Origin of the sequence: Microbacterium sp. ANT_H45B (assembly GCF_008369345.1) — a bacterium.
Taxonomy (GTDB): domain Bacteria; phylum Actinomycetota; class Actinomycetes; order Actinomycetales; family Microbacteriaceae; genus Microbacterium.
Genome location: NZ_VOBK01000002.1, coordinates 449538 through 505411, shown reverse-complemented (window position 1 = coordinate 505411; position 55874 = coordinate 449538). Strand labels below are relative to the sequence as shown.

Annotated in this window: 56 protein-coding genes and 4 tRNA genes (1 of these 60 only partly in view); 16 read left to right on the top strand and 44 right to left on the bottom strand. The window is 69.1% G+C overall.

Annotated features, from left to right (window positions below; all coding sequences use genetic code 11):
* From FQ142_RS08890 to FQ142_RS08825, 14 genes are all read right to left on the bottom strand, one after another.
* On the bottom strand, positions 1–494 hold the start of the coding sequence (locus FQ142_RS08890) for a DEAD/DEAH box helicase (RefSeq protein WP_262492108.1). It extends 2800 nt beyond the left edge of the window; the window shows 494 of its 3294 coding nt (coding positions 1–494); its start codon is at positions 492–494; its stop codon lies off the left edge, out of view.
* A 56-nt stretch (positions 495–550) separates the two neighbouring features.
* The gene (gene nusB / locus FQ142_RS08885; RefSeq protein ID WP_045255089.1) at positions 551–961 is read right to left on the bottom strand and encodes a transcription antitermination factor NusB; all 411 of its coding nucleotides are present in this window, start codon (positions 959–961) and stop codon (positions 551–553) included.
* 3 nt (positions 962–964) lie between these two features.
* Positions 965–1525, bottom strand: coding sequence for an elongation factor P (gene efp / locus FQ142_RS08880; protein WP_045255088.1), 561 nt, complete (start codon positions 1523–1525; stop codon positions 965–967).
* A gap of 72 nt (positions 1526–1597) precedes the next feature.
* Positions 1598–2035 carry a type II 3-dehydroquinate dehydratase gene (gene aroQ / locus FQ142_RS08875; RefSeq protein ID WP_056417611.1) on the bottom strand — a complete coding sequence of 146 codons (438 nt, stop codon included), beginning with the start codon at positions 2033–2035 and terminating at the stop codon, positions 1598–1600.
* Positions 2032–3120, bottom strand: a complete 1089-nt coding sequence (gene aroB / locus FQ142_RS08870) for a 3-dehydroquinate synthase (protein ID WP_149423020.1) — start codon at positions 3118–3120, stop codon at positions 2032–2034. Before aroB ends, aroQ begins: the two co-directional genes overlap by 4 nt.
* Positions 3117–3641 carry a shikimate kinase gene (locus FQ142_RS08865; RefSeq protein WP_149423019.1) on the bottom strand — a complete coding sequence of 175 codons (525 nt, stop codon included), beginning with the start codon at positions 3639–3641 and terminating at the stop codon, positions 3117–3119. The genes aroB and FQ142_RS08865 overlap by 4 nt, the downstream gene beginning before the upstream one ends.
* A complete protein-coding gene (gene aroC, locus FQ142_RS08860; RefSeq protein WP_149423018.1) occupies positions 3625–4854 on the bottom strand; it encodes a chorismate synthase in 1230 nt (409 codons plus the stop codon). The genes FQ142_RS08865 and aroC overlap by 17 nt, the downstream gene beginning before the upstream one ends.
* 48 nt (positions 4855–4902) lie before the next feature.
* Positions 4903–5757, bottom strand: a complete 855-nt coding sequence (locus FQ142_RS08855) for a shikimate dehydrogenase (protein WP_316502251.1) — start codon at positions 5755–5757, stop codon at positions 4903–4905.
* Positions 5718–7289 (bottom strand): endolytic transglycosylase MltG, encoded by a 1572-nt coding sequence (mltG, locus tag FQ142_RS08850; protein WP_149423017.1) that lies wholly within the window; start codon positions 7287–7289, stop codon positions 5718–5720. The genes FQ142_RS08855 and mltG overlap by 40 nt, the downstream gene beginning before the upstream one ends.
* 2 nt (positions 7290–7291) lie before the next feature.
* A complete protein-coding gene (gene ruvX, locus FQ142_RS08845; RefSeq protein ID WP_149423016.1) occupies positions 7292–7765 on the bottom strand; it encodes a Holliday junction resolvase RuvX in 474 nt (157 codons plus the stop codon).
* Positions 7762–10422, bottom strand: a complete 2661-nt coding sequence (gene alaS / locus FQ142_RS08840; protein ID WP_149423015.1) for an alanine--tRNA ligase — start codon at positions 10420–10422, stop codon at positions 7762–7764. Before alaS ends, ruvX begins: the two co-directional genes overlap by 4 nt.
* Positions 10423–10497: 75 nt before the next feature.
* Positions 10498–10686 (bottom strand): hypothetical protein, encoded by a 189-nt coding sequence (locus FQ142_RS08835; protein WP_056417638.1) that lies wholly within the window; start codon positions 10684–10686, stop codon positions 10498–10500.
* A gap of 106 nt (positions 10687–10792) precedes the next feature.
* Positions 10793–11422 carry a 30S ribosomal protein S4 gene (gene rpsD, locus FQ142_RS08830; protein ID WP_052677824.1) on the bottom strand — a complete coding sequence of 210 codons (630 nt, stop codon included), beginning with the start codon at positions 11420–11422 and terminating at the stop codon, positions 10793–10795.
* A gap of 161 nt (positions 11423–11583) precedes the next feature.
* Positions 11584–12912 carry a replication-associated recombination protein A gene (locus tag FQ142_RS08825; RefSeq protein ID WP_082069018.1) on the bottom strand — a complete coding sequence of 443 codons (1329 nt, stop codon included), beginning with the start codon at positions 12910–12912 and terminating at the stop codon, positions 11584–11586.
* 128 nt (positions 12913–13040) lie between these two features.
* Between FQ142_RS08825 and FQ142_RS08820 the strand changes: the two genes are divergently transcribed.
* On the top strand, positions 13041–13349 hold the full coding sequence (locus tag FQ142_RS08820; protein WP_149423014.1) for a hypothetical protein: 309 nt from the start codon (positions 13041–13043) through the stop codon (positions 13347–13349).
* 62 nt (positions 13350–13411) lie between these two features.
* On the opposite strand, the gene FQ142_RS08815 is transcribed toward FQ142_RS08820, so the two are convergent.
* Positions 13412–14536: a uroporphyrinogen-III synthase gene (locus FQ142_RS08815; RefSeq protein WP_188042356.1), complete on the bottom strand. Its 1125-nt coding sequence runs from the start codon at positions 14534–14536 to the stop codon at positions 13412–13414.
* On the bottom strand, positions 14533–15579 hold the full coding sequence (locus FQ142_RS08810; RefSeq protein WP_149423012.1) for an FAD-dependent oxidoreductase: 1047 nt from the start codon (positions 15577–15579) through the stop codon (positions 14533–14535). The genes FQ142_RS08815 and FQ142_RS08810 overlap by 4 nt, the downstream gene beginning before the upstream one ends.
* 254 nt (positions 15580–15833) lie before the next feature.
* Here FQ142_RS08810 and FQ142_RS08805 point away from each other — a divergent pair, with 254 nt between their 5' ends.
* The gene (locus tag FQ142_RS08805; RefSeq protein WP_149423011.1) at positions 15834–16757 is read left to right on the top strand and encodes a formate/nitrite transporter family protein; all 924 of its coding nucleotides are present in this window, start codon (positions 15834–15836) and stop codon (positions 16755–16757) included.
* Positions 16758–16833: 76 nt separating this feature from the next.
* Here FQ142_RS08805 and FQ142_RS08800 read toward each other — a convergent pair whose 3' ends face one another.
* The 5 genes from FQ142_RS08800 to nirB are packed head-to-tail and all read right to left on the bottom strand — an operon-like array spanning position 16834 to position 22757.
* Positions 16834–17511: a sirohydrochlorin chelatase gene (locus tag FQ142_RS08800; RefSeq protein WP_056417657.1), complete on the bottom strand. Its 678-nt coding sequence runs from the start codon at positions 17509–17511 to the stop codon at positions 16834–16836.
* Positions 17508–18638 (bottom strand): uroporphyrinogen-III synthase, encoded by a 1131-nt coding sequence (locus FQ142_RS08795; RefSeq protein WP_149423010.1) that lies wholly within the window; start codon positions 18636–18638, stop codon positions 17508–17510. Before FQ142_RS08795 ends, FQ142_RS08800 begins: the two co-directional genes overlap by 4 nt.
* Positions 18635–19870 (bottom strand): uroporphyrinogen-III C-methyltransferase, encoded by a 1236-nt coding sequence (cobA, locus tag FQ142_RS08790; RefSeq protein ID WP_149423009.1) that lies wholly within the window; start codon positions 19868–19870, stop codon positions 18635–18637. The genes FQ142_RS08795 and cobA overlap by 4 nt, the downstream gene beginning before the upstream one ends.
* On the bottom strand, positions 19867–20232 hold the full coding sequence (gene nirD / locus FQ142_RS08785) for a nitrite reductase small subunit NirD (protein WP_056417668.1): 366 nt from the start codon (positions 20230–20232) through the stop codon (positions 19867–19869). The genes cobA and nirD overlap by 4 nt, the downstream gene beginning before the upstream one ends.
* Positions 20229–22757 carry a nitrite reductase large subunit NirB gene (gene nirB / locus FQ142_RS08780; protein ID WP_410477437.1) on the bottom strand — a complete coding sequence of 843 codons (2529 nt, stop codon included), beginning with the start codon at positions 22755–22757 and terminating at the stop codon, positions 20229–20231. The genes nirD and nirB overlap by 4 nt, the downstream gene beginning before the upstream one ends.
* Before the next feature lie 260 nt (positions 22758–23017).
* On the opposite strand from nirB, the gene FQ142_RS08775 reads away from it, so the two are divergent.
* The gene (locus tag FQ142_RS08775) at positions 23018–24382 is read left to right on the top strand and encodes a DUF349 domain-containing protein (RefSeq protein ID WP_149423007.1); all 1365 of its coding nucleotides are present in this window, start codon (positions 23018–23020) and stop codon (positions 24380–24382) included.
* Between the two features lie 60 nt (positions 24383–24442).
* Complete coding sequence (locus FQ142_RS08770) at positions 24443–24994, top strand: type IV toxin-antitoxin system AbiEi family antitoxin (RefSeq protein ID WP_149423006.1); 552 nt, start codon at positions 24443–24445, stop codon at positions 24992–24994.
* Here FQ142_RS08770 and FQ142_RS08765 read toward each other — a convergent pair.
* From FQ142_RS08765 to FQ142_RS08730, 8 genes are all read right to left on the bottom strand, one after another.
* Positions 24981–27230 carry a RelA/SpoT family protein gene (locus tag FQ142_RS08765; protein WP_056417677.1) on the bottom strand — a complete coding sequence of 750 codons (2250 nt, stop codon included), beginning with the start codon at positions 27228–27230 and terminating at the stop codon, positions 24981–24983. The genes FQ142_RS08770 and FQ142_RS08765 overlap by 14 nt on opposite strands.
* Before the next feature lie 68 nt (positions 27231–27298).
* The gene (gene secF, locus FQ142_RS08760) at positions 27299–28288 is read right to left on the bottom strand and encodes a protein translocase subunit SecF (protein WP_056417679.1); all 990 of its coding nucleotides are present in this window, start codon (positions 28286–28288) and stop codon (positions 27299–27301) included.
* Positions 28288–30033, bottom strand: coding sequence for a protein translocase subunit SecD (gene secD, locus FQ142_RS08755; protein ID WP_149423005.1), 1746 nt, complete (start codon positions 30031–30033; stop codon positions 28288–28290). Before secD ends, secF begins: the two co-directional genes overlap by 1 nt.
* 68 nt (positions 30034–30101) lie before the next feature.
* Complete coding sequence (locus FQ142_RS08750) at positions 30102–30512, bottom strand: preprotein translocase subunit YajC (RefSeq protein ID WP_308208480.1); 411 nt, start codon at positions 30510–30512, stop codon at positions 30102–30104.
* A gap of 73 nt (positions 30513–30585) precedes the next feature.
* Positions 30586–31611 (bottom strand): Holliday junction branch migration DNA helicase RuvB, encoded by a 1026-nt coding sequence (gene ruvB / locus FQ142_RS08745; RefSeq protein WP_056417689.1) that lies wholly within the window; start codon positions 31609–31611, stop codon positions 30586–30588.
* The gene (gene ruvA, locus FQ142_RS08740; RefSeq protein WP_149423004.1) at positions 31604–32209 is read right to left on the bottom strand and encodes a Holliday junction branch migration protein RuvA; all 606 of its coding nucleotides are present in this window, start codon (positions 32207–32209) and stop codon (positions 31604–31606) included. The genes ruvB and ruvA overlap by 8 nt, the downstream gene beginning before the upstream one ends.
* 9 nt (positions 32210–32218) lie before the next feature.
* Positions 32219–32803 (bottom strand): crossover junction endodeoxyribonuclease RuvC, encoded by a 585-nt coding sequence (gene ruvC, locus FQ142_RS08735; RefSeq protein ID WP_149423003.1) that lies wholly within the window; start codon positions 32801–32803, stop codon positions 32219–32221.
* A 45-nt stretch (positions 32804–32848) separates the two neighbouring features.
* Complete coding sequence (locus tag FQ142_RS08730) at positions 32849–33610, bottom strand: YebC/PmpR family DNA-binding transcriptional regulator (RefSeq protein WP_045255064.1); 762 nt, start codon at positions 33608–33610, stop codon at positions 32849–32851.
* An 88-nt stretch (positions 33611–33698) separates the two neighbouring features.
* Between FQ142_RS08730 and FQ142_RS08725 the strand changes: the two genes are divergently transcribed.
* Positions 33699–34385, top strand: a complete 687-nt coding sequence (locus tag FQ142_RS08725) for a prolyl oligopeptidase family serine peptidase (protein WP_149423002.1) — start codon at positions 33699–33701, stop codon at positions 34383–34385.
* A gap of 16 nt (positions 34386–34401) precedes the next feature.
* Here the strand turns inward: FQ142_RS08725 and FQ142_RS08720 are convergent, their stop codons facing one another.
* Positions 34402–35280 carry a DUF402 domain-containing protein gene (locus tag FQ142_RS08720; RefSeq protein WP_188042355.1) on the bottom strand — a complete coding sequence of 293 codons (879 nt, stop codon included), beginning with the start codon at positions 35278–35280 and terminating at the stop codon, positions 34402–34404.
* A 168-nt stretch (positions 35281–35448) separates the two neighbouring features.
* On the opposite strand from FQ142_RS08720, the gene FQ142_RS08715 reads away from it, so the two are divergent.
* On the top strand, positions 35449–36834 hold the full coding sequence (locus FQ142_RS08715) for a pyridoxal phosphate-dependent decarboxylase family protein (RefSeq protein WP_149423000.1): 1386 nt from the start codon (positions 35449–35451) through the stop codon (positions 36832–36834).
* On the opposite strand, the gene pdxT is transcribed toward FQ142_RS08715, so the two are convergent.
* Positions 36831–37451: a pyridoxal 5'-phosphate synthase glutaminase subunit PdxT gene (gene pdxT, locus FQ142_RS08710; RefSeq protein ID WP_149422999.1), complete on the bottom strand. Its 621-nt coding sequence runs from the start codon at positions 37449–37451 to the stop codon at positions 36831–36833. The genes FQ142_RS08715 and pdxT overlap by 4 nt on opposite strands.
* Positions 37441–38334 (bottom strand): pyridoxal 5'-phosphate synthase lyase subunit PdxS, encoded by an 894-nt coding sequence (pdxS, locus tag FQ142_RS08705; protein WP_149422998.1) that lies wholly within the window; start codon positions 38332–38334, stop codon positions 37441–37443. The genes pdxT and pdxS overlap by 11 nt, the downstream gene beginning before the upstream one ends.
* Before the next feature lie 129 nt (positions 38335–38463).
* On the opposite strand from pdxS, the gene FQ142_RS08700 reads away from it, so the two are divergent.
* Both FQ142_RS08700 and pdxY read left to right on the top strand, forming a co-directional pair.
* On the top strand, positions 38464–39771 hold the full coding sequence (locus FQ142_RS08700; RefSeq protein ID WP_149422997.1) for an aminotransferase class I/II-fold pyridoxal phosphate-dependent enzyme: 1308 nt from the start codon (positions 38464–38466) through the stop codon (positions 39769–39771).
* A 47-nt stretch (positions 39772–39818) separates the two neighbouring features.
* Positions 39819–40670 (top strand): pyridoxal kinase PdxY, encoded by an 852-nt coding sequence (pdxY, locus tag FQ142_RS08695; protein WP_149422996.1) that lies wholly within the window; start codon positions 39819–39821, stop codon positions 40668–40670.
* A gap of 114 nt (positions 40671–40784) precedes the next feature.
* On the opposite strand, the gene FQ142_RS08690 is transcribed toward pdxY, so the two are convergent.
* The 5 genes from FQ142_RS08690 to FQ142_RS08670 are packed head-to-tail and all read right to left on the bottom strand — an operon-like array spanning position 40785 to position 45633.
* Positions 40785–41339 carry an HIT family protein gene (locus FQ142_RS08690; protein WP_149422995.1) on the bottom strand — a complete coding sequence of 185 codons (555 nt, stop codon included), beginning with the start codon at positions 41337–41339 and terminating at the stop codon, positions 40785–40787.
* On the bottom strand, positions 41336–43354 hold the full coding sequence (gene thrS, locus FQ142_RS08685; protein WP_149422994.1) for a threonine--tRNA ligase: 2019 nt from the start codon (positions 43352–43354) through the stop codon (positions 41336–41338). The genes FQ142_RS08690 and thrS overlap by 4 nt, the downstream gene beginning before the upstream one ends.
* A gap of 46 nt (positions 43355–43400) precedes the next feature.
* Positions 43401–43760: a YnfA family protein gene (locus FQ142_RS08680; RefSeq protein ID WP_056419572.1), complete on the bottom strand. Its 360-nt coding sequence runs from the start codon at positions 43758–43760 to the stop codon at positions 43401–43403.
* A 35-nt stretch (positions 43761–43795) separates the two neighbouring features.
* Positions 43796–44509, bottom strand: coding sequence for a response regulator (locus FQ142_RS08675; RefSeq protein ID WP_262492106.1), 714 nt, complete (start codon positions 44507–44509; stop codon positions 43796–43798).
* Positions 44476–45633 (bottom strand): sensor histidine kinase, encoded by a 1158-nt coding sequence (locus FQ142_RS08670; protein WP_149422993.1) that lies wholly within the window; start codon positions 45631–45633, stop codon positions 44476–44478. The genes FQ142_RS08675 and FQ142_RS08670 overlap by 34 nt, the downstream gene beginning before the upstream one ends.
* Positions 45634–45812: 179 nt before the next feature.
* Between FQ142_RS08670 and FQ142_RS08665 the strand changes: the two genes are divergently transcribed.
* The 4 genes from FQ142_RS08665 to FQ142_RS08650 all read left to right on the top strand — a co-directional run bounded on the left by FQ142_RS08665 (position 45813) and on the right by FQ142_RS08650 (position 48907).
* The gene (locus FQ142_RS08665) at positions 45813–46763 is read left to right on the top strand and encodes an alpha/beta hydrolase (protein WP_149422992.1); all 951 of its coding nucleotides are present in this window, start codon (positions 45813–45815) and stop codon (positions 46761–46763) included.
* Between the two features lie 60 nt (positions 46764–46823).
* Positions 46824–47243, top strand: coding sequence for a hypothetical protein (locus tag FQ142_RS08660; RefSeq protein WP_149422991.1), 420 nt, complete (start codon positions 46824–46826; stop codon positions 47241–47243).
* A gap of 56 nt (positions 47244–47299) precedes the next feature.
* Positions 47300–48649 carry a cryptochrome/photolyase family protein gene (locus tag FQ142_RS08655; RefSeq protein WP_149422990.1) on the top strand — a complete coding sequence of 450 codons (1350 nt, stop codon included), beginning with the start codon at positions 47300–47302 and terminating at the stop codon, positions 48647–48649.
* 63 nt (positions 48650–48712) lie between these two features.
* Entirely contained in the window at positions 48713–48907 is a 195-nt protein-coding gene (locus FQ142_RS08650; protein WP_149422989.1) for a hypothetical protein, read from the top strand.
* Positions 48908–48943: 36 nt separating this feature from the next.
* Here the strand turns inward: FQ142_RS08650 and FQ142_RS08645 are convergent, their stop codons facing one another.
* The 4 genes from FQ142_RS08645 to FQ142_RS08630 all read right to left on the bottom strand — a co-directional run bounded on the left by FQ142_RS08645 (position 48944) and on the right by FQ142_RS08630 (position 51676).
* The gene (locus tag FQ142_RS08645) at positions 48944–51160 is read right to left on the bottom strand and encodes an excalibur calcium-binding domain-containing protein (RefSeq protein WP_149422988.1); all 2217 of its coding nucleotides are present in this window, start codon (positions 51158–51160) and stop codon (positions 48944–48946) included.
* A gap of 222 nt (positions 51161–51382) precedes the next feature.
* Positions 51383–51454: transfer RNA gene (locus tag FQ142_RS08640), tRNA-Val, on the bottom strand.
* A 25-nt stretch (positions 51455–51479) separates the two neighbouring features.
* Positions 51480–51550: transfer RNA gene (locus tag FQ142_RS08635), tRNA-Cys, on the bottom strand.
* A gap of 53 nt (positions 51551–51603) precedes the next feature.
* A tRNA-Gly gene (locus FQ142_RS08630) sits at positions 51604–51676 on the bottom strand.
* 152 nt (positions 51677–51828) lie between these two features.
* Between FQ142_RS08630 and FQ142_RS08625 the strand changes: the two genes are divergently transcribed.
* The 3 genes from FQ142_RS08625 (at position 51829) to FQ142_RS08615 (ending at position 52889) form a co-directional block, all read left to right on the top strand.
* Positions 51829–51901 (top strand) — tRNA-Val (locus FQ142_RS08625).
* Positions 51902–51984: 83 nt separating this feature from the next.
* Positions 51985–52437 carry a hypothetical protein gene (locus FQ142_RS08620; RefSeq protein ID WP_056417739.1) on the top strand — a complete coding sequence of 151 codons (453 nt, stop codon included), beginning with the start codon at positions 51985–51987 and terminating at the stop codon, positions 52435–52437.
* 89 nt (positions 52438–52526) lie between these two features.
* Positions 52527–52889, top strand: coding sequence for a GIY-YIG nuclease family protein (locus FQ142_RS08615; protein WP_262492105.1), 363 nt, complete (start codon positions 52527–52529; stop codon positions 52887–52889).
* A 49-nt stretch (positions 52890–52938) separates the two neighbouring features.
* On the opposite strand, the gene FQ142_RS08610 is transcribed toward FQ142_RS08615, so the two are convergent.
* Complete coding sequence (locus FQ142_RS08610; RefSeq protein ID WP_056417746.1) at positions 52939–53319, bottom strand: SPW repeat protein; 381 nt, start codon at positions 53317–53319, stop codon at positions 52939–52941.
* Positions 53320–53414: 95 nt separating this feature from the next.
* Between FQ142_RS08610 and FQ142_RS08605 the strand changes: the two genes are divergently transcribed.
* Positions 53415–54068: a Pr6Pr family membrane protein gene (locus FQ142_RS08605; protein WP_056417748.1), complete on the top strand. Its 654-nt coding sequence runs from the start codon at positions 53415–53417 to the stop codon at positions 54066–54068.
* Here FQ142_RS08605 and FQ142_RS08600 read toward each other — a convergent pair.
* Complete coding sequence (locus FQ142_RS08600; protein WP_149422987.1) at positions 54037–54582, bottom strand: type II toxin-antitoxin system PemK/MazF family toxin; 546 nt, start codon at positions 54580–54582, stop codon at positions 54037–54039. The two genes, FQ142_RS08605 and FQ142_RS08600, sit on opposite strands and share 32 nt — an antisense overlap.
* 20 nt (positions 54583–54602) lie before the next feature.
* Positions 54603–55841 (bottom strand): ammonium transporter, encoded by a 1239-nt coding sequence (locus tag FQ142_RS08595; RefSeq protein WP_149422986.1) that lies wholly within the window; start codon positions 55839–55841, stop codon positions 54603–54605.
* Positions 55842–55874 lie beyond the last annotated feature (33 nt).

The window sequence follows — 55874 nt, the reverse complement described above, 5'->3', positions numbered from 1 at the left end:
GCCGCGCGCACGGGCCTCGGGCCCCAGTGGTTCTCTGCCCGGGACTCGCGGTGGCGCAGCTCGACTCCCAGCGCCAGCTGCTGCGGCAGCCGTTCGACCGAGGCGCCGAGCAGACTGCGCCACGAGGCGGGAGCCGCTGCACGCGGGGGTGTCACCGGTGTCGGGCTCGGCACCTGCAGCGCGGCGGACTGCTGGGAGTACTCGTGCACGTTCGACGCGAGCACGGTCGCGACGACGTGCTTGCATCCGGTGCGCACCGGGCACGTGCACCGTGTCGTGCGCATGCGTCGGGTGCCGTTCGACGAGCCGAACGCGATCCCGGTCACGTACTGCGCGTCACCGCTGCCCTGCACGTGCCCCTCGAGCTCGAGCAGTTCCTCATGCCACACGACATCGAGCACGTTGCCGGCGCGGAAGTACGCGAGACCGCGCTGGTAACCGCCGACGTCCGTGATGTGCATGAGATCACGCAGATCGACGTGTGGCGCGGACATGGTCCCATCCTTCCCGCGACCCCCGACATCGGGGATGCCGCGGTGGCCGTCGGTGCTCAGGCGGCGCGGAAGACGCGTGCGAGCACGCCGTGCACGAATGCGCCGGAATCGTCAGTCGAGAACTCCTTGGCCAGTTCCACGGCCTCGTCGATCGCCACCGCTGTGGGCACCTGGTCGTTGAAGAGGATCTCCCAGACGCCGATGCGCAGCAGGGCGCGATCGACCGCGGGCATCCGCTCCAGCTTCCAGTCGCGGCTGTGAGTCGTGATCTGCTCGTCGATCTCGTCACCGTGATCGATGATGCCGTCGACGATCTCACGGGCGTAAAGCCAGGACGCCTCGCGAGCGGGTTCGCTCGCCGCGCGTCGTGCCTCGGCGGCCAGAGTGACCGAGAGCTCGTCGCCGCGGACATCGGCGGAGAAGAGGATGTCGAGCGCGCGCTTGCGCGCCTTCGTGCGTGCGCTCACGCCTTACTTCTCGCGACCGAGGTAGTCGCTGGTGCGCGTGTCGACCTTGACCTTGGTGCCGGCCTCGACGAACAGCGGGACCTGGATCTCGTATCCGGTCTCGAGCGTGGCGGGCTTGGTGCCGGCCGACGAGCGGTCGCCCTGCAGGCCCGGCTCCGTGTAGGTGATCTCGAGCACGACGGATGCCGGCAGGTCGATGTACAGCGGGTTGCCGTTGTTCAGTGCGATCGTGACCTGCTGGTTCTCGAGCAGGAAGTTCTTCGCGTCGCCGACCGTGGCGGCCGGAACGGTGATCTGGTCGAAGTCGCTCTGGTCCATGAAGACGTACCCGTCGCCGTCAGTGTACAGGTACGTGAAGTCACGACGGTCGACGTTCTCGATCTCGATCTTCGCGCCGGCGTTGTAGGTGCGATCGACGACCTTGCCCGAGACGACGTTCTTCAGCTTGGTGCGGACGAACGCACCGCCCTTGCCCGGCTTGACGTGCTGGAACTCGATGACGCTCCAGAGCTGCCCATCGATGCTGAGGACGACGCCGTTCTTGATGTCTGCGGTAGATGCCATGCGCTGGGCTTTCCGTTTCTCGAGTCTGGGGGCCGCTCACATCCGGATGGACGGGTGGGCCGACAGTCGATTCTACGGGATGAGCGCCGCGAGCTGCCGCACCGCGCTCGCGTACCCTCCGACGCCTTCGCCGATCACCCGCACCGCGGCCACGTCGTGCAGGTACGAATGGTGTCGGAACTCCTCGCGGGCGTAGACGTCGGAGATGTGCACCTCGGCGAACGGCAGAGCGACGCCCGTGAGCGCATCGCGCAGCGACACCGAGGTGTGCGTGAGCCCTCCGGGATTGATGACGATCGCCGCGCAGTCCGCGCGAGCCGCGTGGATGGCGTCGATCAGCACGCCCTCGTGGTTGCTCTGCACCGCGCGCAGCTCGAAGCCCTCGGCGGCGGCGGCATCGGCCGTCAGCTGCTCGACGTCGTCCAGCGTCGCGGTGCCGTAGACCTCGGGCTCACGACTGCCCAGCAGGTTGAGATTCGGCCCGTTGACCAGCAGCATCCGCCTGGTCATTCGCCGATCTCCTGATATGCGGCGAACAGCAGCGACTCGTCGGGCGCCTGCAGCACCGTGGGCTTGGCGATGTCGTCGAGCAGGATGAACCGCAGCATGCCGCCACGGCTCTTCTTGTCGCGCTGCATGGTCGCCAGCAGCTGCGGCCAGGCGCCGGCGCGGTAGCCGGTGGGCAGCCCGAGGGAGTCCAGGATCGTGCGGTGCCGTTCGGCTGCGGAGTCCGAGAGGCGCCCGGCGAGACGCGACAGCTCCGCCGCGTAGAGCATGCCGATCGAGACCGCCGCACCATGGCGCCAGCGGTAGCGCTCGGCGTGCTCGATGGCGTGGCCGAGCGTGTGTCCGTAGTTGAGGATCTCGCGCTGACCGGCCTCGCGGAAGTCGTCGGAGACGACCTTGGCCTTCATGTCGATCGCGAGCTCCACGGCACGACGGAACTCCGGTGTGGTCGTGTCGACGGCGCGCGCCGGGTCCGCCTCGACGATGTCGAGGATCTCCGGCGCCCAGATGAACCCCGCCTTCACCACCTCCGCGAACCCCGCGGTCGCCTCGTTCGGGCTGAGGCTCGCCAGCTCGTCGAGGTCGCCGATCACCGCACGCGGCGCCCAGAAGGCGCCGACGAGGTTCTTGCCCTCGGCGGTGTTGATCCCGGTCTTGCCCCCCACCGATGCGTCGACGAGTCCCAGCACCGTGGTGGGCACCTGCACGAGCTGCACGCCGCGCAGCCAGGTCGCCGCGACGAAGCCGGCGAGATCCGTGACCGCGCCCCCGCCGTACCCCACGACGGCGTCCGAGCGGGTGAAGTCCGCCTGCCCCATGACCTGCCAGCAGAAGGCGGCGACCTCGATGCGCTTGCCCTGCTCGGCATCGGGCACCTCGGCGAGCAGCACCTCGCGGGGGCCGTTCTCGGTGTCGGCGAGCAGACGGTCGCGCAGCTCCGCGGCCCTGGCGGCCAGGGTCGGCGGGTGCACGACGAGGACCTTGCGCACCCCCGGGTCCAGCGCTGCGGAGACGCGGTCGAGGATCCCCCGTCCGATCGCGATGTCGTACGGGCTCTCCCCCGTCACGCTGATGGTCGTCGTCGTCATCTCAGTTCTCTCCTCCATGCCGCGATGTCCGCGGCGATGCGATGCATGGGGCGGCGCGACGTGTCGAACGTCACGGACGCCACCTCGTCGTACCAGCTCCGTCGTTCTTCGAAGATCTGCGTCCAGCGACCGACGGGGTCGTCGCCCTCCAGCAGCGGTCGGCCTCCGCTGCGGATCCGGTCCGCCACCGCCTCCGGCGTCACCGTGAGGAACACGACGGGCCGCTCACGGAGCAGCGCTCGCGTGCCGGCATCCGTCACCGCGCCGCCGCCGAGCGAGATCACGCCGCCGGCGGGCGCGTCGAGAGCCGCCTCGACCTCGGCCCGCTCCAGAGCGCGGAAGTGGTCCTCGCCGTGATCGGCGAAGATCGCCGGGATGGGTCCGTGCGCCAACGCGACGCGCTTGTCGGTGTCGACGAAGGGCACCGACAGGGTGCGCGCGACGCGACGACCGACACTGGTCTTGCCGGCGGCCATCGGGCCGACCAGCACCAGCGTCAGCGGGTCAGCCGCGCTCGTCATGGGCGATGAGCGCCGCCTCGGATGCGGGCGTGGTGCGCAGTTCCGCCGGGATCCCCTCGAGGTACCCCTCGAGGTTGCGGCGGGTCTCGCGGATGCTGTCGCCGCCGAACTTCTCGAGCACGGCGTTGGCGAGCTCCACCGCGACCATCGCCTCGGCGACGACGCCGGCCGCGGGCACCGCACACACGTCGGAGCGCTGGTGGTGTGCGGTGGCGTCCTCGCCCGACGCGACGTCGATCGTGCGCAGCGCGTGCGGCACCGTGGCGATCGGCTTCATGCCCGCGCGCACCCGCAGCACGGTGCCGGTGGACATGCCGCCCTCGGTGCCGCCGGCGCGATCTGAGCCGCGGGAGATGCCGTCGACGGTCGCGAACAGCTCATCGTGCGCGGCGGACCCGCGACGACGCGTGGTCTCGAAGCCGTCGCCGACCTCGACGCCCTTGATCGCCTGGATGCTCATCAGGGCCTGGGCGAGACGCGCATCGAGACGGCGGTCCCAGTGCACGTGCGATCCGAGTCCCGGGGGCAGGCCGTAGGCGAGCACCTCGACGATGCCGCCGAGTGTGTCGCCGTCCTTCTTCGCGTCATCGACCTCGGCGACCATCAGCGCGGAGGTCGCGGCGTCGAAGCAGCGCAGCGGATCCGCGTCTAGCGCATCGACGTCGTCGGGCGTGGGCAGCGCAGATCCCTCGGGCACCCGGACCGGGCCGATCGAGAGGGTGTGGCTGACGAGCCTGATGCCGAGCTCACCGAGGAACGAGCGTGCGATCGCACCGAGCGCGACGCGTGCGGCGGTCTCGCGCGCACTCGCCCGCTCGAGGATCGGGCGCGCCTCGTCGAAGTCGTACTTCTGCATGCCGACGAGGTCGGCGTGCCCGGGGCGGGGGCGCGTCAGCGGTGCGCCGCGACCACGGGACCTGTCGGTGAGCTCGACGGGCTCGGGGTTCATGACCTCGATCCACTTCGGCCACTCGGTGTTGCCGATGCGCAGGGCGATGGGGCTGCCGAGGCTCTTCCCGTGCCGCACGCCGCCGGAGAGCGTCAGCTCGTCCTGTTCGAACTTCATCCGCGAGCCGCGACCGTAGCCGAGCTTGCGACGCGCCAGGTCGGCCTGGATCGCCTCGGAGGAGACGGGGACGCCCGAGGGCAGTCCCTCCATGACGGCAATGAGTTCTGGACCGTGCGATTCGCCGGCCGTGAGCACGCGGAGCATTGCTCCAGTCTCCCACGCGTTTCGCCTCGGTTCGCGCCGCGTGTCGTCCTAGGGTCGCAGAGCAGCCCGCATGGCATCGATGACCGCCGTCTCCGACGGCAGTGCGATGTGCTGATCACCGTGGTGGAAGAGACGGATCTGGCGCACGGCCTGGTGCAGCAGCATCCCCTCGCCGGAGATCGTCGGACCCCCGGTCCATGCGGACGCGAGCGCGGACGGCCACGGCGCGTACGCGACGTCGAAGAGCGCGCCTCCGGTGTCGCCCAGCCTCGCCGTCGTGTCGTCGTCGAGCGCGGCGCCGCCGGGCAGGGTCGCCAGCGTGAGATCGACCGAAGGCGCGGCGTCGTCGAAGCCGGCGTCGGTCACTGTGACCTCCAGGCGCTCACCGAGCGCGACCAGGTCGGCCGCACGCGAGGGCCGACGGGCCCGCACCTCGATGGTCCGCGCACCGGCCTCGACGAGCGCCACCAGCGCCGAGGCGGCCGTCGCGCCCGCCCCGAGGATGCGCACGCGGTCGAGGCCGTGCAGTCGCTGCTCTCCGAGCGCATCGACGATCCCGCCGACGTCGGTGTTGAATCCGCGGCGAGATCCGTCCAGCAGGAGGGTGTTGACGGCACCGGTCAGCTGGGCCGCCCGATCCAGCACCTGCGCCGCGCGATGGGCCTGCTCCTTGAGCGGCATCGTCAGCGAGAGCCCGAGCCAGGAGCCGTCGAGGGAATCCAGGGCACCCGGGAATCCGTGCTCGTCGACGCGACGCCTCGTGTACTCCCAGTCGAGACCGAGCACCGCATAGGCCGCCGCGTGCAGCTGGGGCGACCGCGAATGCGCGATCGGGTCTCCCCAGACCGCGAGGTGCCGCCGGGTCATCCGGCCGAGCACCCGCCGTCGGGGTTCTCCTGGCACCACTGCTCCCACTTCGCCACGCCCTGCAGGTGCTCCTCGTACGTCTCCGAGAACTGCGTCTCACCGGTGGCGAGGTTGATCGTGACGAAGTACAGCCACGGGCCGTCCTCCGGATTCATGGCCGCCTTGATCGCGGCGTCGCTGGGACTCGCGATCGGAGTGACCGGCAGCCCCGTGTGCACGTAGGTGTTCCAGTCGTTGGGGTCCTCGAGGGCCTCCGCCGAGCTCGAGACCACTCCCTCGTGCAGGGAGCCGTAGCCGTACTGCGCCGTGGAGTCCATCTGGAGCTTCATGTCGATGTCGAGACGGTTCTGGATGACCCTCGACACCTTCGCGAAGTCCGCCGTCCGGCCCTCGCGCTGGATGATCGACGCGATGGTCAGGATGCGCTCCGCATCCTCGGCGGGGACGCCCGCCGCGTTCAGCGATTCGTTCGTGCGATCGACCATGCGCTGGATGACCTGGGTCGCCGTGGCATCGGGGTCGAACGTGTACACGGCGGGGAACAGCCAGCCCTCGAGGCTCGGCGCGTTGACGCCGTACGTCGCCGGGTCGGCATCGACAGCGGCCTGCAGCTCCTCGATCGGCATGCCGAGCGACTCGGCCATGCCCGGCAGCGAGGACTCGATCGTCGCTCCCTCGCCGATGCTGGCCGAATGCTCGAGCTTGTTGTCGGGATTCTGGATGGCCTCCAGCGCGGCCGCGGCCGTCATCTTCTCCTGCAGCCGGTAGATGCCCGGGTAGAACGTGACCGCGACGTTCTCCGTGACGAGGTAGTCGTAGAAGACCTCGTCGGTGCGCGTGACGCCGGCCTCGTAGAGCGCGGTGGAGACGGGAGCCCCGGTATCGCCCTCCTTGATGGTGACGAGCACCTCGCCGGTGGCCTGACCGGCCTCCCAGTCCGCGGGCTCGCCCCAGCCGAGGGCGTCGCTGATCTTGTCACCGAACGTGTTCCATGCCCAGACACCGCCGCCGACGATGCCGCCGAGAACTGCCAGAACGATGATCAGTGCGATGAGGCAGCCCTTGCGACGCTTCTTCTTCGGTGGGCGGCTGCCGCCGTCATCCTCCGGAGGCGCGTGGAACAGGTCTTCGAGGCGCGCGCCGGGCACGGCCGCAGCGGTGACCGTCGCGGTGGCACCGGGCGTGCCCTCACTGGTCGACGGGGCGGACGAGGGCGCACCCTCGCCGTCGGCCAGCACTGCATCGGCGGACGCGTCACGCACGGAATCGCGCGCCGCCGGGGCACCGGCCGATGTGTCTTCCGTCGCCACGGAACCGCCCGAGACCGGGAACGCTCGCGTGGCGGTGTCTTCGCCGGATGGCACGCTCTCCGACTCACGCGCCGAGTCGTCGGCCGGGAGGGTCGCGCCGTTCGTGGCCGCTTCGCGCGCTGCTCTGCGGGAGCCAGGGGGCGGCGGCGTGTTGTCGACCGTCGGGATCTGCGGTGTCGGGTCGGGAAGGTTCTCGAACAGGTCGCCCAGCCGGGCGTCCGGATCGTGCTGGGGGGAAGCACTCTCGCGTTCGGGCATGTTCAGGGGGACTCCTCGTCGAGCGGAATCGTGGCTCCGGGCGGGTTACCGGTGCTCTTCTCCGTGTCGATCGCCTGCTGCAGCAGGACCACAGCGGCGACCTGATCCACAATGCTACGAGAGTTCTTCTGTGTTCTGCCCGAAGATCTCAGCGCGGCGTGTGCGGTGACGGTGCTCAGACGCTCATCGACCAGCCGCGCCGGCACTCCCGTCCGCGCCTGCAGGGCAGCGGCGAATTCGCGCGAATCCGTCGTCGATGCCGTGTCGTCGCCCCGGAGATTCACCGGAAGACCCACCACGAACTCCAGCGGGTCGTACTCCTGAGCGATGACGGCGATCCGCTCGATGGCCGCGTCGTCGCGACGCACGGTCTCGACGGGGACGGCGAGCATGCCGTCCGGATCGCACCGTGCGACCCCGACACGGGCGCGTCCCACATCGATCCCGAGCCGCGCGCCGCGGCGGAAGCCGCTCACGCTGTCTGCAGCTCCTGTGCGATGGCGTCCAGCGCCGCAGGCAGAGCTGCGGCATCCGTTCCACCGCCCTGGGCGACGTCGTCACGACCGCCGCCTCCGCCACCGAGCACCGAGGCCGCACGCTTCGCGAGCGCACCGGCCTTCGCACCGGCCGCGCGCGCGGCGTCGTTGGTGGCGACGACCACCACAGGCCGGCCGTTCACCACGGCACCGAGGGCGACGACCGACGGCTCGGAGCCGAGCCGCTCGCGCACGCCGAGCACCAGTTCGCGCACATCGTCGGCCGAGTCGACCTCGCCGAGCGACTGCGCGGCCAGACGGAACGAACCCGCACGGGAGGCGGCGTCGGCGATGGCAGGAACCCGGCCGGCACGCTCCTTCGACTCGAACTGCGCGATGCGCTTCTCCGCGGCCTTCAGGCTCGCCGAGAGATCGGCGATGCGGTCGGCGAGCTGGTCGCGCGGGGTCTTGAGCGAGCTGGTGAGCTGCGACACGAGCGCGCGCTCGGCTGCGAGCTCGCGGAACGCGTCCTGACCGACCAGTGCCTCGATACGGCGGTTGGAGGCGCCCACCGAGGATTCACCGACGACGCTGACGAGACCGATCTCGGCGCTGGTGCCGACGTGGGTGCCCGCGCAGAGCTCTCGCGACCACGGACCGCCGATGTCGACCATGCGCACGACGTCGCCGTACTTCTCGCCGAACAGCGCCATGGCGCCGGCCTCCTTCGCCTCATCGAGCGTGAGGATCCGGGTCGTGACCTCGAGGGCGTCGTTGACGGCCCTGTTCGTGATCTCCTCGATCTCGGTGCGGGTCGCGGTCGACAGCGCCTGCGACCACGAGAAGTCGAAGCGCATGTATCCGGCGCGGTTGAGCGAACCCGACTGCGTGGCGGTCGGGCCGAGCGTGTCGCGCAGCGCCGCGTGCACCAGGTGCGTCGCGGAGTGCGCCTGGCGCGCGGCGCGACGGTTCGCCGCGTCGACGATCGTCGTGGCGGCGTCGTCGATCGAGACGACGCCGCGGGTCACCTCGACCGTGTGGCTGATCAGCCCCGGCACCGGTCGCTGCACGTCGAGCACCTCGAGCTCGTACCCGGGACCGACGATGACGCCCTTGTCGGCGACCTGTCCACCGGATTCGGCGTAGAGGGTGGTCTCCGCGAGAACGACCTCGGCGATCTGACCCTCCGAGGCGGTGCGAGCGGTCTGGCCGTCGATGAGGATCCCGAGGATCCGCGAATCGACCTCGAGCTCGGAGTAGCCGTCGAAGCCGGTCTCCCCCAGCGCACGCAGTTCGCGGTAGACCGAGACGTCGGCGAACTGACGCTTGCGATTGCGGGCGTCGGCCTTGGCGCGTGACCGCTGCTCCTGCATCAGGGTGTCGAATGCCGCTCGATCGACGTCGAGGCCGGCCTCCTCGGCCACCTCGAGGGTCAGATCGATCGGGAAGCCGTACGTGTCGTGCAGGAGGAACGCCTCGGGGCCGCTGAGGGTCACCCCACCGCCCTTCTTCGTCTCGTCGAGCGCCAGGTCGAGGATGGTCGAGCCGGCAGCGAGCGTGCGACGGAACGTCTCCTCCTCGGCGAAAGCGGAGGAGGACAGGGTCGCCCACTCCTTCTCGAGCACAGGGTAGGTGGTCTTCATCGCATCACGGGACGCGGCGAAGAGCTCGGGGAAGGCCGGCTCGTCGACGCCGAGCAGGCGCATCGACCGCACGGTGCGGCGCATGAGACGGCGCAGGATGTACCCGCGTCCCTCGTTCGAGGGGCGCACGCCGTCGGACAGCAGCATGAGCGACGAGCGCACGTGGTCTGCGACCACGCGGAAACGCACGTCGTCCTCGTGCACGGCGCCATAGCGGCGCCCCGAGAGCTCCACGGCGCGATCGAGGACCGGACGCACCTGATCGGTCTCGTACATGTTCTCGACGCCCTGCTTGAGGAACGCGACGCGCTCGAGCCCCATGCCGGTGTCGATGTTCTTCATCGGCAGTTCGCCGACGATGTCGAACTCGGTCTTGCCGCGGATGTTCTCGATGAAGTCCTGCATGAACACGAGGTTCCAGATCTCCAGGAATCTCGAGTCGTCGACGGCCGGACCGCCGTCCTTGCCGTATGCGGGACCGCGGTCGAAGAAGATCTCCGAGTCGGGACCGCCGGGGCCGGGCTGCCCGGTGTTCCAGTAGTTGTCGGCGCGTCCGAGACGCTGGATGCGCTCGGGCTTCAGCCCGATGACGTCGCGCCAGATGGACTCCGCCTCGTCGTCGGTCTCGTAGACCGTGACCCAGAGGTCCTTCTCATCGAACGCGAAGCCCCCGTCGGCCTCCGAGCTCGTCAGCAGCTCCCACGCGTAGCGGATCGCACCCTCTTTGAAGTAGTCGCCGAACGACCAGTTGCCCAGCATCTGGAAGAACGTCCCGTGCCGAGCCGTCCGTCCCACCTCTTCGATGTCGTTCGTGCGGATGCACTTCTGCAGATCGGCGATGCGCGGGTGCGGAGCGGGGACCACCCCGGTGAGGTACGGGATCATCGGGACCATGCCGGCGACCGTGAAGAGCAGAGACGGGTCGTCGCTGACCAACGAGGCCGAAGGGACGATGAGGTGGTCGTTCTTCTCGAAGAAATCGAGATAGCGCTGCGCGATCTCCGCAGTGTTCATAGCTGTGCCGGGTGTCCTTGCGTGCGGGGGTGGAGGAGCGGGTCCGGTGGAGCCGCGTCCGAGGGGCTGCGGAGGTCAGTCCGTCGCAGGATCCGTGAGGCGCGCCCGCTCTTCGCGGTAGGCCTCGCCGATGATCCCGGTGAACTCGTTGAATCGAGCGTCGACCTCGGCGAGGATGTCGCGACCTCGCGGGTCTTTGTTCGTGAAGTGCGCCGCGACGAAGCCGCCGATCACACCGATCAGGAACCACAGCACTTTCTTCATGTCGCCATCCTTGCCCTCGACCCGCGGAGGCGGGTGCAACCATCGTATGCGGAAACGACAGAAGGCGTCGGGTGAGACCCGACGCCTTCTGCGGAACTGAGAGAACTCAGCGAGCTGCGTAGTACTCGACGACGAGCTGCACTTCACAGGTCACGGGGACCTCGGCGCGCTTCGGACGACGGACCAGGCGAGCCTGGAGCTTGTCGAGCTCGACCTCGAGGTAGCCCGGAACGGGAGGCAGGACCTCGGCGTGACCGCCGGCGGCTGCGACCTGGAAGGGCTCGGTGCCCTCGCTCTTGGCCTTGACGTGGATGAGCTGACCCGGCTTCACGCGGAACGACGGGCGGTCGACGAGCTGGCCGTCGACCAGGATGTGACGGTGCACGACGAGCTGGCGAGCCTGCGCGGTGGTGCGGGCGAAGCCCGAACGCACGACGAGAGCGTCGAGACGCATCTCGAGCAGCTCGACCAGGTTCTCACCGGTCAGGCCGTCCTGACGACGAGCCTCGTTGAACGTGTTGCGCATCTGCTTCTCGCGGATGCCGTACTGCTCGCGAAGACGCTGCTTCTCACGCAGACGGACGGCGTAGTCGCTGTCGGCCTTGCGCTTGGTGCGACCGTGCTCGCCGGGAGCGTAGGGACGCTTCTCGAGGTAGCGGGCGGCCTTCGGGGTGAGCGGGATGCCGAGTGCGCGGCTGAGGCGCACCTTGCGGCGGTCCTGGGACTTCGTGGTCACGAAGCTATCCTTCCGATGACGCGGTCGCGTCTTTCGCGACTCGCGGACGTATCACCCGCGTTCTGCCTCGGGGCGCACGCCGGGGCGCCATCGAGGTGGGGTGTGAACGAGGAGATGCCCGAAAACTGTGTTTCGAGCCGATCCAGTCTAACAGATCGTCGTCATCGTCCGTCGAGGATGCGGCGGATGCGCTCGAGACGTGCCGAGATGTCGCGCTCGGCCCCCAGGTTCTTCGGCTCGTAATACCTCTTGCCCTGCAGCTCGTCCGGCAGGTACTGCTGCGGGAGGATGCCGAATTCGCTGTCGTGCGGATACACGTAGCCGCGCCCGTGACCGAGGCGCCGCGCGCCCGGGTAGTGCGCGTCACGGAGATGCAGCGGCACCCGTCCGAAGCCGCCGGAGCGGATGTCGGCGATCGCCGCGTCGATGCCGACGTAGGCGGCGTTCGACTTCGCAGTGGTCGCCAGATACACCGTGGCCTCTGCGAGCGGGATCCGCCCCTCCGGCATGCCGATGAAGGCGACCGCATCCGCCGCCGCGACCGCGATCGTGAGCGCCTGCGGATCGGCCAGCCCCACGTCTTCCGACGCCGAGATCACCAGACGCCGAGCGATGAACCGCGGGTCCTCCCCCGCCTCGATCATCCGGGCGAGGTAGTGCAGAGCCGCGTCGGGGTCGGAGCCGCGGATCGACTTGATGAAGGCGCTGATGACGTCGTAGTGCTCGTCGCCCTGGCGGTCGTATCGCAGCAGCGCCTTGTCGACGGCCTGGGCGACGTCGTCGGCCGTGGCTGCGGGGACCACGCCGTCTTCACCGTTCGAGAGGGCGACGGCGGCCGCCGCCTCGAGACCGGTGAGTGCGCGGCGTGCATCGCCGGATGCGAGGCGGATGAGCGCGGCACGCGCGTCGTCGGCCAGGGTCACCGCACCGTTCAGGCCGCGCGCATCGGTCACCGCGCGGTCGACGAGGAGTCCGATGTCGTCATCGGTGAGGGGCTGCAGCGTCAGCAGCAGCGATCGCGAGAGCAGCGGCGAGATCACCGAGAACGACGGGTTCTCGGTGGTGGCCGCGATCAGCAGCACCCAGCCGTTCTCGACGCCGGGCAGGAGCGCGTCCTGCTGGGCCTTGGTGAATCGGTGGATCTCGTCGAGGAACAGGATGGTGGTCTGCCCGTACAGGTCACGCTGCGTGATCGCCTCCTGCATCACCTCGCGGACGTCCTTGACCCCCGCGGTGATCGCCGACAGCTCGACGAAGCGTCGACCCGAGGAGCGGGCGATCGCCTGCGCCAGCGTGGTCTTGCCCGTGCCGGGAGGACCCCACAGGATGATCGAGACCGCACCGGGAGAGGTCGCCGCGGGATCGGCGAGAGCGACGATGGGTGAGCCCGCCCGCAGCAGGTGCTTCTGCCCCGCGACCTCGTCGAGCGAGACGGGACGCATGCGCACGGCGAGGGGCGTCTGCCCGGAGAGCAGTGCGGCGGAGGTCATCTTCCCAGGCTAACGCGGGGCGGGGACACCGAGGACATGATCGGGGCGACGATGCCGCGCCGGTAGGCTCTCAGGCGACGGTGCACATCACGTCCATGTGCACGGCACGTCCATCAAGGGAGTACGCAATGGCCGGACGCGGCAAGAGCACGCGGCAGTCGCGGACCGAATCGGAGCGCGCACGCCTCCACGCGGCCCGCAGGGCCTGGCACGACGGCCGCATCCGTCGTCGCACCAGGGACAACGCGGTCGCCGTGGTCGTCGGTGTGCTGGTCGTCGCAGGAGCGATCGCCAGCCAGGTCGTCCACGCGCAGGTGAATCCGCCGGCCCCCTCGCCCTCCCCCACGGTCTCCCCCGCCGAGACGCCGCTGCCCGGCGATCCCCTCGTCCCCGAGGATGCGCCGACGGACGCTCCGTCGGACGCTCCCGTCGAGTGACCACACGCGCCCGCTGACCGTGGGCGCCGCGGCCGTCACCGCGTGGTGACGCGCACCACGGCTCAGTCCTCGACGACCGCGAGCCGGTATCCGCGTTTGACCACGGTGTGGATGAGTTCGCTCCCGCCCAGAGCCACGCGGAGTCTCGCGACGGCGGCTTCGACCGCGTGTGCGCTGCGCTCGGCGCCCAGCACGGCGCTGAGCTGCGCGCGGGACAGCACCCGACCGCCCGCGGCGGCCAGAGCATCGAGCAGCGCGGCGGACGAGCGTGACAGCGGAATGAACCGGCCGTCGACGAGCACGCCTCCGCTGCGCACCTGCACCCGACCCGCGTCCGTGAGCAGCGACGGTGCCCGCCCGTCGTCGAAGTGCGCGAGCACGGCATTCGCGAGCGATCCGTCCGGACCGCCCAGATCGATCGAGGGCTCGAGGTCGGCGTCGTTCAGCAGTGCCGTGGTCGCCTGACCCGCGGAGGCCAGCAGCAGCCGCCCCGTCTCGGACCGTCGCCGCACGCGGTCGAGGGTCTCCGACACCTCCGCGATCGCGAGCCAGGCCGCAGCGGCGGAGGCGGAGGTGAACACCACGGCATCCGCGTCGCCGTTCGCCGCCTGCAGCACCGTTCTGCGCATCGTCTCCGATCGCGGCGATGCCTCCCAGCGACGCGCGACCACGCCCCGCACCTCGGCGCCAGCCTCGCGCAGCATCGACTCGAGTCCGTCGTCACGGTCGCCGTGATGCTGGACGACGATGCGAGTGCCGCGCACATCTGCGACCCGCAGATGCGCGCCGACCTCGGCGGTCGTCCCCGTCTCGGCGACCCAGTCCGCGACGAGTCCCGTCCGAAAGATCGCCGCCTGTGCTCTCGGGCCCGTCGCCACGAGCCGCGCCCGGCGCAGCGCGTCCTGGAACGGAGCCGAGCGTCCCTGTTCTCGCGCGACATCGACCCAGTCGCGGAATCCCGAGCCGGTCGTCACCACCACGGCGTCGGGAGGCTCGGCGATCACCAGCTCGGTCACGCTGCGGAGCTCGGCGCGGTCCTGCCGGTCATCGAGCCGCGGCACCGGAGTCCGGTGGACCACGGCGCCCCGGCGCTCCAGAGCATCCGCGACCTCGACGGAGCGCCGGTCCGCGACGACGATGATGGTGCAGCCGGCCAGCGCGGACTCCAGCGGCCGCGCCGTGCTCATCCGACCCCCTCCGCGATGCGGGTCCATGCGGGCCGCAGCATGCCGGACTCGGCGAGTTCTCCGATCACGATCACCGCGGTGCTCTCCTCCCCTGCCGCGGGGCCGCCGTGACCGGTCGTCCGGGTACTCGGGAATGACCCGTCGAACGGACGGTCGAAACCGGGGAAGGCGGCGTGGCCCCCCAGGATGCGCGTCGCCGCGACCTCGGCCATCGCGTACCCTGGCGCGACCCTCGCGACGCAGCGGCCCTCGAAATGGGCGACCTCGCCGATCGCGAGGATGTGCGGATCGGAGGTGGTGCAGCGGTCGTCGATCACCACGCCTCCGCGCTCGGCGACCTGCAGGTTCGCATTGCGGGCCAGCTCGTCACGAGGTCTCGGGTGCGCGGAGAGCACGACGAGATCGACGGCTTCGGTCTCCCCGTCGTCGAATCGCAGAGCGGCGACCGCACCGGACTCCTCGGGGACGAGACGTGAGACGCGTGTCTCGGAGTGCTCCACCCGCGTCGAGGCGACGCCCTGCAGCGCCGCGACGATCTCCGCGCCCTGCGACCCCGACCCGATCACCGCCGCACGCAGGCGGCGCCCCAGCGCCCGCCGTCGGTGTGCGGCGAACCGCGCGAGAGCCTCGACGTCGTCGAGGGTCCGGTCGGAGAAGCATCCCGGCAGATCCGCGCCCTCGATCGCGAGCCTCGGCGCGTACGACCCGGTGGCGAGCACCAGGGTGTCGTAGGGCACGACGACGCGAGACCGGGTCATCACGGTGCGCGCGGCCCGATCGATCCGCAGAGCGCGGTCGTCGGCCAGGAACCGCACACGGAAGTCGTCGAACACCGAGCGATCCAGCTCGAGATCGCCCGCGGCGCCTCCGGCCGCGATCCCCGCGAGGGCGATGCGGTCGTACGGCCGACGCCCCTCGTCGCCGATCACCGTCACGTGCAGCGGTGTCTGCGCACGGCTGAGCAGACTCTCGACGAAGCGGTGCGCCACCATGCCCGCGCCGACCACCACGACCTCGGCAGGAGTGACGATGGTGTCGTACATACTGCTCCGTTCGATGGATCCTTGCTGGCGACGATAGGAGGCCGGTGTTTCTCGAATGTGACGGGCGATGTTTCCTGCGTCGAACGTTCTCCTCACAGATCGGTAACGATCTCACTCTGCGCGGTTCTCACACTGCTGACGCCGCGAAGTGAGCTGTTCGCTCCACAGACGTAACGTCGCACGTCGTCGCTCGAAACGCCGCTCGTCCATGCTCGATCCAGCTGAGCATCCCGCTCTCGTCCCGTGGAGGTCATGTGTCGTACATCAAGCCCGCCGAGCTCGCCACCCGAATGGTCGACGCCGGTGCATACAAACTGCAGCTGTCCACCCGCGATACGCTCATCCGCGCGTTCATGGGAGCGGCTCTGCTCACGATCGCCGCCGCGTTCGCGGTGACGGTGTCGACGCAGACCGGTCAGCCGCTCCTCGGCGCCGTCCTGTTCCCGGTGGGCTTCGTGATGCTCTACCTGCTCGGGTACGACCTGCTGACCGGGGTGTTCACTCTCGGTCCGCTCGCGGTACTCGACCGCCGTTCCGGCGCGACGTTCGGATCGTTGATGCGCAACTGGGGACTCGTCTTCCTCGGCAACTTCGGCGGTGCCTTCCTGGTGGCGATCCTCATGGCCGTCTACTTCACATACGGCTTTTCGACCGCGCCCAGCGCAGTCGGCGAGGCGATCAGTGAGATCGGACACGGTCGGACGGTCGGCTATGCCGATCACGGTGCGGCCGGCATGCTGACGTTGTTCATCCGTGGTGTCCTGTGCAACTGGATGGTGTCGACGGGCGTCGTGTTGGCGATGGTGTCGGACAGCACGATCGGGAAGATCGTCGCGATGTGGCTCCCGATCATGCTGTTCTTCTACATGGGGTTCGAGCATTCGATCGTGAACATGTTCCTGTTCCCGTCCGGACTTCTGATGGGCGCCGACTTCACCGTCTGGGACTACCTGGTCTGGAACGAGCTGCCGACGGTCGTCGGAAACCTCGTCGGCGGTCTCCTCTTCGTCGGGCTGCCCATCTACTTCACCCACGGGCGCCCGAAGGCTCGCGTCGCCCGCGACGCGCGTGCGATGCGACGACGAGCGCGTCTCGTCACCACCGCTGCGTCGACATCCGGCGCCTCGGTGGCCGATCGGGAGACGACCGCTGCCGAGCTCGAGCCGACACGGGTCTGAGTCGCAGCACGGGGGCGGATGCGTCGGCATCCGCCCCCGTTCCGTGCGTGGGCGAGAGCCGCCCCGGGAGGCATGGTCAGGCGGTGTGGAATCGGTCGACGACCACGTCGGCGATCCGCACGTCGACGCCGAGTGGCGCAGACACCAGGTCGGCTCCGGACTTCCGGACCAGCCCGGCGAAGTACCCGGGAGCGAGCACGTGGCTTGCGGCGATCACTCGAGCGGCGCCGTCGCGACGAGCGGATGCCACTGCCTCCCCGATCCGGGGTTCGATGGCCGAGGCGTACCCGATGGTGATCGGAGCCGGAATGAGGCGGGCCAGGTGCTCGGCCGCCGCGGCGACATCGGCGACCGCGGCGGGATTGCTCGACCCCGCTGCGGCGAGTACGACATGGTCGCCCGGGAGCCAGGCGCCCGCGATCGCCGTGCGCAGTCGGGCTGCCAGCACCTCGGCGATCAGCGGATGCGTGCCCAGGGGCTCACCCTGCCGCACATTCTCGTGCGGGCGCACCGCATCTGCGATGTCGACGGCGGTATGGAAGCCGACGGAGAGCAGCAGAGGCACCACGACGACGTCGTCGAGGCCCCGCTCGTGCTCGATCACGTCGACCACCGTCGGCTCCTGCACGTCGACGAATGCCTGCACGACTCGTGTGCCCGGCATCCGCTGCCGTACGAGATCGACGAGATCCTCGACCGTACGTCGGCCTTCTGGAGAGTCGGTGCCGTGCGAGCAGGCGATGAGGGTGCTCATTCGGGATCCTCCACCGTGAGTCGATAGCCGCGCTTCACGATCGTCTGGATCACGCTCGCTCCCCCGAGCGCCTCGCGGAGCCGTGCGACTGCCATCTCGACGGCGTGAGCGCTCTCGCCACCGCGCGGCAACGCGAGTCCGAGCTGCTCCCTCGAGAGCACCCGGCCAGCGGCGTCGAACAATTCGCTCAGGACACTGGCGCCCGCGCGGGACAGCGGCACGAAGCGACCGTCGAGCAGCACACCGCCGCTGCGCACCTCCATGACACCGGCCGTCGTGCGCACCTGGCGCGCGGCTCCCGATGCGAAGTGATCGACGACGCAGCGGACCAGCGAACCGAGCCTGCCGCGAGCCGCGATGGTGGTGTGCAGATCTGCGTCGTGGAGCGGCGACGCGGTGATCGGGCCGACGGCGGCGAGCAGCAGCCGCCCGCCCGCCGCCCGCCGACGGATCGCATCCAGAGTGCCCGCGCGACCCGCTGCTCTGACCCACTCCGCGGCGCCGGGCGCCGAGGTGAAGAGCACCGCATCCACCTCGCCCGCGCCCGCCTGCACGACGGAGCGGTGCACGATCTTCGGGTCGGGCGGCGGACCCCACCGGTAGACCGTGATGCTGACGACATCGGCCCCGAGCTCCGCCAGCAGAGCATCGAGGCCGTCGGCGCCCGCACCATGATGCTGTATCGCGATGCGTCGGCCGACCACTCCTTCGGCCGTGAGGTACTCCCCCACTTCCGCAGAGGTCTCGGACTCGGCCACCCAGTCCGCCGTGAACCCGGCCTGCTGAATCGCGCCGTGCGCCTTGGGCCCGCGCGCGACGAACTGAGCGTCGACCAGCGCGGCCGCCAGATCCTCGGCCAGACCGTTCTCGTGCGCGGCGTCGATCCAGCCTCGGAAGCCGACGCCCGTCGTCACGATCACGATGTCCGGTGGGTCCGCGATGAGGTCGCGGGTGCGCGCGAGGAGGTCATCGTCGTCCTCGTTCGGGATGATGCTCAGCGCAGGAGCGCGGTAGACCTGCCCGCCTCGGCGTTCGAGCGCGGAGACCAGATCACCCGCGCGTCTGTCCGCGGCGACGACGATGGTGCATCCGGCGAGGGCCGGTGGAAGCGGGGCACGGGTCGTCACGCCGGAGCAGCCCCGATCACGGCCGGAGCCGGGAGCAACAGGTGTTCGCTCGCGACGTCGCCGATCACGATGACGGCCGGGTTGCGGAGTCCGACGGTGCGCGCATCCTCGACCGCGTGCTCGAGGGTCGTGCGCGTCGTGCGCTGTTGCGGCGTGTGACCGCTCTCGACGAACGCGACGGGACGATCCTTCGGCACCCCATGCGCGAGTGCGGATTCGACCAGTCGTCCGAGAGCGGCGACACCCATCAGGACGACCGTCGTCACCATCGTGTCAGCCATGGCTTCCAAGGTACCCGGCCCGAAGCCGCCCTGTCCGTTCACCACGTGGAAGGCGGCTGCCGTGCCTCGGTGCGTGACCGGGATGCCGGCCGACTGCGGCACGGCGATGGCGCTCGAGATCCCCGGAGTCACATCCACCGGGATCCCGGCGGCGAGGCACGAGAGCATCTCCTCGCCCCCGCGGCCGAAGACGAAGGGGTCGCCGCCCTTCAACCGGACGACCCTGCGCCCGGCTGCGGCGCGCGCGACGATGATGCGGTTGATCTCGTCCTGCGGGACGGGGTGTCGACCGGGCTGCTTGCCGACGTCGATCACCTCGACATCCGGGTCGAGCCCCTGTGTGATCTCGGCCGCCGGTCCGAGACGGTCGATGACGAGAACATCGGCCTCTGCGATCAGGCGCCGCGCGCGCACCGTCATCAGATCGGCGGGACCCGGGCCGCCGCCGACGAGGTCGACCCGTCCGCTGCGGGCCGTCCGTCGGCGCCTCAGTGGCAGCCGGCCGTCGCCGGTCAGGTCGACTATGGCATCGCGCACCGCGACGGAACGCCGGGGGTCGGCACCGATCGTACTGGTGACGCCGACCGTGACATCCCCGATCTCCGCCTGTGCCGTGAGCCTGGCCGAGCCGTGCTCGCCATCCGAGGCGTTGATGCAGAGCACTCGCTGAGATTCGCACTGCTCGGCGACCAGGCGATCGACCCGCGGATCCCCCGTCGCCGTGTGCACGAGCCAGGCGCCGTCGAGGTCCGTCGAACGGAACTCCCGTGGCTCCCAGGCGACCTCGTGACGCTCGACGAGCCGCGCGGTGTCGTCGTGCAGCAGAGGCGCGACCATCCGCGCACTCGCGCCCTCGGCGAGAAAGCGACGCAGCCGCTTCGCAGCCACCGGGCCTCCGCCGACCAGCAGCACATCGCGTCCGGCGAGGTTGACACCCAGCATCACGGTCATCGGATCTCCTCGATGTCGAACTCCACGTGGCCGTCGACGACGGTCACCTGCCACACCTGCAGAGAAGCGGGCTCCCTGCCCTGCGTGTCGAGGCAGGCACCGGTGCGCAGGTCGAAGACCTGCTTGTGCAGGGGCGAGGCCAGGGTCGGCGCCTCGCCCCTGCTCCCGACGATGCCGCGCGACATCACGTTCGCACCGCTGTACGGGTCGAGGTTCGACACGGCGTGCACCGACCCGTCTGCCAGCAGGAACAGTGCGATCTGGCGCGTTCCGAAGAGCGCGGCACGACCGCGCTCGACCTCGAGGTCATCCAGGGCGCACACCCGTACCCGGCGGCCGGTGGGCGGACTCGTGAGCGTCATCGCCGCACCTCCAGAGTCGTGCCCGCGATGAGCACCGCAGGGTCGCTGCGCTCCTCCATGGTCGCCGGACGCACCTGACCCCGCTCCGGCACATACGCGAGCGACGGGTCCGGGGTATCGGTCGCGTTCACGAAGGACTCGAACCGCCGCAGTTTCGCGGGGTCGCGGAGGGTCGCCGCCCACTCGTCCTCGTAGCGTTCCACATGCACGGCCATGGCGGCGTCGAGGTCGTCGCAGATGCCGAGACTGTCGTCGAAGATCACGGCGCGCAGCCCCTCGAGTCCACCGTCGAGCTCCACGCACCATCCGGCCGTCCGCTGCAGTCGGTCCGCCGTGCGGATGTAGTACATGAAGAAGCGGTCGATCGCGCGGATGAGCCCCTCATCGTCGAGATCCGATGCCAGCAGCTCGGCGTGCCGGGGAGAGAATCCGCCGTTGCCGCCGACGTACATGTTCCAGCCGGTCTCGGTCGCGATCACGCCGACGTCCTTCGACCGAGCCTCGGCGCACTCACGCGCACACCCCGAGACCCCGACCTTGAGCTTGTGCGGTGCACGCAGCCCGCGGTAGCGGAGCTCCAGTCTCACCGCCATTCCGACCGCGTCGAGCACGCCGTACCGGCACCAGGTCGACCCGACGCAGGACTTCACGGTGCGGAGTGCCTTGCCGTAGGCCTGGCCAGATTCGAAGCCGGCGTCGACCAGGCGCTGCCAGATCTGCGGCAGCTGCTCGAGTCGGGCACCGAACATGTCGATCCGCTGGCCGCCCGTGATCTTGGTATAGAGGCCGTACGACTCCGCGATGCTGCCGATCGCGATGAGTCCTGCCGGCGTGACCTCGCCACCGGGCATACGCGGCACCACCGAGTACGTGCCGTCCTTCTGCATGTTGGCCATCACGTGGTCGTTGGTGTCCTGGAGCGAGGCGTTCTCGCCGTCGAGCACGTGCGCGCCCACCAGCACGGCGAGGATGCTGGCGAGAGCCGGCTTGCAGATGTCGCACCCTCGGCCGGTGCCGAAGCGCCCGATGATGGCGCTGAAGGTCGACATCTCCGACACCCGCACGGCGTCGAAGAGCTGTCTGCGCGACATCGCGAAGTGCTCGCACAGCGCATCGGACGTCGCCCGTCCGAGCTTGGTCAACTCCTGTCCGACGATCTTCTTCACCGCGAAGAGACACGAACCGCAGGTGGCTCCGGCCTTCGTACACGCCTTGACGGCAGCGGCGTCCGTGCAGCCCTCAGCGTGGACGGCCTCGCGGATGCGTCCGGCCGTCACATTCGAGCATGAGCAGACGACGGCCGATTCCGGCAGCTCGTTGTCGGGGAGGTCCGCACCACCCTCGGGGAGCAGATACGCGGCCGGATCGGCGCCGAGGGGTGCACCCACCAGCGGACGGAGCGAGCCGTAGGCGGAGGCGTCGCCGACGAGGATGCCGCCGAGCAGCGTCTTCGCGTCGTCGGAGAGCACGAGCTTCTTGTACACCCCGTTCACGGGGTCGGTGTAGACCACGTCGAGGGCGTTCGGGGTGACGGCCATCGCGTCGCCGAAACTCGCGACGTCGACGCCGGAGAGCTTGAGCTTGGCCGAGTCGTCGTAGCCGGGGAAGGTCGCGTCGCCGCCGAGCAGGCGAGTCGCCGCGACCTCCGCCATCGCATAGCCGGGGGCGACGAGTCCGACGGAGCGGCCGTCGAAGTTGGCGACCTCGCCGATCGCGAGGATGTGCTCGTCGACGGTTCGACAGCGCGAGTCGATCAGCACACCGCCGGTGGGATGCACGTCGAGCTGCGCGAGACGAGCGAGCGAGTCCTGCGGGCGCACGCCGACCGTGAAGATCACGATGTCCGCCTCGTGCATGCTGCCGTCCTGGAACTGCAGTGCGGCCACTGCGCCTGATGCGTCGGGGTCGAGACGCGTGGTGCGCGTGCCGGTCCGCACCTCGATGCCCTTCGCCTCGATGAGGCGGCGAAGGATCGTCCCGCCCGCCAGGTCGAGCTGCGCCGACATGAGCCGATCGGATGACTGCACCACCGTGCATCCGACCTGCAGACCCTGCAGGGCCCCGGCGGCTTCCAGCCCGAGCAGACCGCCGCCGATCACGGAGCCACGGAGCTGACGGCCGAGCTGCGCCTGCCGACGCTCGACGAACCGGCGAATGGCTTCGACATCGTCGAGCGTCCGATACACGAAGCAACCGGGGAGTTCGGCGCCGTCGACCGCCGGCCGCAGCGCGTACGAGCCCGTCGCCAGGACGAGTGTGCGGTAGGAATGCTGTGCGCCCGACCGCGTGCGCACGCATCGCGCCGCCCGATCGATCCCCGTGACCCGGTCGTCGCGAATGAACCGGACGCGTGGATCGGCGAGAACCCCGGTATCCAGCTCCAGGTCCGTGGCGTGCGCGCCCGAGAAGTACGAGGTCAGCCCGACGCGGTCGTAGGGGGCGCGAGCCTCCTCGCCGATGAGAGTCACGGTCCGGACATCGTCCTCCGAGCGAAGCAGACTCTCGACGAACCGGTGCGCCACCATCCCCGCACCGACCACCACGACATCCGCCGATGTGCTGTCTCGAACGATCACGAGCCCTCCTCTGTCCGTGAAGTCGACGCTAGGCATCCGGTGTTTCGCGGAACGTCCGGGCGCCGTTACGCCGAGCGAACGTTCTGCTCACATCTGGATAACGCCGAAGTGAGCCGCTCCGTGCATCCCGGCAGCGCGGCCGTGCGCGTACTAGGCTGAACCCCGTCCCTTCCCCCCTCCCGCGGGATGACCGCGCAAGGAGAGCACTCTTGTCTGCCACCGAACCAACGAAGCCGACTCCGCCAGTACCGGGCCCGCCCGTACCCGGTCCGCCGCGTCTTCCGGCACCGCCACGGGCTGCCACGCCGGCCGCCGCTCCCGCAGCACCCGCCGCAGCTCCCTCGAGCGACGGCACCGAATGGGGCCGCGTCAGTGAAGACGGCACCGTCGAGGTGCGTGAAGACGGAGAATGGCGCGTCGTCGGCCAGTACCCCGACGGCACCCCCGACGAGGCCCTCGCCTACTTCGTGCGCAAGTACGACGACATCGCCTTCAAGGTGCGCACGCTCGAGCAGCGCCATCAGGCGGGCGGCGCATCGGCCGGAGACCTGGTCAAGCAGGCCGGTCATGTGCTCGCCGAAGCGACGGATGCCGCAGCCGTCGGCGACCTCGCCGGCCTGCGTGAGCGCCTGAACGCCCTCACCGCGTCGCTGTCCGAGGCCACCGCCGAGGAGGCGGCGCAGGCCAAGGCGCTCGTCGACCAGGCCATCGCCGAACGCACCGCTCTGGTCGAACGCGCCGAGGCGATCGCCGCCCGCGATCTCTCGAAGGTGCAGTGGAAGCAGGTCACCGCCGAGCTCGGCGAGCTCTTCGACGCCTGGCAGGCGCAGCAGCAGAACGGCCCTCGTCTGTCGAAGGGCGTCTCGCAGCAGCTCTGGAAGCGGTTCCGCGACGCTCGCAGCACGGTCGACAAGGCACGCCGCGCGTTCTACTCCGAGCTCGACGACACCCACAAGACCGCTCGCGACGCCAAGACCCGCCTGGTCGAGCGCGCCGAGGCCCTGGCGCCGCGCGGCGTCGACGGCATCACGTCCTACCGCAACCTCCTCGACGAATGGAAGGCTGCCGGCCGCGCCGGACGCAAGGCCGACGATGCGCTCTGGGCGCGGTTCAAGGCTGCCGGCGATGCGCTGTACTCGGCCCGCGCCGAGCAGAGCGCCGCCGAGGAGGCCGAGTCCGGCCCGAAGATCGAGGCGCGTCAGGCTCTCCTCGAAGAGGCCAAGGCCGTCGCCGACGAGTCCAACATCAAGAGCGCCCGTGCGATGCTCACTCGCATCCAGCGCCAGTGGGATGAGATCGGACGCATCTTCCCCCGCGAGAAGGAGCGTGCGCTCGACGACCGCCTTCGTGTCATCGAGCAGGCGCTCAAGGCCCGCGAAGAGGTCGACTGGAAGAAGAACAACCCCGAGACGAAGGCACGCGCGAACGACATGAGCTCGCAGCTGCTCGAGGCGATCGAGAAGCTCGAGACAGAGCTCGCCCACGCCGAGAAGTCCGGAGACAAGAAGGCCGCGAAGGCCGCAGCGGATGCTCTCGAGGCTCGCCGCGCCTGGCTCAACGCCCTCGGCGGCTGACCTCTCCACAGATCATCCCCGCGAGCGGATACGCGGGATGCACCACGTCAGACTGGCGTGATGCATCCCGCGTTCCTGTATCTGCCAGGCGACCGTCTCACGATCCCCGAGCTCAGCGCAGCGCGGCTCGACGGCCATGTGGTCGAGCTCGGCGAGGGCTACATCCCGGCAGACCTGGTCGAGGACGCCAGTACGCGGGCGGCATCGATCGCGGATCTCGTGCCGGCCGACACCGCGGCCTCGGGCCCGACGGCCGCGTGGATCCACGGCGCCGGCGACGCGCCGCCCGCGCGTCATCATGTGCGGCGGGCGGTTCTGCGGCGCATCAGGGCCATGTCGACCGCGCGGGTCGCCCTGCACGACACGTCGCTCGGGCCCACGGATGTGCTCGTGATCGGCGGGGTGACGGTGATGACCCCCGTGCGTACGATGGTCGACCTCGCGTTGAGCGTGCACCGCGACGAATCGCTGCGTCGATGGGTGCTGCTGCTCGCTCAGACGGATCCGCGCCTCGTGGCCGAGGCGATCTCCGCCCTCGACACCATGGGGCGCGTGCCGGGCAAGAGAGCCGGTCGGGGGACCCTCGACCGGCTCCCCCTCACGACGATGTGACGCGGTAGACGTCGTACACGGCATCGATGCGGCGCACGGCGTTCAGGATCCGATCCAGGTGCACGGCATCGCCCATCTCGAACACGAAGCGACTGATCGCGAGGCGCTCGTCCGTGGTGCTGACGGTCGCCGAGAGGATGTTGACGTGATGCTCGCTGAGCACGCGTGTCACGTCCGACAGCAGACCGGAACGATCGAGGGCCTCGACCTGGATCTGCACGCGGAAGACGCTCTTGGTCGTGGGCGCCCACGACACCTCGACGAAGCGGTCCTCTTCGCCCGAGAGCGCCTTGACGTTCGGGCAGTCGGTGCGGTGGACCGACACTCCGCTGCCCCGCGTGACGAAGCCGACGATCTCATCGCCCGGCACCGGAGTGCAGCACTTGGCGACCTTCACGAGGATGTCGGAGGCTCCGCGCACGAGAACGCCCGAGTCGCCGGCACGCGGCTCCCGTGACGGCATGCTGCCCGGCAGGTCGATGGGCCCGGTGACCGGATCGGTCGCGGCGACCAGCGCCGTGACCTTCTCGAGCACGGACTGCGTCGAGACGTGCCCCTCGCCGACGGCCGCGTACAGCGCGGAGACGTCTTCGTACCGCAGCTGATGGGCGACCTCGGCGAACGAGTCCTGACTCATCAGTCGCTGCAGAGGCATGTTCTGGCGGCGCATCGCCCGCGCGATCGCCTCCTTGCCCTGCTCGATGGCCTCTTCGCGACGCTCCTTGGTGAACCATCCGCGGATCTTGTTGCGCGCCCGGGTGCTCTTGACGAAGCCGAGCCAGTCCTGACTCGGACCTGCGTCGGGGTTCTTCGAGGTGAACACCTCGACCACGTCGCCGCTCTTGAGCTCCGACTCCAGCGGGACCAGACGCCCGTTGACCTTCGAGCCCATCGTGCGGTGACCGATCTCGGTGTGCACGGCGTAGGCGAAGTCCACTGGTGTCGCGCCGGCCGGGAGCCCGATCACGCGCCCCTTGGGCGTGAAGACGTAGACCTCCTTCGCGCCGATCTCGAACCGCAGCGAGTCGAGGAACTCGCCGGGGTCGGCGGTCTCGGCCTGCCAGTCCGAGATGTGCGCGAGCCAGGCCATGTCGTTGTCGGCGGCCCGGACCTCGGTCTTGCCGCCGTTCATCCGCTCCTTGTACATCCAGTGCGCGGCGACACCGTACTCCGCCTGCTGGTGCATCTCGTGCGTGCGGATCTGGATCTCGACGGTCCGCCCCGACGGGCCGATCACGGTCGTGTGCAGCGACTGGTACAGGTTGAACTTCGGCGTCGCGATGTAGTCCTTGAACCGGCCGGGCAGCGGGGTCCATCGGGCGTGGATGGCGCCGAGCACGGCGTAGCAGTCCCGCACCGATGCGACCAGCACGCGGATGCCGATGAGATCGTAGATGTCGTCGAACTCGCGCCCGCGCACCACCATCTTCTGGTACACCGAATAGAGCTGCTTCGGACGCCCCACGACCTTGCCGCGGATACGGAGATCCCGCAGGTCCACATCGATCTCCTCGACCACCTGGGCGAGGTACTTCTCGCGCTGCGGAGTGCGCTGCGCGATCAGATTGTGGATCTCGTTGTAGATCTTCGGGTGCAGGACTGCGAACGAGAGGTCCTCGAGTTCCGACTTGATCGCCTGGATGCCGAGTCGGTTCGCGAGGGGCGCGTAGATCTCGAGCGTCTCCTTGGCCTTCTTCGCCGCCTTCTCAGGCGGGACGAAGCCCCAGGTGCGGGCGTTGTGCAAGCGGTCGGCGAGCTTGATGAGGAGGACGCGGATGTCCTTGGACATCGCCACGATCATCTTGCGGACGGTCTCTGCCTGCGCGCTCTCGCCGTACTTGACCTTGTCGAGCTTGGTGACGCCGTCGACGAGCATGGCGACCTCGTCGCCGAACTCGGCGGTGAGGTCGGTGAGGGCGTAGCCCGTGTCCTCCACCGTGTCGTGCAGCAGCGCGGCCGCGATCGCCCGAGGTCCGAGGCCCATCTCGGCGAGGATCTGCGCGACCGCGAGAGGGTGCGTGATGTACGGCTCGCCGCTCTGACGCTGCTGCCCGGTGTGCTTCTCCTTGGCGACGGCGTACGCGCGTTCGATGACGGCGAGATCACCCTTGGGGTGGTTCGCCCGGACGGTGCGGGTCAGGTTGTCGAGATCGTTGACCCGTGGGGCGCGCGAGAAGATGCGGGGAACCAGTCGTCTCAGGCTCGATCCCTGCGACGACGTCTGCGGTTCCGCCATCCGCTCACCTCCGAATCACAACAGCTTACGCGTGCCCTGCGGGGTGCGGCCCCGCCGGGCGGGAACGGTCAGACCTCTACGGCGGCCTTCTCGCGGGATTCGCGGACCCGCGAGTCGCGCGCCGTGATCTGCGGCTCGTTCTCACGGAAGAGCGAGTACAGCGGCGCCGCGACGAACAGGGTCGAGTACGTCGCCACCAGGATGCCGACGAAGATCGACAGCGAGATGTCGGTGAGCGACTCGGCCCCGAGCCAGAAGGCGCCGATGAAGAGCACCGCTCCGACGGGCAGCGCCGCGACCACGGAGGTGTTGATGGAGCGCACCAGCGTCTGGTTGACCGCCAGGTTGACGGACTCCCCGAACAGCCGCGAGGAGTTCTCCCCGTCTTCCGTCGTGTTCTCGCGGATCTTGTCGAACACCACCGTCGTGTCGTACAGCGAGTAGGCGAGGATCGTCAGGAATCCGATCACCGCGGCCGGGGAGATCTCGAATCCTGCGAGGGCGTAGACGCCCACCGTGATGACGAGCACGTCGAGCAGGCCGAGGATGGCCGCGGCCGACATCTTCCAGGTGCGGAAGTAGATCGCGAGGATCAGGAAGGTGAGCGCGAGGAAGATCGCCAGACCCCACAACGACTGCTTGGTGACGTTCTCACCCCAGGCCGGGCCGATGAACGACGACGTGACCTCGGCCGGGTCGACCTTGTACGCCTCGGCGAGGGCATTGGCGACCTGCTGGGTCTCTGCGGAGCTCATCTGGTCGGTCTGCACACGCACGTCGGTGCTGCTGACGATGGCGACCTTGGCAGCGGCGCCGGGGACCACCGAGCGGACCGCCTCCGCCGCGGTGTCCTGATCGGTGCTGTCCGGAGCCTGCACCGTGAACTGTGATCCGCCGGTGAACTCGATCGAGAACTGGATCGGGCGGATCAGCGGCACGAGAGCCGACCCGACCACGAGCGCGATCGCGATGATGAACCACAGACGACGCTTCGCGACGAACGGGAAGGAGGTCTTCCCGGTGTACAGGTTGTTGCCGAACTCGTTCATGGAAGCCATCACGCGTCCCCCTCACTTCCACTGTTCGTGGGTCTGTCGCCCGCGAGGGCCTGGGCGCGCTTGCGCTCGGCGATGGTCTGTCGGCGCTCTGCCTCGCCCCGGGCCCGAGAGTTCTTGGCGCCACGTCCCGCGGACGTGTCGACCGAGCGGAACTGGGCTCGTCCGCGATACACGGCGCCCAGCGCCTCGGGGTCGAGTCCGGACAGCTTGTGCCCGCCGCCGAAGAACCGGGTGCGCGCGAGCAGCTGCATCACCGGGTGCGTGAAGATGACGAAGATCAGGACGTCGATCACGGTCGTGAGCCCCAGCGTGAACGCGAAGCCCTTCACCGTGGAGTCGGCGAGGATGTACAGCACCACGGCGGCGAGGACGTTGATCGACTTGGAGATGTAGATCGTGCGCTTGGCGCGTCCCCAGCCGTCCTCCACCGCCGAGGTGATCGACTTGCCGTCGCGCAGTTCGTCGCGGATGCGTTCGAAGTAGACGATGAACGAGTCGGCGGTGAATCCGATCGACACGATCAGACCCGCGACACCGGCCAGCGAGAGCCGGAAGCCGAGTCGCCACGCCAGGATGCTGATCACGATGTAGGTCAGCACCGCCATCACGGCGATCGAGGCGATGATCACGGAGCCGAGGGCGCGATAGACGATGAGCGAGTAGATCGCCACGAGTGCGAGTCCGATCAGACCCGCGATGAGACCGACCTGCAGCTGCTGCGTGCCGAGCGTCGCAGACACCGTGTCATCGCTCTGCACGGCGAAGCTCAACGGCAGCGCACCGAACTTGAGCTGGTCGGCGAGCGTGGTGGCCGTCTCCTGCGTGAAGCTGCCCGAGATGCTCGGACGACCGTCGAGGATCTGTCCGTTCATCGTCGGGGCCGAGATGACCGACCCGTCGAGCACGAACGCGAACCGGTCACGCGGCGTCTGACCGTCGATGCGGTTCTGGTTCAGGCGCGTGCTGACCTTGCCGAATGCGTCGGCGCCGTCGGCGTTCATCGTCAGCTGCACGGTCCAGGCACCGGACTGCGGATCGCGGCCGGCGACCGCGTTGTCGATCGCGGTGCCGGTGAGTTCGGTCGGACCGAGGATGTACTTCTCCGCACCCGTGGGGTCGCAGGCGATGAGCGGCTGATCCTGCGGGCCCTTCGAGGCGTCGTTCTCAGGGTTGGCGCAGTCGTAGGCCAGGAACTCCGCCTGGAGCTTGGGGGTGATCCACGACATGTCGCTGCCGTCGGTCGGCTTCGCCGTGGGCGTGGCCTCGAGGTTGGGGTCCGGTGTCGGGTACGGCGTCTCCGTGCCGTCCTCGCCCACGAACGACGTGGCGGCGGCTCCCGTGTAGAGCACGGCGCGGAACTCCAGCTGCGCGCTCGACTGGATCCGGTCGCGCGTCTGCTGGTCGGCGACACCGGGGATCTGCACCACGATGTTGCGACCGCCCTCGGTCGTGATGTCGGCTTCCGCGACTCCCGACGCGTCGACGCGCTGACGGATGATCGCCGCGGCCTGGTCGAGCTGCTCGCCCGACGGCGCGGCGCCATCCTCGGTCTCGGCGCTCAGCACGATCTGGGTGCCGCCCTGCAGGTCGAGCGCGAGCTCAGGTGCCCACGAACTCGCCGGATCGCCGTTGGCGTCCTTCATGACATAGACGCCCAGCGCGTTGACGCCGAACAGGACTCCCGTCACCAGGAGCAGGCCCAGAAGGACCCGCCAGGCGTGACGGACCGGGGAAGAAGTGGCCACGTGTGATCAGCTTTCTTGGATGCCGGTCGAGGATGCCGGGCTGTCGATGTGGTGCGGCGGAACGGGGATTACTTGTCGTCGGCGTCGCGCTCGAGGCGACGACGGGTCTCCTCGGGGGTCTCGACCGCGGCTGCGCCATCGACGACAGGTGCGTCGAGGACGACGGCGGGAGCATCCATGTCGTCGACGACGACGACGTCGTCCTTCGGCTCGACGATGCGAAGGATCGCCTGGCTGTGCACTTCGATGACGGTGCCCGGTGCGATCTCGACGAGAGCGGGCGAGTCGAGGTCCTCGTGGTCGTACGCGACGATCGTGCCGTAGATGCCGCCCTGGAGGAGCACCTTCACGCCGGGGACGGTCTTGGTGGCCTTCTCCTCCTGCTCCGCCTTCATCTGCTTCTGGCGCTTGCGGCCGTTGACGAACATGAACACGACGAGGACGGCGAGAAGGCCGAACAGCAGGATTTCCATGGGCATGGCGGGGATGGGCCTTTCTCAGGTGCGCGCACCAGAGAGCGGGCGCGCAGATTATCGGGGAAGTCTCCAGCGATTATAGGTCATCCAGGCGAAGCGCCCCGTCCGGATGCGCCACGCCGAGATGCGCGTAGGCCTCCGGCATCGCCACGCGGCCACGTGGCGTCCGGCCGAGGAACCCGATGCGCACCAGGTACGGCTCGACGACGCTCTCGACCGTCTCGCCCTCCTCGCCCACCGCCACGGCGAGGGTGCTGAGTCCGACGGGACCACCGCGGAAACGTCGCACGAGGGCCTCGAGAACCGCCCTGTCGAGCCTGTCGAGCCCGATCGGGTCGACGTCGTAGAGCTCGAGCGCCGCGCGGACGCCTTCGAGCGTCGCCGCGCCGCCGCCGTGCACGAGCGCGTAGTCGCGCACGCGTCGCAGCAGCCGGTTCGCGATGCGCGGTGTGCCGCGCGAGCGCCGCGCGATCTCCGAGAGGGAATCGTGCGGGAGGTCGACACCGAGCATCAGAGCGGACCGGGCGATGACCTGCTCCAGTTCCGGCTCGTCGTAGAACTCGAGGTGGCCGGTGAAGCCGAAGCGATCGCGCAGCGGATTCGGCAGCAGCCCCGAACGCGTGGTCGCCCCGACGAGTGTGAAGGGCGAGAGGTCCAGCGGGATGCTCGTCGCTCCGGCGCCCTTGCCCACCATGATGTCGATGCGGAAGTCCTCCATCGCGAGGTACAGCATCTCCTCGGCGGAGCGAGCCATGCGATGGATCTCATCGATGAAGAGCACCTCGCCAGGGACCAGGCTCGACAGCAGCGCCGCGAGGTCGCCCGCGTGCTGGATCGCCGGGCCGCTGGAGAGCCGCAGCGGCCGCTCGCTCTCATGCGCGACGATCATCGCGAGCGTCGTCTTGCCGAGTCCGGGGGGCCCCGCCAGGAGGATGTGGTCGGGCGGCCGGTTCTGGATGCGTGCGGCGTCGAGCAGCAGCTGCAGCTGACCGCGCACCTTCTGCTGGCCGACGAACTCGCCGAGACTGGTGGGGCGCAGTGCGCCCTCGATCGCGAGCTCGGTGTCGTCGGAGGGCTCCGAGGCGTCGCGGGCGTCAGACACGGGCCGGCCCCAGCAGCGCCAGCGTGCGTCGCAGCAGCGGCGCCACGGAGTCGCGTTCGGCGCCGGTCGCCTCGGCGGCGGTCTGCGCAGCCGCCTCGGCGGCGACCCTCTCCGACCATCCGAGTCCGACCAGCGCCGCCGTGACCTGGTCGACGACGTCGACAGGCCCGCTCGTGGTCTGCGTCGATGCCGCGCCCACCGGGTGCACCTTGCCGGCGAGCTGCAGCACGATGAGCTTGGCCGTCTTGGGTCCGATCCCCGAGACGCGCCGGAAGGGCGCGTCATCCTCACCCGTCACGGCATCGGCGATCTGGTCGACGGTGAGGTGCGAGAGCACCCCGAGCGCGGACTTCGGCCCCACCCCGGTCACGCTGATCAACAGACCGAAGACCTCCAGCTCGCTGCGATCGGCGAATCCGTAGAGCGAGAGCGCGTCCTCGCGCACGATGAGGCTGGTGTGCAGCAGCAGCTTCTCGCCCACCGTGGCTGTGTGGGCGACGTCCGCGGGCACCGCGACGGAGAAGCCGACCCCGCCGACGTCGATGATGACCTGATCGGCGGTCGAGTGGAGGACGGCGCCGTGCAGCGAGGAGATCATCGCTCCAGCCTACGCACCGGGTCGTAGATATGTTCGAGCGACACGCTCCGCGTCCGCCCACGCCCGCTGGGCCGGGGTGAGCGCCCCCTGGCCCGGAGCCCCCGCGGCCCCGCGGCGCCAGGCGTGGCAGAGGGCGATGGCCAGGGCGTCCGCGGCATCCGCCGGCTGCGGCGGCGCGTCGAGGCGGAGGATCCGGGCGATCATCGCCTGCACCTGCCGTTTGTCGGCCGAGCCGTAGCCGGTCACGGCGGCCTTGACCTCGCTCGGCGTGTGCGTCGCTGCAGGCAGGCCGGCCTCCGCCGCGAGCAGCAGCGCGACGCCGCTCGCCTGCGCGGTGCCCATCACGGTGTGGGTGTTCTGCTGCGCGAACACTCGCTCGACGGCGACGGCGTCAGGGCTGTGCGCGGCGATCACGTCGCGGATGCCCGCGGCCACGATCGCGAGTCGCTCGCCGATCGGCAGATCCGGGTCCGAGCGGATGACCCCGACATGCACGAGTGTGCCGCGTCGCGCCCGATCGACATCCACGACGCCGACGCCGCACCGGGTCAGACCGGGGTCGATGCCGAGCACGCGGAGCGAGGAGGAGGTCACTCCCCCAGGCTATTCGTCGCCCCGCGTCCCGACGTCTCGGCGCGCCTAGGCGTCGTCGTTCTCGAGCTCGGACTGCACCTCGGCGGTGAGGTCGAAGTTGGTGAAGACGTTCTGCACGTCCTCGCTGTCCTCCAGCGCGTCGATGAGACGGAAGATCTTGCGCGCGGTGTCGGCATCGATCTCGACTTTGAGGTTCGGCACGAACTCGATGTCGGCCGACTCGTAGTCGATACCCGCATCCTGCAGGGCGCTGCGGACCGCGACCAGGTCGGTGGCCTCGGTGACGATCTCGAAGCCCTCGGCGTGCGGCTCGATCTCCTCGGCGCCGGCCTCGAGGGCCGCCATCATCACGTCATCCTCGGTGGTCCCCTCGGAGCCGACCACGATGACGCCCTTGCGGCTGAAGTTGTACGCGACGCTGCCGGGGTCGGCGAGCGTGCCGCCGTTGCGGCTGAGTGCGGTGCGCACCTCGGCCGCTGCCCTGTTCTTGTTGTCGGTCAGACATTCGATCATCAGGGCGACGCCGTTGGGTCCGTAGCCCTCGTACATGATCGAGGTGTACTCGACGGCCTCGCCGCCGATGCCCGCTCCGCGCTTCACCGCGCGGTCGATGTTGTCCTTCGGGACGGACGTCTTCTTCGCCTTCTGCACGGCGTCGAACAGCGTCGGGTTCCCCTGCAGGTCCGCCCCGCCGAGCTTGGCGGCGACCTCGATGTTCTTGATGAGCTTGGCCCAGGACTTGGCGCGCCTGGAGTCGATGATGGCCTTCTTGTGCTTCGTGGTGGCCCACTTGGAATGCCCGGACATATGTCTCCGCTCGTCGTATCCGCCCAGAAGCTCGCACCCAGGGCATCGTCTATTCTAACGAACTGCGCGAGTGGCGCAGGATGGAGATATGCGCAGATCCCGACACATCACCCCGACCGTCCGCTGCTCCGACGTCAGGGACGGCGAGCAGACACCGGCCGATACCCTGCGGTACCTGATCCATCTGCCGGAGGATTACGATGCCGACCCGGACAGACGCTGGCCGCTCGTGCTGTTCCTGCACGGTGCGGGCGAGCGCGGCTCCGAGCTCGATCTCGCCGCGGTCCACGGCCCCCCGAAGCTGGCGGATGCCGGCCACGAGTTCCCGTTCGTGCTCGTCACGCCCCAGTGCCCCGAGTCGAGTCAGTGGATCGCGGAGCTCTCGACGCTGTCCGGGCTGCTGGACGAGGTCATGGAGGCGCACCGGATCGATCCCGCGCGCGTGGCGGTGACCGGCCTCAGCATGGGTGGATATGGGACCTGGAGCCTAGCGGTGCGGTATCCCGATCGATTCGCCGCGATCGCGCCGATCTGCGGGGGCATGTGGCTGCAGAGCGCCGCACCGCTGCAGAACACCCCGGTCTGGGCGTTCCACGGCGACGCCGACGATGTCGTTCCGATCTCCGCCACGGAGCAGATCGTGACCGAGCTCCGGTCCGTCGGCGCCGACGTGCGGTTCACGCGATATCCGGGCGTCGGCCACGATTCGTGGACCGAGACGTATGAGAACCCGGAGTTCTACGACTGGATGCTGTCCCACCGCCGCCCCCGCTGACGTCCGGGCAGGCGACTCAGCCCTCGGAGCTCCTTCTGCCGGAGCGTGCACGCGCGGCGGCCATCGCGGCGGTCGCGGGCAGCACGAGCGGAACGTCCGCCTCCTCGTCCGGCATCCACTCGTCCCACCCGTCGTCCAGCGGCCAGGCGGCGTCGATGATGAAGTCCACTCCCGCGTGATCAGCGAGCACACGCACCGCCTCGGCCTGCTCGGGCGAGAACCGGCCCTGGTCGACCGCGGCCTCGAGTTCGTCCGCGTCCTTGAGCCAGACGTCCTCCTCCCCGCGGTGCTCGGCGTCGATCCAGAGATCCAGCACGAGGTCGCGGGTGAACACCGACGCCTCCTGGCCCGCGATGCGTCGGTGCGGAAGCTCGATGTTGACGTAGGCGCCGTCGGCTGTCCCGTCTGCACGACGGAAGAACCACACCGACCACGGCTTTCCGGTCGGTGCGACTCGCAGGATGCCCGGCCCCGTCCAGGTGCTCTCGACGGCCCGCCACGACACGAGGAAGCGCTCCTCGAGCGGGACCTCGCGCGGGTGTCGTCCGTCGGAGGGAACGGCATCGAGGCGCGCTGAGCCCGACGGGATCCACGCCACGAGTCCGCGGTCGTCATCGCGCACGACCCGTGCCGTCTCGATCACCCGACCGTACCGCCAGAGGATCTGCTGCCCGACGGCGAACCGCGGCGCCGAGGGACTGCTCGACGCGATCGACCGTTCGTACGCGGGATCCGCATGGGCGGCGGCCTGGTCCGGCGTGTCGAGCTCGGCGATCGCCTCGGCGATCGGGCGACTCGCTGACGCGATCCGAGTCCAGTCCGCACCGCGTCGGCCCACGAGTTCCACCGTGCCCCCGCTCGCGCTGACTCCGGTCGTCCCCCGTGGCGTTCGCATCCCGCCACCGTACCCGTCGCATCCGCCGCCGACGCACACCCGCGCGGCGACCCGGAGAACTCTGCCGGTGATGCGCTCGCGCGCCACGAGGCTCTGCCCTCGGACCGCGCGGCCCGGGCAGTCCATATCCGTCTGGCGCACGCTGTCTCGCGGGTGTAGTCCTGACCCATGGACCAGAGTGGCTTCGACGACAGAACACGTGCTCTCGACATCGCCCACCGCCGTGCGACCGAGTTCCTGGAGGACCTCGACGACCGACCGGTGTGGCCGCGTGCGAGCCTCGACGAGATGCTGGATGCCTTCGGCGGACCGCTTCCGGAAGACGGCACCGATCCGGCGCAGGTCATCGAGGAGATCGCGACCCGCGCCGACCCCGGTCTCGTCGCGATCCCGGGGGGACGATTCTTCGGTTTCGTGATCGGCGGCACCCATCCCGCCGCCCTCGCCGCCGATTGGCTCGTCTCGACGTGGGACCAGAATTCCGGCTCCTCCGCGTTGGCACCTGCCACGGTCGCCATGGAGCGGATCGCAGGTCGGTGGATGCTGGACCTCTTCGGCCTGCCGGACTCGGCGAGCGTCGGATTCGTCACCGGTGGGCAGCTCGCCAACTTCACGTGTCTCGCATCCGCCCGTCAGTCGGTGCTGGCCAGGGCGGGGTGGGACGTGGCCGAACGTGGACTCCGGCAGGCACCGCCGCTGCGCGTCGTCGTCGGCGCGGATCGCCACAGCTCCATCGACCGCGCGGCGCGCTTTCTCGGGATCGGGCGGGCGGAGTTGATCGTGGTCGACTCCGACGATCAGGGACGGATGCGGCCGGAGGCGCTCGAGCAGCAGCTCCTCAGCGGTACGGGACCCCTGATCGTCTGCCTCCAGGCCGGTGAAGTGCACACCGGCGCCTTCGACGACTTCGAGGCGCTGATCCCGATCGCTCGGGCGCACGACGCCTGGGTGCACGTCGACGGAGCCTTCGGGCTCTGGGCCGCCGCCTCGCCGGCGCTCCGATCGCTCACCGCCGGCATGGAGCACGCGGACTCGTGGGCGACCGACGCGCACAAGACCCTCAACGTTCCGTACGACTGCGGCATGGCGATCGTGCGCGACCCCGCCGACTCGATCGCCGCGTTCCGCACCGGCGGCGACTACCTGATGTACACCGGTCTCGACCCGTGGGATGTGACGCCCGAGCTGTCCAGGCGTGCACGCGGCGTGCCGGCCTGGGCCGCGCTGAAGAGCCTCGGCCGTTCCGGCGTCGCGCAGCTGATGGATCGGCTGCACGCGAACGCCGCGGCGATGGCTCGAGGTCTGCGCTCCATCCCCGGGGTGCACGTCGTCAACGACGTCGACTACACCCAGGTCATGTTCCGTCTCGACGACGACGACGCCGCCACCCGCGCCCTCGGCCGCGCGATCCTCGACGAGGGCACTGCTGCGGTCACCGGCGCCGAATGGCGGGGTCGAGCGACGCAGCGCTGCTCGATGTCGTCGTGGGCGACGACCGACGCCGACATCGATCGCACCGTGTCCGCGATCCGAGCGCTGGTGCAGGGCGCTTAGGCGTGCGTCTCCGCCCGGGACCGGGCGAACGTCTCCGCGAGGCCGAGGAACCGCTGGTGCACGCGCCTCTCACCGTCGACCTCGGGGTGGAAGCTCGTGCCGAGCAGGCTGCCCTGCTGCACGGCGACCACGGTGCCGTCCGGCAGCGCCGCCAAGACCTCGACGCCGTCGCCGACACGCTCGACCACCGGTGCGCGGATGAAGGTCGCGTGCACCGCCGGCTCACCGAGCGCAGGCACGTCGAGGTCGGTCTCGAACGACTCCGTCTGCCGTCCGAACGCGTTCCGACGGACATCGATGTCCATGCCCCCGAACGACTCCTGGCCGTCGATGCCGTCGAGCACGGTGTCCGCGAGCAGGATCAGCCCCGCGCAGGTGCCGAGCATCGGCATCCCGGACCCGATAGCCGCGCGGATCGGCTGCTGCATGCCGAACAGCCGCGAGAGCTTGTCGATCACACTCGACTCTCCCCCGGGTATCACCAGACCGGCGACGGTTCCGAGCTCCTCCGGTCGGCGCACGAGCACGACCTCGGCGCCGAGCCCCTCGAGCAGGGCGGCGTGCTCGCGCACGTCGCCCTGCAGCGCGAGGACGCCGACCCGGGGGTTACCAGCCACGCTCGGACAGGCGGTGCGGCGCAGGCAGATCGCTCACGTTGATGCCGACCATGGCCTCGCCGAGTCCGCGCGACACCTCTGCGATCACCTTCGCGTCGTCGAAGAACGTGGTCGCCGTGACGATCGCCTTCGCACGCTCGGCAGGGTTGCCCGACTTGAAGATGCCGGACCCCACGAACACGCCGTCGGCACCGAGCTGCATCATCATCGCGGCATCCGCCGGCGTGGCGACGCCGCCGGCCACGAACAGCACGACCGGGAGCGCGCCCGTCTCCGCGATCTCGGCGACCAGCTCATAGGGTGCCTGCAGCTCCTTCGCGGCGACGAACAGCTCGTCCTTCGTCATGGAACGCAGCACGTTGATCTCGGAACGGATCTTGCGGATGTGCTTGGTCGCCTCCGAGACGTCTCCCGTGCCGGCCTCTCCCTTGGAGCGGATCATGGCCGCACCCTCGTTGATGCGGCGGAGCGCCTCGCCGAGGTTGGTCGCCCCGCACACGAACGGCACGGTGAAGCCGAACTTGTCGATGTGGTTCACGTAGTCGGCCGGCGAGAGGACCTCGGACTCGTCGATGTAGTCGACACCGAGCTCCTGCAGCACCTGCGCCTCGACGAAGTGGCCGATGCGGGCCTTCGCCATCACCGGGATCGAGACCGCGTCGATGATGCTGTCAATCATGTCGGGGTCGCTCATGCGCGAGACGCCGCCCTGCGCGCGGATGTCGGCGGGCACCCGCTCGAGTGCCATCACGGCCACCGCCCCGGCGTCCTCCGCGATCTTCGCCTGGTCAGCGGTGACGACGTCCATGATCACGCCGCCCTTGAGCATCTCGGCGAGACCGCGCTTGACGCGCGACGATCCGGTGGTGGTCTGTTCGGTCATGGGGGCTCCTGTCGGGGACGCACGACGTGCAGCGTGTGCAGATTTTCGGATGTGTCGAACGATGTCTCGTTTGATCTAGGCCAAACAGTAGCACTGTCGGTGACGACCTAGAATCGGAGACGAGGAGCAATGAGCGACCAGATCATCGGAACGACCGCAGCGGACATCGCCGACAGCGTGCGCGACCTGCGCGACCGCGGCGTGCTCGTCGCGGGCAGCCCGCTGCCGCCCGTGCGGGAGCTCGCCACCTCGCTCGGCGTGAACCGCAATACGGCGGTCGCCGCATACCGCCAGCTGGCGCAGGCCGGGATCGTGCTCTCCCGCGGGCGCGCAGGTACGGTCATCACCGGTCATGAGTCGGTCGCGCAGGAGGGGTACGCCTCCGACACCGTGCTGCGGGACGTGGGCACCGGCAACCCGGATCCGCGTCTGATCCCCGATCCGTCCCAGGCCCTCGCCACCGTCGCCGGGCGCCCCGTGCTCTACGGCGAACCCGTGATCGACCGGGGTCTCGACGAGTGGGCGCGCGAGTGGATCGCCCAGGATCTCGACCCGCTCGACTTCCGCATCACCGTCACGAGCGGCGCCGTCGACGCCGTTGAACGGCTGCTCGCCCAGGCGCTCATGCGCGACGACGCGGTGGCCCTCGAGGACCCGTGCTTCCTCGCCAGCATCCACACCGTCCGCCTCGGCGGCTATCGGGCCGTCCCCGTGCCCGTCGACGAGGAGGGGATGACAGTCGAGGGACTGCGTGCCGCGCTCGACGCCGGCATCCGGGCGGTCATCTGCACGCCCCGCGCGCAGAACCCCACGGGCGCGAGCCTCACTCCCGCCCGCGCAGCCGCCCTGCGCGCCGTGCTCGCCGACCACCCGTACGTGCTGATCATCGAGGACGACCACTTCTCCCTGCTCGCGCAGCGCCCCTACGAGACCCTGATCGGCCCCCGCCACCGTCGCTTCGCACTCGTGCGCTCCGTGTCGAAGTTCCTCGGTCCCGACATGTGCCTCGCCATCGCGGCGACCGATGCGACTACGCACGAGCGCCTCGCGATGCGACTCAGCCCGGGAACCACGTGGGTGAGCCATCTGCTCCAGCGACTGACGCTCACGCAGCTGACGGACGAGTCCGTCGTCGCGAGGATCGGTGCGGCCCGTGAGCACTACGCCTCGCAGAACGCCGCGTTCGCCGCGCGACTCGACGAGCACGGCCTCGCCTGCGCGCCCACCGAAGGCCTGAGCCTGTGGCTCGAGCTGCCGAAGCCGGCGCGTCTGGTCGCCGAGCGGCTCATGCGTCGTGGCTGGCTGGCCCGCACGGGCGACGACTTCGCCCTCGACGAGCGCGCCGACCCCTCGCACCACCTGCGCCTGACGGTGCATGATCTGTCCGACGACGATGCGGCCACCCTGGTCTCCGACCTCGTCGCGGCCACCCGATGACCCACCGCGGCGGGACTCCCTCCCGCCCTGAACGAAAGGATCGGGGAATGAAGGTCCTCTCCATCCAGTCAGCCGTCGCATACGGCCACGTCGGCAACTCCGCCGCGGTCTTCCCGCTGCAGCGCATCGGCGTCGAGGTGCTGCCGGTCTACACGGTCACTTTCTCCAACCACACCGGCTACGGCGCCTGGCGCGGGCCGCTGATCGCCCCCGACGACGTACGGGAGGTCATCACCGGGATCGAGGAACGCGGCGTCTTCGGAGAGATCGACGCGGTGCTCAGCGGCTACCAGGGCGGCGAGGGCATCGGCGACGTCATCATCGACGCGGTCGCCAGGGTCAAGGCGGCCAACCCCGACGCCGTGTACGCCTGCGATCCGGTGATGGGGAACGCGAAGTCCGGGTGCTTCGTCGCGCCGGCGATCCCGATCCTGCTGCGCGAGAAGGTCGTGCCGGTCGCCGACATCATCACCCCCAACCAGTTCGAGCTGGGCTTTCTCACCGACACCGAGCCCGACACGCTCGAGTCGACACTCGCCTCGGTCGACCTGGCCATGGCCATCGGTCCCCGTACGGTTCTCGTCACGAGCGTCGAGCGACCGGACCGCGAGGAGGACACGATCGAGATGCTCGTCGCGGATGCGACTGGAGCCTGGATCGTGCAGACACCTCGACTGCCGATGAAGGCGAACGGCTCGGGAGATGTGACCGCGGCGCTCTTCACCGCGCACTACGTCGAGACGGGCGACGCGAAGACGGCGCTCGAGCGCACGGCCTCGAGTGTCTTCGACCTGCTCGCCGCGACCCTCGAGTCCGGTGCGCGCGAGCTGCGGCTCGTCGAGGCGCAGGAGTTCTACGCGAACCCGCGGATGCAGTTCAGCGCACGACAGGTGCGCTGAACGGCGTCATGGCGTGGGCCACGCGTTCGCGACGGACACCCGCCCCCGCTCGATGGCTTACAGGCACGCACCCGCTCGTTGAGCGAGCGAAGCGAGACGAAACGCGGCCGACACTCAGCGACCGGAGGCCGGCCACGCGTTCGCGACGGCCTCACGCACCTCGCCGAGCAGCTGCGGCAGGGCCTTCGTCTTCGCGATGATCGGGAAGAAGTTGGCGTCCGACGTCCACCGCGGCACGATGTGCTGGTGCAGGTGACCGTCGACGCCCGCACCCGCGACAGCACCCTGGTTCATACCGAGGTTGAAGCCGTCGCAGCGTGACACCTCGCGCAGCACGCGCATGCCCGTCTGGGTCAGCGCCCCGATCTCGGCGACCTCCTCGGGCGTCGCCTGGTCGTAGGTGCCGATGTGCCGGTAGGGGCACACGAGCAGGTGACCGGAGTTGTACGGGAACAGGTTGAGCAGCACGTACGCCGTCTCGCCCCTGGCGACGATCAGCCGCTCGGCATCCGGATGCTTCGGCGCCTCGCAGAACGGGCATTCCTCGCGCAGCGGCTCGGGGCCCGCCTGGATGTAGGCCATCCGGTGAGGCGTCCACAGTCGCTGGAACTCGTCGGGGACGCCGGCGAACTCTCCGGCGTCCTCCCACGGCCCCGAGGGTGTGGTCACGCCAGGTCCCCTGCTGTCTGCACGAGCGTGTGCGCGTCGATCGCGGCACGGATGCGGGTGACGGCGTCGGCGATCGGCACGCCGTTCTCCTGGGTGCCGTCGCGGTAGCGGAACGAGACGGTGCCCGCATCGCGGTCCTTCTCCCCCGCGATCAGCAGCAGCGGCACCTTGCCGGTGGTGTGCGTGCGGATCTTCTTCTGCATCCGGTCGTCCGACGCGTCGAGCTCGGCACGGACGCCCTGGGTGCGCAGCGTGTCGACGATCTCTCCGAGGTAGTCGGCGAACTCGTCGGCGACGGGGATGCCCACGACCTGCACCGGAGACAGCCAGACCGGGAAGTCGCCGGCGTAGTGCTCGAGGAGGATCGCGAAGAAGCGCTCGATCGAGCCGAACAGCGCGCGGTGGATCATGATGGGACGCTTCTTCTGGCCGTCCTTGTCCATGTACTCGAGTTCGAAGCGGTCCGGCAGGTTCGGGTCGACCTGGACGGTCGAGAGCTGCCAGGTGCGGCCGATCGCGTCGCGCGTCTTGAGGTCGATCTTCGGGCCGTAGAACGCGGCCTCGCCGGGCACCTCGGTGAGCTTCAGGCCTGAGGCCACGGCGACACGACGCAGAGCATCGGTCGACGAATCCCAGAACTCGTCGGAGCCGATCCACTTCGACTTCTCGTCATCCTTCATCGACAGCTCGAGCTCGAAGTCGGTGAGACCGAAATCGCGCAGCATCGAGAGGATGAACTCCAGGACCTTCGCGACCTCGCCCTCGAGCTGATCCGGCGTGACGAAGAGGTGCGAGTCGTCCTGAGTGAAGCCGCGGACGCGCGTGAGCCCGTGCAGCGCGCCGGAAAGCTCGTTGCGGTAGACGGTGCCGTTCTCGGCGAACCGCAGCGGCAGGTCGCGGTAGCTGCGCGCACGCTCCTTGTAGATCAGGATGTGCATCGGGCAGTTCATCGGCTTCAGGTAGTAGTCCTGACCCTGCTTGGTGATGTTGCCCTCGTCGTCGCGCTCCTCGTCCATCACGATCGGCGGGTACATGCCCTCCTTGTACGTGACGAGGTGGTTCGACGTGAGGAAGAGGTCTTCCTTCGAGATGTGCGGCGTGTAGACGTAGGTGTACCCGCCCTCGATGTGGCGCTTTCGCGCATGCTGCTCCATCTCGCCGCGCACGACACCGCCACGGGGGTGCCAGACCGAGAGCCCCGAGCCGATCTCTTCGGGGAACGAGAACAGGTCGAGTTCCTTGCCGAGGCGACGGTGGTCGCGCTTGGCGGCCTCCTCGAGACGGTGCTGGTACTCGCGCAGCTCGTCCTTCGACGGCCATGCCGTGCCGTAGATGCGCTGCAGCTGCGGGTTCTTCTCACTGCCTCGCCAGTAGGCGGCGGCGATGCGGGTCAGGTCCCAGCCGTTGCCGATCATGCGCGTGTTGGGCAGGTGCGGCCCGCGGCACAGGTCCTTCCAGACCACCTCGCCGTCGCGGGTGGTGTTGTCGTAGATCGTCAGCTCGCCCTCGCCGACCTCGACGGATGCGCCCTCGACCTTTCCCACGGTCCCTGAGCCTGCCGAAGGGCCCTTGAGACCGATGAGCTCGAGCTTGAACGGCTCGTCCGCGAGCTCCACCCGCGCCTCGTCGTCGGTGACGACGCGACGCACGAAGCGCTGTCCCTCGCGGACGATGCGCTGCATCTCCTTCGTGATGGCCTTGATGTCCTCAGGCGTGAACGGGGTCTCGACGCCGAAGTCGTAGTAGAAGCCGTCGGTGATGGGCGGGCCGATGCCCAGATTCGCCTGCGGGTTGATCCGCTGCACCGCCTGGGCGAGCACGTGCGCGGCCGAGTGACGGAGGATGTTGAGTCCGTCGGGGCTGTCGATCGTGACCGGTTCGACCTCGTCGGCATCCGTCACTGTCGCGGCGAGGTCCTTGAGGGTTCCGTTGACGCGCATCGCGACGACTGAACGGTCAGAGAACAGGGCGAAGCCGTCTTTCGGCTGAGCATTTTCAGGCACTGCACACTCCATCTGGGTCTGGATCTAGGCTACTCGCATGCCCGGGGGCCGCTGACCGCTACGACGCCGTCTCGGTCGCGGTGTTCGCGGCTGTCGGCGCGAGGATGATGATGGCCGCACCCACCAGGGCGATCGCCGAGCCGACCCAGTCCCAGACGGTGGGCTTGAAGCCGTCGACGATGATGCCCCAGGCGAGCGATCCCGCGATGAACACACCGCCGTACGAGGCGAGCACGCGCCCGAAGTTCGCATCGGGCTGCAGGGCCGCGATGAAGCCGTACGCGCCGAGCGCCATGACCCCGAGCACCGCAAACACCCACCCCCTGTTCTCTTTGATCGCCTGCCAGATCAGCCAGGCTCCGCCGATCTCGGCGACGGCGGCGAGCACGAAGAGGATGCTGATGCGCAGGACGGTCATGGATCCCAGTGTGGCGCAGACCCGCGAGCCGAGGATCACTCCCCGGCGGTCACGAGCCCTGACTCGTAGGCGAGGATCACGAGCTGTGCCCTGTCGCTCGCGGCGACCTTCGTCATGATCCGGTTCACATGGGTCTTCGCGGTGTGCGGCGAGATCGTCAGGCGGGCGGCGATGTCCTGATTCGTGAGCCCCTCGGCGACGAGCTCGAGAACCTCGCGCTCCCGTGGCGTCAGCGGCGCCAGCGCGGCCTCCCACCGCTCCGAGCGCCGCGCGCCGCCGCGACCTACCGCACGCGCGATCAGTGCTCGCGTCGCGGATGACGAGAGCAGTGCCTCGCCCTGGTGCACGGTGCGCACAGCGCGGACGATCTCGTCGGGTTCGGCCCCCTTGCCGATGAATCCGCTCGCGCCCGCACGCAGCGCCGCGACGACGTTCTCGTCGTCCTCGAACGTCGTCAGCACGAGCACTCGGGGCCGGTGCGGTGCGTCCGCGCTCGCGTCCGTGTTCGCACGGATCAGAGCCGTGGCGGCGATCCCGTCGAGCTCCGGCATCCTGATGTCCATCAGCACGACATCGGGCGCGGTCTCGATGGCCGCGCGCACCGCTGCACGTCCATCCGACGCCTCCCCGACGACGAGAAGACCGCCGTCGACGAGGATGTCACGCACTGCCAGCCGCACGAGAGGCTGGTCGTCGACGACGAGCACCGAGATCGTCACGAGGTCGGGGCCGTCTCGGTCGGGATCCACGCCTCGAGCGAGAAGACCCCGCCGTGGCTGCCGACGTGCATGGCGCCTCCGACCGCCGTGAGGCGCTCCTGCAGACCGCGAAGCCCGTGTCCTGCCCGGAGAGGACTCGACGCGTCGTCCGCAGCCGGGTTCACGATCGTCAGATGCACCGCTGCGCCCTCGGCACGCAGGGCGACGGTCGCCGTGCCGCCGCGACCGTGCTTGTGCGCGTTGGTGAGAGCCTCGTGGAGCACCAGGTACGCGACATGATCGCCGGCCGGCGACAGAGCGAATCCGCGGTGAGGATCCCGCAGGTCGATGCGAAGTCCCGCCGCGCGGAATCCGGAGAGCAGCGTCTCCAGGTCTCCCAGCCCGCTCTGCGGACGGAGCTCGCCTTGATCGTCGTCCGGCTCGGCGCGCAGCAGGGTCATGAGTCCCCCGATGTCGGCGAGGACCGTCCGTGAGGCGTCGCGCACCGTCGCCAGAGCCTCCTGTGCACGCTCGGGCCGTGTCTCGAGAGACGTGGAGGCGACGCCTGCGTTCAGGCTGATCACCGCGATCTGATGTGCGACCACGTCGTGCAGGTCGCGGGCGATCCGCACCCTGTCTTCCGCGACCCGTCTGCGCGCCTCGTCGTCACGGCTCCGCTCGGCCCGCTCTGCGCGTTCGGTCATCGCCGCGATGAACTCCCGCCGCGACCGGGCCGTGTCCCCCAGGGCGCCACCCAGGACGATGATCAGGATGAACTGCAGCGCCGTCGCATCGAGGAGATCACCGCCCAGCGCCCAGGCGTCGGCGAGGAACGCGACCGCGACCGATACGCCGAGGGAGATCAGCCCGATGCGTCGCCCGAGGCGATCGACCACCGCGAAGCAGGCGATCGCGACGGCGAGGAGCGCACTGGGAGAGATCGACCCTGACGCGGCGACGGCGACGACGCACGCCAGGCTGACGACCAGAGCGGCGATCGGCCACCTCCCCCGGAAGGGCATGATCAGGGCCGGTGCGAGAGCAGGGATCAGCAGCATCCCCTCGGCCCGGAAGGTCTCGTCGGGGAACGGCAGAACGGCGAAGAACACGATCAGCGCGACGGCGAGGAGATCGGTCATCCGGAACCCGTCACGGCGGGCACGGGTGGTCGGCATACATCCAGTATTTCGTGTCTGCGCCCGCCCCGGATCCGCCCGACGGATGACTTCCGCGTACTGCGAACGCGGTACCGAGGTGTCCACGGCGGGCTGACGCGCCGGTGGAACTCCTGCTCCAGGCTGGGAGGACAGTCGCGCACCACCCCTTCGACCCCGTGCGCGCCGGGAAGGCCATCGTGCGCACGTCTCTCAGAAGAGCCCTCATCGTCGCCGGAGCCGTCGGCACCCTGCTGGCGGTCGGACTGACGACCACCACCGTGGTGAACGCCGTGTCGACCGAGACGGAGAAGGACCGGATAGAGACGTACGGTCGGACCGTGAGCGTCGACGGACGGTCGATGAACGTGGTCGTCAGCGGCGAGGGCGATCAGGACGTCGTCCTGCTCCCCGGCTTCGGCACCGCCTCGCCGGCCCTCGACTTCGAGCCTCTGGTCGCAGAACTCGCGCAGGACCACCGCGTCATCGTCGTGGAGCCGTTCGGCTACGGCCTGAGCGACGGCACCGAACGCGCGAGGACGACCGACAACATCGTGGACGAGATCCACGAGGCGCTGCAGGTGCTCGAGATGGACCGCTACGTGGTGATGGGGCACTCGATCGCGGGACTCTACGCGATCGAATACGCGAACCGGTACGCCGACGAGGTGACGGCATTCGTCGGGATCGACAGCAGCGTGCCGGGCCAGCCGAACATGGACACGGTCTTCCCCACCGGTCTGCTGGCCGTGGCCAAGAATCTCGGTCTGATCCGCCTGGTCGCGCATGCGTCCGGCGACGGTCTCGACGGGCTCGACTACGACGACGATGCACGCGAACAGATGTCGCTGCTCAGCAACCGGAATTCGCTCACCCCCACCTACCTCGACGAGATGAACCGCATCAGGACCAACTTCGCGGATGCCGCGGGCACCGGCTTTCCCGTCGCGCTGCCCGTCCTGCTGTTCGTGGTCGCCGACAACGCCGGCAATCCGGACTGGATCGACCTGCACGAGAGCCAGGCAGCGGAGGTCGACGACGGAACCGTGATCCCCCTCGACGGCGAGCACTATCTTCATCACACGCACGCCCCGGAGATCGCCGACGATCTCCGCCTGTGGGAGGCCGATCGTCGGCTCCTCGTCGACTGACCCGCCGCGACGCGCCCCGACGAACGGCGGGCCCTCGGACGTCCGGGGTAGCGTGAGCGGATGATCAGAGCACTGTCGCGTTGGATCCTCGCGCTCGCCCTGGGGGCGATCGGCATCGTCCACTTCGTGAGCACCCGCGGCTTCCGGGTCGTCGTCCCCGACTGGGCCACGAAAGTCACGCGCCTCGACAAGGACGCGATCGTGATCGCCTCCGGCGCCGCCGAGGTGGCCCTCGCGGTCGGGCTCCTCGCGCTGCCGAAGGAGAGACGCCGCATCGGCGTCGCGACGGCCGCGTTCTTCGTCGCCGTCCTGCCCGGGAACGTGCACCAGTGGCGCACCCACCGTTCGACTCCCGGCCTCGACACCGAGGCGCGACGCTTCGGGCGACTGTTCCTCCAGCCGCTGCTGGTGCTCTGGGCCCTGTGGGCGACTGCTCCCGATCCTGTGCCCACCGGTCGCTCGCGGCGTCGTAGCCGCTGAGGCGCGCGGTACACAACCCCTGCCCGTCCATTCCGCGAGCGGGCAAGAATGGAGCCATGTCCTCCTCCTCGATCGTGTGGCTCCGTGATGACCTCCGCCTCGCCGACAACCCGGCGCTGCGCGCAGCCATCGACCGTGACGAGCCGATCGTCGTGCTCTACGTCCTCGACGAGGAGTCGCCCGGTATCCGCCCGCTGGGCGGTGCGGCACGCTGGTGGCTGCACCATTCGCTCGCCTCGCTGACCGGACGTCTGCAAGACCTCGGGGCGACGCTGACGCTGCGGCGCGGGCCCGCCGAGCGCGTCGTCCGCGAGGCTGTGGCGGACACCGGGGCGAGCGCGGTGTTCTGGAACCGCCGGTACGGCGGAGCCGAGCGCGACATCGACGCGGCCCTGAAGGCGTCGCTTCGGGAGGACGGGCTCGAGGTCGCCTCGTTCGCGGGTTCCCTGCTGCGCGAACCGTGGACCGTGAAGACCGGGAGCGGCACCCACTTCTCGGTGTTCACCCCCTTCTGGCGAGCCTGCCTCGCCCTGCCCGCACCCCGCGCACCGCTTCCCACCCCGCGGAGCCTCGACGGGCTGTCGCCACGACCGACCTCCGACGACCTCGACGACTGGGATCTGCTGCCGACACGACCGGACTGGGCGGGCGGCCTGCGCGAGATGTGGGAGCCCGGCGAACCTGCCGCACGGGCACGGCTGACCTCGTTCCTCCACGACGACATCGGCACGTACGACCGGGCGCGGGACGAACCGTCCGCCGGCGCCACCTCACTGCTCTCGCCGCGACTGCGCTGGGGCGAGCTGAGCCCGTTCACCGTCTGGCACGACGCCGTGGACGCGCACGGTGCTGCAGGATTCCTCTCGGAGCTGGGCTGGCGGGAGTTCGCGTGGCACACCGTGTTCCACTCCCCCGATCTGGCCACCGTGAACCTCCGCCGCCAGTTCGACGCGTTCCCCTGGCCGCCCCTCGACCCTGCTCAGCTCGCTGCGTGGCAGCGCGGCGCCACCGGCATTCCGCTGGTCGATGCGGGCATGCGCGAACTGTGGCATACCGGCTTCATGCACAACCGCGTGCGCATGGTCACCGCGTCATTCCTGGTCAAGAACCTGCTGATCGACTGGCGGCGCGGCGAGGAATGGTTCTGGGACACTCTCGTCGACGCCGACGGCGCGAGCAATCCGTTCAATTGGCAATGGGTCGCCGGGTCCGGGGCCGATGCGGCGCCGTACTTCCGGGTGTTCAACCCCGAGCTCCAGGCCAAGAAGTTCGATCCGCACGGTCTCTACATCTCGGAGTGGGCAGCGGATGCTCCGACCGAGCCGATCGTCGATCTCGCGGCGACGCGCAAGGCGGCGCTCGCGGCCTACGACGTCGTCAAGCGCTCCTCGCCCGCCCCGGGCTGAGGCGGGTCGCCCCACCGGTCTGGCGGCGTTCTCGCGGGGCGAGCAGCGCGATACGGTCGGTCCATGAACTTCCCCGCGCATTTCGCCCTGTCATCTCTCCTCGGTATCGCGATCTGGCTGATCTTTCTGCTCGTCGGGTTGCTGCTCGCGTACCTGGTGATCCGCTTCGGTGTCTTCCACGGCCTGAGGGCGCACACACGGTGGATCGATGAGGGCAAAGACCGACGTCGGGACACGCACGAGCCCTACAAATCCTGAGCCGGGATCCGAAGCGTCCTCATCGCGCGGCGGGACTCAGCGTTCGCACATGATGCCGTCTCGATCGGCATCTCGCGCGATCGACTGGCGGTTGTACATCGAGGTCGATTCGTAGGGGTTGCCGACGAGAGGCTTCGCGACCCCGGACTTCTTGTCCGTGGTGACTCCGTTCTTGCGGATGCCGTCAGGGTAGTCCGCGTTGAGCGCGGCGCAGTTCCCGTAGACCTTTCCCGTCGCAGGCACGGTCGCGACGCTCGCCTTCGTCACCGAGGCGTATCCCGACCGGGTCCCCACCACTCTGACCGATAGCGTGGCGTACGCATCGGTCGGACGCACGGGATACGCAGCAGCTGTCCCACCCGGGACCGCGCTGCCGTTGCGGTACCACTGGTAGGTGAATGTGGTGCCAGGGGTCCAGCTGCCGGGCGTGACCTTCAGCGTGTTGCCGACGGCTGCGGTGCCGCTGATGGTCGGTGTGGCGGCGACGAGAACTCTGGGGGTCTTCGCCGATTCCTTGGACACGGTCGTGTGACCGGTGAGCGTGCCTGTCACCTTCACCGAGATCTGAGCGCCGGACTGGGATGCCGTCAGCGTGAAGGACTTCGCGGTGGCACCCGAGATCGCAGCGGAACCGGCATACCACTGGTACGTGAATCCGGTTCCGGCGGTCCATGCACCGGGTGCGGCCGTCAGCGTGCCGCCCACGACCGCGGTGCCGCTGATGGTCGGAGTGGCGGCGAGCAGGACCTTGAGGGTTTTGGTCGAGACCCTGGCCACGGTGGTGTGACCGGCGAGCGTGCCTGTCACCTTCACCGAGATCTGCGCACCGGACTGCGCGGGCGTCGGCACGTAGGTCTTCGCGGTGGCGCCGGAGATCGCAGCGGAACCGGCGTACCACTGGTACGTGAATCCGGTTCCGGCGGTCCAGGCACCGGGTGCGGCCGTCAGCGTGCCGCCCACGACCGCGGCGCCGCTGATCGTCGGAGTGGCGACGAGGGCCAGCTTCGTCGTCCTGCCCGAGGCCATGGCGGCGGTCGGGTACCCGGTGACAGCACCGGTGACCTTCACCGAGATCTGCTTCCCCGAGAGAGTGGAGAGCGGCACGAATGTGGAGGCCCGCGCCCCGCTGATCAGCGTGCCGTCGGCGTACCACTGGTAGGTGAAGGTCGTACCTGTGGTCCAGGTGCCCGGCGACGCCGTGAGCGTGTAGCCCACCGCAGCGGTGCCACTGATCGTCGGTATTCCGGCACGCGCCAGCTTCACCGTCTTCGCCGAGGTCGCGCTGACAGTCGGGTAGCCGCCGAGCGTTCCGGTGACCTTCACCGAGATCTGCGTGTCGGCCTGAGCGGGCGTGGGGATGAACGTCGACGCCGTGGCATTGCCGATCGCGACGTTGCCCGCGAACCACTGGTAGCTGAAGGCTGTGCCCGTGGTCCACGTCCCCGGATTCGCCGTCAGCGTCGATCCCGTTGCCGCGGTGCCCGAGATGGACGGGGAACCGGAGAGCAGCACCTTCTCGGTCGGCCGCGATGTCCCGCCGTTCGACACGTGTCCGGCAATCGCCCCGGTCACCGAGACCGAGATCGCCGTGCTCGCCTGCACAGCCGTGAGCTTGTACGTCGCAGCGGTCGCACCGGCGATGATGACGTCGTCGGCGTACCACTGATAGGTCGAGGTGGTGCCGGACGTCCACCATTGGGTGGTCGCGGTGAGGGTGCTTCCGACCACCGGGGTTCCCGTGATCCGCGGGCGCTCTCCCTGGACGCGAGGAGTGAGCGTGAAGTCGATGCCGCCCACGGCTTCATCTGCGCCCACGTGCACGGGTGTGGCGCCGGCGAGGTCGAGGGAGTTCTGATAGAACTCCTCCACCCAGGGTGCGCCGGGCAGCTCATCGGGCCCACCGCAGTCGCATCCATAACGGAACTGCACGGTGTACTCGCCGGCCGGGAGGTCGGTGATGGTGTAGCTGCCATCGGTGATCACCGACCATCGAGAGCCGACGCCCTGCGCCCACGGATCTCCTCCGGCGCCGACGGGGATCGCGAACATCCATCCGAAGTTCCCGCTGTCGATGCGCGCACCGGAGTCCGACGTGACCGTGCCCGAGATGGTCGCACCCGATGCCAGCGCCTCAGCCTCGATGCCCCGACTCTCGCCGGATGCGGCCATCGCCGGCGGAGCCCACAGGCCGCCGACCACAGCGATCGCGGCGATGACGGCTGTTGCGCTCGCGCGCGAAAAGAGAGTGTGCATGCGCCCCCAGATTTCAGCGAGCGAAGTGTCGCCGCTGCCTCTGAGCTGCCGCCGATACCTCGTCCGAGTTCCCTTGTGACAGATATAGCAGACATGACGGGCGCCGTCCGTCACTCATGCTCACGATCCGGGCATCGACGCACGGTCGCCGGCACGAGGCGGTACGGTGCCACCACGGTCCGTAGATACGAAAAAACCCCCGGAAAACCGGGGGTTTCGTTGTGCGCGATACTGGGATCGAACCAGTGACCTCTTCCGTGTCAGGGAAGCGCGCTACCGCTGCGCCAATCGCGCCCATGTGGGCTATTCAGTTTGTGAGAGGTGGCGACGGGATTCGAACCCGTGTAAACGGCTTTGCAGGCCGGTGCCTAGCCGCTCGGCCACGCCACCGTGTGGATTGACCCCACGTGCGGAAGGCCCTCCGAAGAAGGCCCCTGCACTTGAGCGGATGACGAGACTCGAACTCGCGACCCCAACCTTGGCAAGGTTGTGCGCTACCAACTGCGCTACATCCGCGTTGTTCCCGGTTGTTGTCCCGGGCACTTATGAAACATTAGCCGATGATCGACCGCTGTCAAAACCGGGAGCGAATCTCGCGCGTGTCCGCTGCGGTGGTGCGCGCCGGCTCCGAGCGTCCGGTAGTATCGGTTGACGTACCCCTCGGGTATGGGCGATTGGCGCAGTTGGTAGCGCGCTTCCTTCACACGGAAGAGGTCATCGGTTCGAGTCCGGTATCGCCCACAGACAGGCCCCGCACATCCCACGATGTGCGGGGCTTTTTCCGTCGGTCGGGGGTCTCCCTCCGGGCTTGTTAGCCTGGCCGGGTGACCACACTGCTCGACGACTTCCTCTCCGGCGATCGCAGCCGTGTGATCCACGCCCTCTGGCAGACGATCGGTTCCCGGGACCCCGGAGAACTCGATCCCCTGGTCGCTGCCCTGCCCAGGATCAGACGAAAGGCGGGCGCGCTCGATCTGGGCGGCATGATCTACTCCAACAACGGGCATCTGGAGCATGCACTCACGAAGATCGAGCAGTATCGCGACGGGAAGTGCTGGTGCGCCGCGTACCCGGGCATCCTCACGAACGATCCGCGCAAGGAGGAGGCCGCCGGCCACATCGTGATCCGGTCGACGAGCGAACCGGGCTGGTCGATGACCTACCTCTGCGAGTGCACGGTCTGCGGGCAGGAGTTCGACGTCGAGCAGGGCGACCACCACTTCACCTGGTGGAACTGGGTGCCCCGCGGGCGCAAGCGGCGCCGCGGCGAGGTCTGACGTCGGCGGCCGCGGGTAGAGTCCCGACGGTGTCGCCCCTCCAGCTCCCGAGCCCGTGCTCCCTATGCGGCCACGCCGACGCGGTGCGAGTGTCCGGCGCTCTGATGTGCGCCTGGTGCGGGTGGCGCTACGGCGACTCCCCCGACCCCGATCTCCCGCGTCCGGTGATCGAGGTCGTCTACTACATCCGCTACGCGCGTCGGGTGAAGATCGGCACGAGTCGCCGCCCGCGCCAGCGCCTGGGCAGCATCCGACACGAAGAGCTCCTCGCGTTCGAACCCGGAGGACGCGAGATCGAACAGGCGCGACATCGCGAGTTCGCGGACATCCGAGAGGGCGGCGAGTGGTTCACGCTCACGCCGCATCTCGAGAACCACATCGCCGGACTCCGCACGGTGGCCGACCCCTGGCAGCTCTATGCGCAGTGGGTGAGCCGCGCATCGCAGAACTGAAGCCCCGCACGGGACCGTGGTTCCGTACGGGGCTTCAGAGTGCAGAGCGTCAGGCGCGGGCTGCCTTGACCTTCGCAGGCTGCGGCTGCGAGAACAGGACCACGAGGATCACGGCGACGCCGACGACGACGTGAGGCACCCAGACGTTCGGCGCCTCGGTCGAGAAGCCGAAGATCCACGGCGACAGGGCGAGGAAGAGGCTGGCGACGACGTCGAAGACGAGGTGGACCGGCATCGGGATGAAGCCGAAGGGGCCCCACTCGTACTTGGTGAACAGACTGTAGACGATGAGGCCGACGCCGAGCACGATCGGGATGATCACGGCGGGTCCGCCGATGCCCGCGAAGCCGAACAGCCACGGCGCTGCGATCAGAGCCACACCGACGATGTAGTCGAGGATGCCGTGGACCTTGGTGGGGATGAAACGCATGATTCCTCCTTGATTTCGCCGCTGTGTGCGACTCACAGGTTGTTCGCAGTGCCCGCCGCAACGGATTGCCTCCACTGCGCTCCTAGGCTGGGGCGATGCGCACAGAGGCACTCCCCTCCCGCCGGGTCTCGGCGCTTCGCGGCGTCGTGGGGGCCGCGGTGATCGGCATCCTCGTCTTCACCTACGTCATCGGGATCCCTCGACAGGGACCGAGCCTCTTCGACTTCTTCGGCTACTTCACGAATCTGACCAGCCTGCTCGCGTGCCTCATCCTGCTGAGCACCAGCCTGCTCGGACTCCGTCGACGCCGCGTCCCGGCGGGTCTCACCACCGCGCGCGCAGTGGTGACTGCCTGCATGATCGTGGTGGCGCTCGTCTACAACCTGATCGTGCCGGGCACAGGCAGCGCTCCCGCGTGGGTGAGCCTGGTGCTGCACACCGTCTTCCCGCTGCTGCTGGTGCTCGACTGGCTGCGTGTGGGCGATCGGCCCCCGCAGCCGTGGCGTCTGCTCTGGCTGGTGCTGCCCTATCCGATGCTCTGGCTCCTCGTCGTGCTGGGCCGCGGCGTCACAGACGGATGGGTGCCGTACGGCTTCCTGCTCCCCGAGCGCGGTGTGGTGTCGCTCTCCACCACCGTCGCCGCCCTGCTGGTCGCGTTGCTCGTGGCTGCTGCCGCCGTGTGGGCGCTCAGCCGGGTGCCTGCGCCGATCTCGCGGGTCAGCCCGCGGTCCACCCGTAGCGGCCGGTGAGAGCGGTGGAGACGCGCCGGTAGCGAGACCGATCGAGCACGGCGGCTTCGCGCCGCAGTCCCGTCTCATGGACGCTGTAGAGCAGCTCGATGTCGACCCAGGATTCTCTCCCCTGGGCGTCCCAGGCGCCGGAACCGATCGAGAGGAAGTCGCGCCGACCGTCGTGGGGCTTGCTCGTCATCCGCAGGGCGTAGACGCGATCGGATGACTGCCGCCCGATCACCAGCAGGGGCCGATCCTTGCCTCTGCCGTCGTTCTCCTCGTAGGGCACCCACGTCCAGATGATCTCGCCGGCATCCGGGGCGCCGTCACGCTGGGGCGCATAGCCGATGACCAGGTCGCCGACGGACGAAGGGTCGATCCGCACCGTGTCGGTGCCGTGCGTCTCGGAAGTGGAGCGCAGACGCGAGACCGGGCGTCTCGGACGAGTGTTCGTCCGAGACGCCCGGTCAGATCCCAGTGCTGTGAAGAGGATCTCCGCGAGTCGTGCCAGGATGCCGTTGCGATTGCTCACACGGTCACCCTAACGGCAGGTCAGGCGTCAGCGAGCGCGTAGCCCTCCTCGCCGTGCACGACCTGGTCGACACCGGCGATCTCGTCCTCGTTCGTGACGCGGAAGCCGATCGTCTTCTCGATCGCGAAGCCGATGATGAAGGCGACCACGAAGGAGTAGATCAGGACGCCGAGCGCGGCGATCACCTGGACGGCGAGCTGGCGGGCGTCGCCGCCGACGAACAGTCCAGTGCCGGTGGCGAAGAAGCCGAGGTACAGGGTTCCGATGAGCCCACCGACGAGGTGGATGCCGACGACGTCGAGCGAGTCGTCGAAGCCGAGGCGGAACTTGAGCTCGATCGCCAGTGCGCAGACCACACCGGCCAGCAGACCCAGCAGCAGCGCCCAGCCCGGTGTCAGGTTCGCGCACGCCGGGGTGATCGCGACGAGTCCGGCGACCGCACCCGATGCCGCGCCCACGGAGGTGGGCTTGCCGTCCTTGATCTTCTCGATGAGGATCCACCCGAGGATGGCTGCAGCCGTGGCACCGAGGGTGTTCAGGCCGATGAGCCCGACGCCTCCCATGTCCTCCGCCAGCCACTCCGCACCGGCGTTGAAGCCGAACCAGCCGAACCACAGCAGGGCGGCACCGAGCAGCGTCAGCGGCACGTTGTGCGGCTTCAGGATGCCCTTCTGGAAGCCGATGCGCTTGCCGAGGACGAGCGCGAGGGCGAGGGCCGCGGCTCCCGCGTTGATGTGCACCGCGGTACCACCGGCGTAGTCGATCACGCCGATCCCGCTGTCCTCGCCGAAGAGCGTGGTGCCGAGGTTCATGATCCATCCGCCACCCCAGACCCAGGCGGCGACGGGGAAGTATCCGACGGTGGCGAAGACGCCGGCGAAGATCAGCCAGCTGCCGAACTTCGCGCGGTCGGCGATGGCACCCGAGATCAGGGCCACCGTGATGATCGCGAACGTCGCACCGTAGGCGACGCCGAGCAGAGCGACGTTCGAGCCTTCGCCGGCCGCGAGGCTGGAGAGGCCGATGTCGGCGAAGGGGTTGCCTGCGAAGGCGGTGGGGCTGTCGACAGCGCTCATCGAGAATCCGAAGAGGATCCAGAGCACTGCGACGAGGCCGATCGAGCCGAAGCTCATCATCATCATGCTGACGACGCTCTTGGCCTTCACGAGGCCGCCGTAGAAGAAGGCGACGCCGGGCGTCATGAGCAGTACGAGGGCGGTCGCGGTGATCGCCCAGGAGATGTTGCCTGGAGCATCCATAGTCAAACCTCACATTCGGGAACTGAGAGCTTC

Excerpts from the sequence above, each read along its gene's own strand:
- efp (WP_045255088.1), bottom strand. The coding sequence starts at position 1,525 with ATGGCATCTACCGCAGACATCAAGAACGGCGTCGTCCTCAGCATCGAT.
- aroQ (WP_056417611.1), bottom strand. The coding sequence starts at position 2,035 with ATGACCAGGCGGATGCTGCTGGTCAACGGGCCGAATCTCAACCTGCTG.
- aroB (WP_149423020.1), bottom strand. The coding sequence starts at position 3,120 with ATGACGACGACGACCATCAGCGTGACGGGGGAGAGCCCGTACGACATC.
- FQ142_RS08865 (WP_149423019.1), bottom strand. The coding sequence starts at position 3,641 with ATGACGAGCGCGGCTGACCCGCTGACGCTGGTGCTGGTCGGCCCGATG.
- aroC (WP_149423018.1), bottom strand. The coding sequence starts at position 4,854 with ATGCTCCGCGTGCTCACGGCCGGCGAATCGCACGGTCCAGAACTCATT.
- mltG (WP_149423017.1), bottom strand. The coding sequence starts at position 7,289 with ATGCCCGAACGCGAGAGTGCTTCCCCCCAGCACGATCCGGACGCCCGG.
- alaS (WP_149423015.1), bottom strand. The coding sequence starts at position 10,422 with ATGAACACTGCGGAGATCGCGCAGCGCTATCTCGATTTCTTCGAGAAG.
- FQ142_RS08835 (WP_056417638.1), bottom strand. The coding sequence starts at position 10,686 with ATGAAGAAAGTGCTGTGGTTCCTGATCGGTGTGATCGGCGGCTTCGTC.
- FQ142_RS08825 (WP_082069018.1), bottom strand. The coding sequence starts at position 12,912 with ATGACCTCCGCCGCACTGCTCTCCGGGCAGACGCCCCTCGCCGTGCGC.
- FQ142_RS08820 (WP_149423014.1), top strand. The coding sequence starts at position 13,041 with ATGGCCGGACGCGGCAAGAGCACGCGGCAGTCGCGGACCGAATCGGAG.
- FQ142_RS08815 (WP_188042356.1), bottom strand. The coding sequence starts at position 14,536 with ATGAGCACGGCGCGGCCGCTGGAGTCCGCGCTGGCCGGCTGCACCATC.
- FQ142_RS08810 (WP_149423012.1), bottom strand. The coding sequence starts at position 15,579 with ATGTACGACACCATCGTCACTCCTGCCGAGGTCGTGGTGGTCGGCGCG.
- FQ142_RS08800 (WP_056417657.1), bottom strand. The coding sequence starts at position 17,511 with ATGAGCACCCTCATCGCCTGCTCGCACGGCACCGACTCTCCAGAAGGC.
- cobA (WP_149423009.1), bottom strand. The coding sequence starts at position 19,870 with ATGACCGTGATGCTGGGTGTCAACCTCGCCGGACGCGATGTGCTGCTG.
- nirD (WP_056417668.1), bottom strand. The coding sequence starts at position 20,232 with ATGACGCTCACGAGTCCGCCCACCGGCCGCCGGGTACGGGTGTGCGCC.
- nirB (WP_410477437.1), bottom strand. The coding sequence starts at position 22,757 with ATGGTGGCGCACCGGTTCGTCGAGAGTCTGCTTCGCTCGGAGGACGAT.
- FQ142_RS08770 (WP_149423006.1), top strand. The coding sequence starts at position 24,443 with ATGCATCCCGCGTTCCTGTATCTGCCAGGCGACCGTCTCACGATCCCC.
- FQ142_RS08765 (WP_056417677.1), bottom strand. The coding sequence starts at position 27,230 with ATGGCGGAACCGCAGACGTCGTCGCAGGGATCGAGCCTGAGACGACTG.
- secF (WP_056417679.1), bottom strand. The coding sequence starts at position 28,288 with ATGGCTTCCATGAACGAGTTCGGCAACAACCTGTACACCGGGAAGACC.
- FQ142_RS08750 (WP_308208480.1), bottom strand. The coding sequence starts at position 30,512 with ATGCCCATGGAAATCCTGCTGTTCGGCCTTCTCGCCGTCCTCGTCGTG.
- ruvA (WP_149423004.1), bottom strand. The coding sequence starts at position 32,209 with ATGATCTCCTCGCTGCACGGCGCCGTCCTCCACTCGACCGCCGATCAG.
- FQ142_RS08730 (WP_045255064.1), bottom strand. The coding sequence starts at position 33,610 with ATGTCCGGGCATTCCAAGTGGGCCACCACGAAGCACAAGAAGGCCATC.
- FQ142_RS08725 (WP_149423002.1), top strand. The coding sequence starts at position 33,699 with ATGCGCAGATCCCGACACATCACCCCGACCGTCCGCTGCTCCGACGTC.
- FQ142_RS08720 (WP_188042355.1), bottom strand. The coding sequence starts at position 35,280 with ATGCGAACGCCACGGGGGACGACCGGAGTCAGCGCGAGCGGGGGCACG.
- FQ142_RS08715 (WP_149423000.1), top strand. The coding sequence starts at position 35,449 with ATGGACCAGAGTGGCTTCGACGACAGAACACGTGCTCTCGACATCGCC.
- pdxS (WP_149422998.1), bottom strand. The coding sequence starts at position 38,334 with ATGACCGAACAGACCACCACCGGATCGTCGCGCGTCAAGCGCGGTCTC.
- FQ142_RS08700 (WP_149422997.1), top strand. The coding sequence starts at position 38,464 with ATGAGCGACCAGATCATCGGAACGACCGCAGCGGACATCGCCGACAGC.
- pdxY (WP_149422996.1), top strand. The coding sequence starts at position 39,819 with ATGAAGGTCCTCTCCATCCAGTCAGCCGTCGCATACGGCCACGTCGGC.
- thrS (WP_149422994.1), bottom strand. The coding sequence starts at position 43,354 with ATGGAGTGTGCAGTGCCTGAAAATGCTCAGCCGAAAGACGGCTTCGCC.
- FQ142_RS08680 (WP_056419572.1), bottom strand. The coding sequence starts at position 43,760 with ATGACCGTCCTGCGCATCAGCATCCTCTTCGTGCTCGCCGCCGTCGCC.
- FQ142_RS08670 (WP_149422993.1), bottom strand. The coding sequence starts at position 45,633 with ATGCCGACCACCCGTGCCCGCCGTGACGGGTTCCGGATGACCGATCTC.
- FQ142_RS08660 (WP_149422991.1), top strand. The coding sequence starts at position 46,824 with ATGATCAGAGCACTGTCGCGTTGGATCCTCGCGCTCGCCCTGGGGGCG.
- FQ142_RS08655 (WP_149422990.1), top strand. The coding sequence starts at position 47,300 with ATGTCCTCCTCCTCGATCGTGTGGCTCCGTGATGACCTCCGCCTCGCC.
- FQ142_RS08650 (WP_149422989.1), top strand. The coding sequence starts at position 48,713 with ATGAACTTCCCCGCGCATTTCGCCCTGTCATCTCTCCTCGGTATCGCG.
- FQ142_RS08645 (WP_149422988.1), bottom strand. The coding sequence starts at position 51,160 with ATGCACACTCTCTTTTCGCGCGCGAGCGCAACAGCCGTCATCGCCGCG.
- FQ142_RS08610 (WP_056417746.1), bottom strand. The coding sequence starts at position 53,319 with ATGCGTTTCATCCCCACCAAGGTCCACGGCATCCTCGACTACATCGTC.
- FQ142_RS08605 (WP_056417748.1), top strand. The coding sequence starts at position 53,415 with ATGCGCACAGAGGCACTCCCCTCCCGCCGGGTCTCGGCGCTTCGCGGC.
- FQ142_RS08595 (WP_149422986.1), bottom strand. The coding sequence starts at position 55,841 with ATGGATGCTCCAGGCAACATCTCCTGGGCGATCACCGCGACCGCCCTC.